Below are 46,852 nucleotides of genomic sequence, written 5' to 3'. Positions count from 1 at the left end.
GGGCGCCGGCCGGCTCGGTCCGCGAGCCGGCGTCTGCCGCAGCGGGGGCAGCGGGGCCCGCGCCGGCCGCGCCGGCCCCCGCCGCCCCCTCGACGCCGATGCGCCGCTCGAGCCGCTCGACGCGGGCGAGCGCGCCGCGCTCCGCGTCGTCGGCGGCGGGCACGAGGGCGCGCGCCATCATGAGCTCGAGGTGCAGGCGGGGCGACGTCGCGCCGGTCATCTCGGTGAGTGCGGCGTTCACGATGTCGGCGATGCGGGACAGCTCGGCCTGGCCGAACAGCGCGGCCTGCTGCGACATCCGCTGCAGCTCCTCCTCGGGGATGCCGCGGAGCACGCTGCCGGCGCGGTCGTGCGTGGCCGCGACGACGACGAGGTCGCGCAGGCGTTCGAGGAGGTCCTCGACGAAGCGCCGCGGATCCTGACCGGTCTGCACGACCCGGTCGACCGCGGCGAACACTCCCGCGGCGTCGTGCGAGCCGAGCGCGTCGACGACCTCGGAGAGCAGGGCGCCGTGCGTGTAGCCGAGCAGCGCCACCGCCCGCTCGTATTCGACGGTGACCGTCGGCGCCCGTCCTGAGCCCGTGGAAGGGTCGGAGCCCGCGATGAGCTGGTCGAGCAGCGACAGGGTGTCGCGCACCGATCCGCCGCCGGCGCGCACGACGAGCGGCAGCACGCCGGGCTCGACCGCGACGCCCTCGCTGTCGCAGAGCTGCTGGGTGTACTCGAGCATCTGCGCGGGCGGCACGAGCCGGAACGGGTAGTGGTGGGTGCGCGAGCGGATGGTGCCGATGACCTTCTCGGGCTCGGTCGTCGCGAAGATGAACTTGACGTGCTCGGGCGGCTCCTCGACGACCTTGAGCAGCGCGTTGAAGCCCTGCGGGGTCACCATGTGCGCCTCGTCGAGGATGAAGATCTTGAAGCGGTCGCGGGCGGGGGCGAAGATCGCCCGCTCGCGCAGGTCGCGCGCGTCGTCGACGCCGTTGTGCGATGCGGCGTCGATCTCGATGACGTCGAGCGAGCCGCCGCCGTCGCGTGACAGCTCGACGCACGACGGGCACACGCCGCACGGGGTGTCGGTGGGCCCCTCGACGCAGTTCAGGCAGCGCGCCAGGATGCGCGCGCTCGTCGTCTTGCCGCAGCCGCGCGGACCCGAGAACAGGTAGGCGTGGTTGACGCGGTCGGTGCGCAGGGCGGTGCGCAGCGGATCGGTCACCTGCGACTGGCCGATGAGCTCGGCGAACGTCTCCGGCCGGTAGCGGCGGTAGAGGGCGGTGACCACCTGTCGAGGATAGCCGCGGGGTCGGACACCCCGCCGTGGCATCCGCTCCCCGGTGGCGGGATCCGTGGCCGCGACCCGGCCTGGGGAGGAGCGGCGGTCAGATGAGCGCGGCGGTCTGGCGCGCGATCTCCAGTTCCTCGTTGGTCGGGATCACGAGCACGGAGACCGGCCAGTTGTCGGGCGAGATGCGGCGCTCGGACTTCGAGGCGACCTCGTTGCGGTCGGGGTCCACGTGCACGCCCATGAACTCGAGGCCGCGCAGCACGCGCCGCCGCACGAGCGTGTTGTTCTCGCCCACCCCGCCCGTGAAGACGATCGCGTCGAGGCCGCGCAGCTGGGCCGCGTAGGCGCCGACATAGTGACGGATGCGGTGGCGGTAGAGCGAGAGCGCCACCTCCGCCGCCTCGTCGCCCTCGACCGCGGCCTTCTGCACGTCGCGCTCGTCGCTGTAGCCGCTGAGCCCGAGCAGTCCGCTCCTCTTGTTCAGCACGTCGTCGACCTCGTCGACGCTCAGCCCCGCGCGGCGCTGCAGTTCGAGCACGACGGCCGGGTCGAGGTCGCCCGACCGGGTGCCCATCACGAGGCCCTCGAGCGGGGTCATCCCCATCGAGGTGTCGATGGAGCGTCCGCCGTCGATCGCTGTCGCGGACGCGCCGTTGCCGATGTGCAGCACGATGATCTTGAGCTGCTCGAGCGGCCGGCCGAGGAACGCGGCCGCACGCTCGGACACGTACTTGTGGCTCGTGCCGTGGAAGCCGTAACGGCGGATGCCGTACTCGCGGGCCAGGTCCGCGGGGATCGCGTAGGTGTACGCCGCGGCATCGAGCGTCTGGTGGAACGCGGTGTCGAACACGACCACGTTCGGCACGCCCGGCATGGCCGCCCGTGCGGCACGGATGCCGGTGAGGTTCGCGGGGTTGTGCAACGGCGCGAGCACCGAGAGCTCCTCGATCGCGGCCTCCACCTCGTCGGTGACGATGACGGCGCGGTCGAAGCGGTCGCCGCCGTGCACGACGCGGTGGCCGATCGCGTCGATCCTCGCGTCGCCGAGGCTCGTCAGCACGGCGGCGATCCCGGCCTGGTGATCCGGCACCTGGCCCGGTTCGCCGATGCGCTCGACGAGCCCGCGCGCGAGCACCTCCTCGGTGTCGAGGTCGATGAGCTGGTACTTGATCGACGAGCTGCCCGAGTTGAGGACGAAGATGTTCATGCGCGCTCCGATTGGGCCTGGATCGCGGTGATCGCGATCGTGTTGACGATGTCGCGCACGAGTGCACCGCGCGAGAGGTCGTTGACGGGCTTGTTGAGGCCCTGCAGCACCGGCCCGATCGCGACGGCGCCCGCCGAGCGCTGCACCGCCTTGTAGGTGTTGTTGCCCGTGTTGAGGTCGGGGAACACGAACACGGTCGCTCGCCCGGCCACCTCGTTGCCGGGCATCTTCGACCGCCCGACCGCGGCATCCGAGGCGGCGTCGTACTGGATGGGGCCGGCCACGAGCAGGTCGGGCCGGCGTTGGACGACGAGCGCGGTCGCGGTGCGCACCTTCTCGACGTCCGCGCCCGATCCGGACTCGCCGGTCGAGTACGACAGCATCGCGACGCGCGGCTCGACCCCGAACGCGCTCGCGGTCGTGGCGGAGGAGATCGCGATGTCGGCGAGCTGCTCGGCGGTCGGGTCGGGCACGACCGCGCAGTCGCCGTAGACGAGCACCCGGTCGGCGAGCGCCATGAAGAACACGCTCGAGACGACGCTCACGTCGGGCCGCGTCCGGATGATCTCGAACGAGGGACGGATGGTGTGCGCCGTCGTGTGCACGGCCCCGGACACCATGCCGTCGGCCAGTCCGTCGTGCACCATCATGGTGCCGAAGTAGCTGACGTCGGTGACGACGTCGCGCGCGAGCTCGTACGTCATCCCGCGGTGCGCGCGGAGCTCGGCGTACTCCGTCGCGAACCGGTCGCGCAGCGCCTCGTCGCGCGGGGACAGGATCTGCGCGGCCTCGATGTCGACGCCGAGTCCGGCGGCGCGGCCGCGCACCTCGGTCTCGTCGCCGAGGATCGTCAGGTCGGCGATGCCGCGGCTGAGCACGGTCGCCGCGGCGCGCAGCACGCGGTCGTCGTCGCCCTCGGGCAGCACGATGCGGCGCCGGTCGGCGCGCGCCCGGCCGAGCAGGTCGAACTCGAACATCAGCGGTGTCACGACGTCGCTGCGCGTCACGCTGAGCGCGTCGAGCAGCGCCGCGGTGTCGACGTGCTGCTCGAACAGCGCGAGCGCCGTGTCGTACTTGCGCTGCGAGTCGGCCGCGAGGCGGCCGCGCACGCCGCCCAGCTGCTTCGCGGTCTCCCAGGTGCCGCCGTCGGTCGCGACAATCGGCAGCGCGGAGCGCAGTCCGCGGATGAGCGTGGTCAGCGGCTGCGAGATCGTGAAGCCGCCGTTGAGCACGAGCGCGGCGAGCGACGGGAACGTGTCGGACGCGTGCGCCATGAGCACCGCGAGCACGATCTCGGTGCGATCGCTCGGCACGATCACGACGCCGCCCTCGGTCAGGCGCGGCAGCACGTTCTCCATGCTCATCGCGGCGACGACGAAGTCCAGCGCCTCCCGGTCGAGCAGGGTCTCGTCGCCCGAGACGAGGCGGCCGTCGATCGCCTGCATCACGGTGCGCACGGTCGGCGCCACGAGGAAGCGGTCCTCCGGCACGGTCCACACCGGCACGCCCGCGTGCTCCGACGCGATCGCGTCGCGGATGCCGTCGAGGTCGTCCGCATCGGCCCGGTTCACGACGATCCCGAGCAGACCCGCGTGCGCCTGCGCGAGCTCGGGAACCGTGAGATCGGCGATCTGGCGCATCTCGTCGGCCGTGCGCGCCCGGGACTCGTCGACGCTGCGGCCCGTGAGCACGAGCAGCACGGGGGCGCCGAGGTTCGCCGCGATGCGGGCGTTGAATCCCAGCTCGGTCGGGGAACCGACATCCGTGTAGTCGCTGCCGACGATCACGACGGCGTCGCACTGCCGCTCGACCGCGTGGAAGCGCTCGACGACGCGGCCGAGCGCCGCATCCGGGTCGTCGTGCACCTGCTCGTAATCGGTGCCGACGCACTCGTCGTAGGAGAGGTCGACGCCGTCGTGCTGGAGCAGCAGGTCGAGCACGTAGTCGCGCTCGTCGGTGCTGCGCGCGATCGGACGGAACACGCCCACGCGGCCGACCTCGTGGCTCAGCAGGTCGAGCACGCCGAGCGCGATCGACGACTTGCCCGAGTGTCCCTCCGCGGACGAGATGTAGATGCTGCGCGCCACGCGACCAGCCTAGGGATGCCGGGTGAACGGCCCCCAGGGACTTTCGGCCCCGTGGTCGGTCTCTCGTATACCCGTTCGATACTCGATGTGCATTGCGTCTTGCAGCATCGAATCCGTGTGCTACAATGGACTTGCTTGCGCCACAAGCATGAGGTTCACCACCATGAGCACGTTCACCGGCGCCCAGCGACTCGAGCGGGTCGCGCGCGCCGTCGCGGATGCGGCGGAGCGCGGCGACGCCCTCACGGATGCCGAGCTGCTGTCGGCGATCGACAGGCTCGGTGACCTGGTGCGGCTCGTGGATTCGGCGGCGGTCGCGCTGAGCGCGCAGGTCGTGCGGCGCAGCGACAGAGCGGATGCCGCCGACTCCGGCGACCTGGCCCGTGCGCACGGCGCTCGCGGGCCGGCCGACCTCGTCGTGCAGCGTGCGCGGGTCGCATCCGGCGCCGCATCCGCGTGGGTCGCTGCGGCGCGCGCGACCGCCGCGCGCACCTCGCTCACGGGCGAGCCGCTGCCTCCCGCGCATCCGGCCGTGGCGGCGGGGCTCCTCGCCGGGCGGGTCGATGCGGCGACGGCGCGCGCGATCGCGACGGCCATCGACGAGTGCAGCACCGATCCCGAGACCGCCGTCGCGGTCGAGCAGCAGCTCGTCGACGTCGCCGCGACCCTCACGCCGCGCGATGCGGCGGCCCTGTGCCGTCGCGTGATCGCCGACTACGCGCCCCTCGACGCCGAGGAGCGCGAGCGGCGACTGCGCGCGAGGCGGGGCCTCGCCATCGGCGTCCCCGTCGACGGCATGACGCGGATGGTGATCGACGCCGACCCCGAGTCCGCCGGGTTCCTCCTGGCCGCGCTCGACGCCCGCACCGCGTTCCGTCGCGGCGTGCGCTTCCGCCCCGTCGACGCGGCGGCCGCCGAGCCCGGCGCCGACGGTGCTGGCACCGATGACACTCACGGCACCGACCTCGACGAGCCGGCGCCCGACGATCGCCGCACGCTCGCGCAGCGGCGCCTCGATGCGCTCGTCGACCTGTGCCGCGAGTCCCTGGGCCGTGACGACGGGGAGCTCGCGGGCATGTCGGTGTCGATGCTCGTCACCGTGCCGCTCGAGGTGCTCGCGACGGGTGTCGGCACGGGCGTGATCGGCGGCGTCGACGAGCCGGTGTGCGCGACGACCGTGCGGCGGCTCGCCGCCGGCGCCGAGATCATCCCCGTCGTGCTCGGCGGCGAGGGCGAAGTGCTCGACGCCGGCGAGAGCCGGCGGTTCTTCTCCCGCGCGCAGCGCCGGGCGATGGCCGCCCGGGACGGCGGATGCGTGTTCCCCGGCTGCACCGCCCCGCCCTCCCAGACGGAGGCGGCGCACTGGACGCCCTGGGCGCCCGGTCCGGACGGTCAGCACGGTCCGACCGACATCGCGAACGGTGTGCTCTTGTGCTGGCTGCACCATCGCGTCTTCGACGAAGAGGGCTGGAACCTCGAATGGCGCGACGGCGTGCCCTGGTTCGTGCCGCCGCCCTGGGTCGACCCCACTCGCCGCCCCCGCCGTGGCGGCCGGCCGCGCCTCGCGGCCTAGGCTCCCGCCCGCCCCGTCGGTCGGACCCGCGTTCGGTCTCGGCTACGATGGACGACGGCCGTCCGCGTGGCGCCATCCAGGCCAACTCCCCCAGGGCGGAGACGCAGCAAGGGTAACCGGGCTCTGGCGGGTGCGCGGACGGTCCTCAGGAGAATTCGCCTAGTGGCCTATGGCGCACGCTTGGAAAGCGTGTTGGGTGCAAGCCCTCGGGGGTTCGAATCCCCCATTCTCCGCCGATTTCTCACGTTGTTGCCCGCGGCCCGCGAGTACCGTGAGAGGCATGGCGATCGCGACCATCAACCCCACCACCGGCGAGACCGAGAAGACCTTCGAGGCGCACGACCCGGCCGAGGTGGACCGGCGCATCGCCCTCGCGGATGCCGCCCACCGCGCCCTGCGCGAGACCGGCTTCGACGAGCGAGCCACCTGGATGCGCGCGACCGCCGACCTGCTCGAGGCCGACGTCGAGGAGGTGGCCGCGATCCTGACCCGCGAGATGGGCAAGCCCATCGGCCAGTCACGCGCCGAGACCCTCAAGTGCGCCGCGTGCATGCGGTTCTACGCCGACCACGCCGAGGGCTTCCTCGCCGGGGAGCAGCTCGCCGACGCATCCGTCGTCACGGCGAGCTCCGCGGGCTTCCGGTACGAGCCGATCGGCGTCGTGCTCGCCGTGATGCCGTGGAACTTCCCGCTCTGGCAGGTGGTGCGCTTCGCCGCACCCGCCCTCATGGCCGGCAACACCGGCCTGCTCAAGCACTCGTCGAACGTGCCGCAGGCTGCGCTCTACCTCGACACGCTGTTCGAGCGCGGCGGCTTCCCGGCCGGGTCGTTCCAGACGCTGCTGATCGGCTCGGCCGAGGTGGCCTCCGTCATCGACGATGCGCGCGTCACGGCGGTCACTCTCACCGGCTCGGAGCCCGCCGGCCGCCAGGTCGCCGAGCGTGCCGGCCGCAACCTCAAGCACACGGTGCTCGAGCTCGGCGGGTCGGACCCGTTCATCGTGATGCCCTCCGCCGACCTGGACCGCGCCATCGACACGGCGGTCGCCGCCCGCACCATCAACAACGGCCAGTCCTGCGTGTGCGCGAAGCGGTTCATCGTGCACGCGGACGTCTACGACGAGTTCGCCGCACGCTTCACCGAGCGCATGGCAGCCCTCGTGGTCGGCGACCCGTTCGACGAGGCGACCCAGATCGGCCCGATCGCGACCGCCCAGGGACGCGACGACCTCGCCGGACTCGTCGACGACGCCCGCGCCCACGGCGCCACGATCCTCACCGGCGGCACCGTGCCCGACGGACCCGGCTTCTTCTACCCGCCGACCGTCGTCGCCGACCTGCACGGCGAGATCCGGCTCGTCATGGAGGAGGCGTTCGGCCCGGTCGCGTCGCTCTACCGCGCCTCGACCCGCGAGGAGGCCGTCGCGCTCGCCAACCAGACCGCGTTCGGCCTGTCGAGCAGCGTGTGGACGACGGATGACGCCGAGGCCGACTGGTTCGCGACCGCCCTCGAGGCGGGCGCCGTCTTCATCAACGGCATGACCGTCTCGTTCCCGGAGCTGCCGTTCGGCGGCATCAAGAACTCGGGCTACGGCCGCGAGCTGGCCGCCGCCGGCATCCGCGAGTTCTGCAACCTGAAGACGATCTGGAAGGCGTGACGGTCAGGCGCCCAGCGTCTCGGGCGGCCGGGTCGCCCAGGCCGCCACGAGGTCGTCGCGCACCGTGACGCCGCTGCCCGCACCGGTCGGCACCGGCAGGCGTCCGTCGACGAGCACGAACGGCTCGGTGAGGTCCTCGGCGAAGTAGCGGTCCGAGGCGCTCGTGTCGCCCGGCAGCGTGAAGCCGGGCAGCGCCGCGAGAGCGACGTTGGCCGCTCGGCCGAGTCCGGTCTCGAGCATGCCGCCGCACCACACCGGCACACCCCGGGAACGCGCCACGTCGTGCACCCGCACCGCCTCCAGGTAGCCGCCGACACGTCCCGCCTTGATGTTGACGACGGATGTCGCGCCCCGGTCGATCGCGTCGGCGGCGACCACGGCATCCGTGATCGACTCGTCGAGGCACACCGGCGTCGCGATCGCCCGTGACAACGCCACGTGCGACGCGATGTCCTCCTCGACGAACGGCTGCTCGATGAGCAGCAGGTCGAACGCGTCGAGCGCGCGCAGATGGTCGATGTCGTCACGGCTGTACGCCGTGTTCGCGTCGACCTGCAGCGGCAGCTCGCCGATGAGCTCGCGCACCCGGGCGACCGGCTCGAGGTCCCAGCCGGGTTTGATCTTGAGCTTGATGCGCCGGTAGCCGGCCTCGACGTAGCCGCTCACCTCGGCGAGCAGCCCGTCCAGGTCGGGGGCGATGCCCACGCTCACGCCGCAGTCGACGGCCTCGCGCGTGGCACCGAGCCGGCTCGCGAACGACTGTCCCGCGGCACGCGTCTCGGCATCCAGCAGTGCCGTCTCGAGCGCCGCCTTCGCCATCCGGTGGCCGACGACGAACCGCGCGACACCGGCGAACGAGTCGGCCGTGGCATCCGTTCCCGCGGACGACGCGCGCAGCAGCGCGGGCACGAGGTAGTCGCGCAACACCGCCGCACAACCCTCGACGTACTCGCTCGAATAGACCGGGTCGGCCATCGCGACGCACTCGCCCCAGCCGTCGCCGACGTCGGTGCGCACCCGCAGGAGCAGGATGTCGCGCGCCGTCTGCGAGCCGAAGCTCGTCGCGAACGGCCGCACGAGCGGCATGGAGATGCGGTGCAGCTCGACGGCCTCGACCCTCATCCCGCCAGCCTAGGCGGGTCAGCGCGGGCGGCCGCCGGTCACCCGAAGCGGTAGCCGTCTCCCGTGAACCGGATGCCGCGGCCCGCCGCCGCCGCGCTCGCGAACGCCGCGCCGCTCGTCGCCCGCAGCACACGGGCCGCGGCCGCGTCCTCGCGCCGCAGCGCCTCGTAGTCGGGCGGGAGCACCACCTCCGCCGGCCCCCCGGCCGGTGCCGCGCCGAGCGGGGCGTCGAGGCGCCAGCCCACCTCGAACCGGTCGGTGGCGTCGTCGCCGTTGATCGCGTCGGCGAGCTCGCCGTAGAAGTGCGGCCGATACGCGAGCACCCGCGCGCCGAGCTTCACGAGGTTGAGGTGGGCGTTGCGCCGGATGAGCGGGTCGAACGTCCAGCGCATCTCCGCGACCCCGTGGTCGAGGCACTCGGCGCGCTGCGCGAGCTTGATCGCGAAGCCGACGCCGCCCGCCCGCAGGCCGGGATCGACCGCGACCATGTGCGAGTGCAGGTGCAGGCCATCGGTCCAGCCGAGCACACCGAGCGCCGCCCCGACGATGCGCTCGTCGCGGTACGCCGCGAGCACCGAGTTGCCCGCGTGCGCGATCACCCGCAGCAGCGCGGGGTCGCCGGCGCGGCCCGCTCCCCAGATCGACTCGAGGAACGGCACGAGCACCACGCCATCCACCGGACGGACGCCGACCCCGGCGGCGTGCGCCGCCGCATCCGCCTCGCGCCGCGCGTCGATCACACCCGGACGGACGCCGACCCCGGCGGCGTGCGCCGCCGCATCCGCCTCGCGCCGCGCGTCGATCACGACGCCAGACGGTCCTCGAGTCCCCACGGCTGGCCGTAGCCGCCCTCGTCGATCGGACGCGCCATGAGCTCGAGGAACGGCCGCGCGTCGAACGCCTCCGGCCCGACCACCCCGGTGCCCGCCCAGACGCCGGTCGCGAGCAGCTCGAGCGCGATGACCGGGTTCAGCGCGGTCTGCCAGACGACGCACTGGCTCTCGTACTCGCGCATCGTCCACTCGTTGTCGCTCACGTGGTAGAGGTACACCTCCCGCGGGGCACCGTCGACGCCCGTGCCGGTCACCCACAGTCCCGCGCAGGTCTTGCCCGTCATCCGGGGTCCGATCGTCGCCGGATCGGGCAGCGCTGCCGCCACGACATCGCGCGGCGCGACCTCGACCGGTCCGTTCGCGCTGCGCACCCGCAGCGGCGCGGTCTTGTCGAGGCCGAGCAGGTTGAGCGTCTTGAGCACGCCGATGAACTCGTCGCCGAGCCCGTACTTGAACGTGACGCGCTCGGCGTCGACGAAGCGCGGCATGAGGAGCACCTCCTCGTGCTCGACGTTGACGCACTCGACGGCGCCGATGCCCTCGGGGAACACGAACGTCTCGGGCTCCGAGAACGGCGGCGTCGTGAACCAGCCGCGGTCCTTCTCCCACACCACCGGCGGGTTGAGGCACTCCTCGATCGTCGTCCAGATGCTGAACGACGGAGCGAAGATCTCGTTCCCCGCGTCGTCGCGCACCACGAGGTTCGCACCGTCGCGCGTGCCGAGCTCGTCGATCGCACTGAACAGCTCGTCGGCCGCGTAGCGCGCGAACACGTCGGAGAGCCCGGGCTCGACGCCCATGCCGACGAGCGCGAGCCGGCCCGCGCTCTCCCAGTCGGGCGCCTGGGCGAACTGGTCGTCGCCGAGCTTGACGCCGGTCTGCGCGTACGGATCGGTCGGATGCGGCTCGGACAGGCTCATCGCCATGTCGAGGTAGTCGGCCCCCGCCGCGAGCGCGCCCGCGAAGATCGACTGCACGAACCTCGGCTCGACCGCGTTCATCACGTGCGTCGCCCCGTGCTCGCGCGCGACCCGGGCCACGTCGTCCGGATCGGATGCGTCGATGCGGGCCGCAACGAAGCGACCGTTCTCGAGTCCCGCGTCGCCGGGCCCGGACGGCGTGTGCGCCTCGACCCACTCCACCGTCGACTCCGCCCGGCCGAGGTCGTAGTCGCTCACCACCATCAGCTCGAAGAAGGAGCGACGGGCCGCGATCTTCGCGATGGCGTTGCCGACGCCACCGGCGCCGACGAGCAGGATCCTCATGGCCCGACGCTATCGGTCGCGCCCGGCTCGGCGCGAGCGGATGCGGCGCTCAGCGACTGAGCGCGGGCACCGATCGCGGCCGGATGACGAGCGCGATCACGAGGAGCGACACCGTCGAGGTGCACAGCTGCATGGTCGCCATCGGGATCGCGTTCGTGATGCCGAACAACCCGACGACGGGCGAGAGCAGCCCCGCGAGCCCGAAGTTCACGGCGCCCATGAGCGACGCCGCCGTCGCCGCCTCGCCGCCGTGGTTCGCGAGCGCGAGCACCTGCTGGCACGGGAACGCGAACCCGCAGCTGCAGATGAAGAACCACAGCGGCACGAGGATGCCCCACAGCCCGGCGTGCGCCGCGTCGAGCGTCACGATCGTGGCGGCACTGAGGAACATGCCGCTCACCGCGCCGAGCAGGATCCACTGCGGGGGCAGGATGCGGGCGAGACGCGAGCTGGTCTGGATCCCCGTGACGACCCCGAGCGAGTTGACGGCGAACAGCACGCCGTACTGCTGCGCGTCGAGCCCGTAGACGTCCTGGAACAGGAAGGACGACGAGGAGAGGTAGGCGAACAGGCCGCTGAACGTCATGCCGGCCACGAGCGCTGCGCCGACGAAGACGCGGTCGGAGAACAGCGCCCGGTAGCGCTCGCGCGCGCTGCTGTGCCCGGCATCCGCTCGTCGTTCCCGCGGCAGCGTCTCGACGATGAAGAACGCGCTCACGGTGAGCACGACGAGGCCGTACGCGGCGAGGAACCAGAAGATGCCGCGCCAGGGGAACAGCAGCAGCAGCTGCGAGCCGATCACCGGGGCGAGGATCGGCGCGAGCCCGCTGACGGCACCGAGGCGGGCGAGCATCCGCACGAGCGGGAGGCCGCCGAACAGGTCGCGCACGGTCGCCATCGCGACGACCCCGCCGCCGGCCGCGCCGATCCCCTGCAGCAGGCGCAGCGCGCCGAGCAGCTCGACGTTCGGCGCGACCGCCACCCCGATGCTCGCGAGCACGTGCACGGCGGTCGCGACGATCAGCGGCACGCGACGGCCGACCGTGTCGCTCCACGGGCCGATCACGAGCTGGCCGAGCGCGAAGCCCACGATCGTCGCGGACAGGGTCAGCTGCACGACCGCCTCGGTGGTGAGGAACTCCGCCTCGACGCTCGGGAAGGACGGCAGGTAGAGGTCGATGGTGAACGGGCCGAGCGCGGTCAGCGCCCCGAGCACGATCACGTACACGAGGCGCTGGCGGCGCGTCAACGAGTCACCCGGGTGGACGACGATGGTCACAGCGGGTTCCTACGGGAATGGATGGGGACGGCTCGGCGGGGTGCGCCGCGGCTCACCGCCAGCCTATCGAATCGATTCGAGCGCGCGCGACGATCGCGCGACGCGAGAGCGGTGCCCGCGCGACGCCGGCCCCGGCATCCGCCGCTCAGACCGCGGGCAGGCGGTGCGTGCGCGCGACCTCGGCGAGCCAGCGCCCGCTGTCCTTGACCGTGCGCTCGAGCGTGTCGTAGTCGACCCGCACGACGCCGAACCGCTTCGTGTAGCCGTAGGCCCACTCGAAGTTGTCGAGCAGCGACCAGACCAGGTAGCCGCGCAGATCGACACCCCGCGCGATCGCCCGGTGCGCCGCGACGAAGTGACGCTGCAGGAAGTCCACCCGCCGCGGGTCGTGCACGGCGCCATCCTCCGACACCCGGTCGTCGAACGCCGCGCCGTTCTCCGTGATCATGAGCGGCTGGTCGGGGAACTCCTCGTGCAGGTGCACGAGCAGCTGCTCGAGCGCCTCGGGGGCGATGTTCCAGCCCATCGCCGTGTGCGGCCCGGGCTGCTCGAGGAACTCGACCCCCTCGCTGCCCGGCCAGGCCGTGCCGGCGCTCGGCCGGTGCCCGTCGGCGTGCTGCCTCGGCGCCACCCGGTCCCAGTCGCGCACCGTCGCGGTCGAGTAGTAGTTGACCCCGAGCACGTCGATGCCCTGGCGGATGTCGTCGAGGTCGCCCGGGCGCACGAACGCCCAGTCCGTCACGGCCGCGGTGTCCTCGAGCACGTCGGCCGGGTACTCGCCGCGCAGCATCGGGTGCGTGAACACCCGGTTGGCGAGCCCGTCGATGCGACGGATCGCGTCGGCCGCGTCCCGCGGGTCCTCGGTGCCGGGCCGCAGCGCGTGGAAGTTGAGCGTCACGGAGTAGTGCGGTTCGCCCGCGCTCGTCGCCCGCAGCGCCTGCACCCCGAGCCCGTGCGCGAGGTTTAGGTGGTGCACGGCGGTGAGCGCGTCGCGACCGCTCGTGCGCCCGGGGGCGTGCGCACCCGATCCGTAGCCGAGGTAGGCCGAGCACCAGGGCTCGTTGAGCGTCGTGAACGTGTCGACCCGGTCGCCGAGCGCCTCGCCCACGATCGCCGCGTAGTCGGAGAACCGGTAGGCGGTGTCGCGGTTCGTCCAGCCGCCCGCGTCCTCGAGCGCCTGCGGCAGGTCCCAGTGGTACAGCGTCGCGATGGGACGGATGCCGCGGGCGAGCAGCCCGTCGACGAGGCGCCCGTAGAAGTCGATCCCCGCGCGGTTCCCCGGCCCGCTGCCGGTCGACTGGATGCGGGGCCAGGCGATCGAGAAGCGGTACGCCTCGAGCCCGAGTCCGGCCATCAGGTCGAGGTCGGCGTCGAGCCGGTGGTAGTGGTCGCACGCGACATCGCCCGTGTCCCCGTCTCGCGTGCGGCCGGGCTCGTGACTGAAGGTGTCCCAGATCGACGGGCCCCGGCCGTCCTCGGCCACGGCGCCCTCGATCTGGTAGGCCGCGGTCGCCGCGCCGATGAGGAAGTCGGCGCCGAACTCGAGCCCGCCCTCGCGATAGTCGTCGTCCGCCACCGTCGTCCCCGTCCGTTCCCGGCGACGACCGCGTCGCCGTCGGCGAGCCTAGCCGAGCACCGCGCCGCCCGGATCGGCGCCGGTCGGATCGGCGATGAGCGCGGCGAACACCCGCTGCGCGGCGCCGATCAGCAGCCGGTCGGAGCCGAGCGCCGCGGGCTCGATCCGCATCCCCTCGACCGCCGCCGGGATCGCCTGGGCGGCGATCTGCGCCCGCAGGTCGCCGCGATCGGTCTCGAGCAGCGTGGCCAGGAACCCGCCGAGCACGATGAGCTCCGGGTCGAGCACGTTGACGGCGTTGGCGAGTGCCGTGGACAGGATGCGGCGCTGACGCCCCAGCTCGCCGAGCGCCACCGGATCCGCGGTCGCGAGCGCGGCATCCGTCAGCGCCCGCTCGTCGCCGGGCTCGACACCGAGCACCTCGACGAGCCGCGCACGACTGACCTCCTGCTCGAGCTCGCCGAGCGGGGTTCGGCGGTCGTCCGGGTCGTGCACGCCGGGCCGGTTGTGGCCGAACTCCCCCGCGTAGCCGCCCGATCCGCCGAGCGCACGCCCGCCGGCGATGACACTGCCGCCGATGCCGCTCGCCCCGCCGTTGAGGTAGACGATGTCGTCGGCGCCGCGGCCCGCGCCGAACAGGTGCTCGGCGAGCGCCGCGCACGCGGCGTCGTTCGCCGCGACGGCGCGCAGGCCGGTGGCGCGCGCGACGAGGGCCGTGAACGGCACGTCGGTCCAGTCCAGGTGCGGCGCCCAGCGCACGACACCGTCGGAGGCGCGCACGAGTCCCGGCACCGCGAGCCCGACTCCGACCAGTCGCGCGCCCCCGGTCACCGACGCGGGCAGTGCCGCGATCTCCGCGGCGATGATCGCGGCCGCCTCCTCCGGGCCCGGGATCGCGCCGAGCGCACGGCGAACCCGGTGCACGACCCGCGCGCCGAGTCCGACGACGCCGATGCCGATCGCGTCGATCTCGGGGTTGACGGCGATCGCGAGGGGCGCCGGGTGCGGCGCGACGGTGAGCGACGGCCGGCCCACGCGGCGGGTCGCGCCGGGCCCGCCCTCCACGACGAGCCGCCGCTCGGCGAGGTCCGCGACGAGCGCCGCGACGGTCGACCGGTTGAGGCCGGTCGCGGCCGTGAGCTCGGCGCGGCTCAGCCCGCCGCTCAGGTGCACGCGCTCGAGCACGGCCGACAGGTTGCGCCGGCGCACGTCGTCGAGGTTGCTGCCGATGCGCGCCATGCGATCACAGTAGCCGCGGGATCGCTTGCGTCCGGGGCGATGAGCCGTAATATGTCCTTAGCAACAACAAACTGCGTCGCGGTGGCGACGCGAGACAAGGACGTCACGATGACCCCCACCCCCACGCCCGCCGACCGGTTCTCCTTCGGCCTGTGGACCATCGGCTACACCGGCACCGATCCGTTCGGCGGTCCGACCCGCCCGCCCCTCGATGTCGTGCACGCCGTCGAAAAGCTCGCCGAGTACGGCGCCTACGGCCTGACCTTCCACGACGACGACCTGTTCGCGTTCGGATCGACGGATGCCGAGCGCCGGCGGCAGATCGACCGCCTCACGAGGGTGCTCGCCGACACCGGCCTCATCGTGCCGATGGTGACGACCAACCTGTTCAGCGCGCCCGTCTTCAAGGACGGCGGCTTCACCTCCAACGACCGCCAGGTGCGCCGCTTCGCGCTGCGCAAGGTGCTGCGCAACCTCGACCTCGCGGCCGAGCTGGGAGCCACCACCTTCGTCATGTGGGGCGGCCGCGAGGGCGCCGAGTACGACAGCGCCAAGGACATCCGGCAGGCGCTCGAGCGCTACCGCGAGGCCGTCAACCTGCTCGGCGACTACGTCACCGACCGGGGCTACGACATCCGCTTCGCCATCGAGCCGAAGCCCAACGAGCCCCGCGGCGACATCCTGCTGCCGACGCTCGGCCACGCGATCGCCTTCATCGACTCGCTCGAGCGCCCCGAGCTCGTCGGCCTCAACCCCGAGGTCGGCCACGAGCAGATGGCGGGCCTCAACGTCGCCGCCGGCATCGCCCAGGCGCTGTACCACGGCAAGCTCTTCCACATCGACCTCAACGGCCAGCGCGGCATCAAGTACGACCAGGACCTCGTGTTCGCGCACGGCGACCTGCACAACGCGTTCGCGCTCGTCGACCTGCTCGAGTTCGGCAGCCCGGCCGGCGGCCCGACGTACGACGGACCGCGGCACTTCGACTACAAGCCGAGCCGCACCGAGGACGAGACCGGCGTGTGGGACAGCGTGCGCGCGAACATGGCCAACTACCTGATGCTCAAGGAGCGCGCGGCGGCCTTCCGCGCCGACCCCGAGGTGCAGGAGGCGCTCGCCGCCGCGAAGGTGCCGGAGCTCGCCGTGCCGACGCTCGGCGGGGACGAGACCTACGACGACCTGCTCGCCGACCGCTCGGCCTTCGAGGACTTCGATCCGAGCGTCTACCTCGGCGGCAAGGGCTTCGGCTTCGTGCGCCTGCAGCAGCTCGCCACCGAGCACCTGCTCGGCGCGCGCTGAGCGTCACACGCGACCGCGGCCCCGCGGACGTGCCCTACCGTGGACGCTGATGTTCACCGACGACCCGCTCGATCTCCTGCGCACCCGCGAGACCACGGCCGTCGAGCCGCCCGACCTCGACGCGTTCTGGGCCGGCACCCTCGCCGAGTCCCGCGCGCTCGCGGCACCGCCGGCCCTCGAGCGGATCGCGGGCCCGCTGACCGCGATCGACGTGTACGACGTGAGCTTCTCGGGCTTCCGCGGGCAGCGCATCCGGGCCTGGCTGCGCGTGCCCGCCGGCACGACCGGGCGGCTGCCGACCGTCGTGCAGTACGTCGGCTACGGCGGCGGCCGAGGATCCGCGATCGACGAGCTGGAGCTCGCGGCGAGCGGCTTCGCACACCTGCACATGGACACCCGCGGCCAGGGCTCCGGGTGGAGCACGGGCGACACCCCCGACGACGCACCGCCGTCCGGGCCGCAGGTGCCGGGCGTCATGACCAAGGGCATCCAGTCCCGCGACGACTACTACTACCGCCGGCTGTACACGGATGCCGTGCTCGCCGTCGACGCGGCGCGCGGGATCGAGCTCGTCGACGCCGATCGCGTGGCGGTGCGCGGCGGCAGCCAGGGCGGCGCTCTCGCGATCGCGGCGGCAGCCCTCGGCGAGGGCGTGCGCGGCGCGATCGTGCGCGTGCCGTTCCTCGCGGACATCCCGCACGCGATCGAGATCACCGACGCCTACCCGTTCCGCGAGGTCGTCGACTTCCTGCGCACGCACCGCACCCTCGTGGCGCCGACACTGCACACGCTGTCCTACGTCGACACGTCGCTGCTCGCCCGGCGCGCGACGATCCCCGCCGATTTCACGGTCGGGCTGATGGACGGCGTCACCCCGCCGTCGACCGTGTTCGCCGCGTACAACGCCTGGGCGGGGACCAAGGCGATGACCGTGTGGCCGTACAACGGGCACGAGGGCGGCGGGCTCGACGACTTCGAGCGCGAGGTGGCCTTCCTGCGCGCCGCGCTCGCCTGACCGGCCCGGGCCGCGCCGCCGGGCTCAGTCGCGCGACACGGGCTCGACCGGGGACACGCGCCACGTCACGAGCCGCTCGTCGAGCGGCGTCACGTCGTGTCGGCCGCCCGTGATCCGCACCGCGGCCCGCTCGGTCGCCGTGCCGGGGATCGTCCGGCCGATCGCGCGCCTGCCGTTCACGATCGCCCCGCCGGTGCTCTCGCCGATCTCGGACGCGGCGCGGGACGCCTCGGCGTGCGACGCGACCCACACCTCGACGTCGCCCGGCTCGACGGTGCGCACCATCCGCGGGTCGCTGAACGCGAGCCGCGTCGTCGGCACCGAGAACTCGACACGCGCCGACCGATCCGGCTCGAGCCGCACCCGCGCGTAGCCGAGCAACTGTGCGAGCGGGCGGGCGATCGAGGCGTGCACGTCGTGCCCGTAGAGCTGGACGACCTCGTCGCCCGCGAACGCCCCGGTGTTCGTGACGGTGACCGCCGCGGCGAACGACCCCCCGGCGGCGACCGCCGGATCGACGACGAGATCGGAGTACGCGAACGTCGAGTAGGACAGGCCGAAGCCGAACGGGCGCACGGGGGTCGAGTCGCTCGCCGACACGTCCGACGGCCCGCCCAGACGGGGGTGCAGGTAGGAGTAGGGCATCGCACCGGCCGACCGGGGCAGCGACAGCGGGAGACGACCGGACGGCGTGACGCGACCGGTGAGCACGTCGCCGATCGCGAGCCCGCCGCCCTCCCCCGGGAAGAAGGACTGCAGCACCGCGCCGGGGCGGGCGCCGTCGTCGTCGAGCGCCCAGCGGAGCACGTACGGCCGGCCGGTGAGCAGCACCATGACGACCGGGGTGCCGGTGGCGACGACCGCCTCGACGAGCTCGCGCTGCACACCCGGCAGGTCGAGCGATTCCGAGTCGTTCCCCTCGCCGACCGTGCCCCGGCCGAACAGGCCCGCCTGGTCGCCGACGACGACGATCGCGACGTCGGCGCCCGAAGCGACATCGACCGCCTCCGCGAAGCCGGACGTGTCGTCGCCCTCGACCTCGCACCCCCGGGCGACCGCGAACTCCGCCGCCGAGCCGGCAGCCTCGAACGCTCGCGCGAGGCCGTCGAGCACGGTCGGCATCTCCAGGCCGAGCGGGAGCTCGGGGTGGTGCGCGAGCACGTGGTTGGCGAACGAGTAGCAGCCCTGCAGCGCCTCGGCGCGATCCGCGTTGGGCCCGATGACGGCGACGCGTGCCGGCGCCCGCCCGGCGCCGAGCAGCGGCAGCACGCCGTCGTTCGACAGCAGCACGATCGACTCCTCCGCGAGGCGCCGCGCGAGCTCGCGGTGGCGCGGCGAGTCGAGGTCGACGGCGGTCGGCGGCTCGTCCCGGTAGGCGCCCGGCTCGAGGAGTCCGAGCTCCTCCTTCTGGGCGAGCGCGCGCAGCACCGCGCGGTCGACGTAGCGCTCGTCGAACGCGCCGGCGCGGATTCGGTCGGCGAGCGGCGCGAGATACGCGTCACCGCTCGGCAGCTCGACATCGACGCCCGCCTCGAGGGCGAGCGCCGCCGCCTCGCCGCGGTCGCGCGCGATGCCGTGCATGACCTCGAGGAACGCGACCGCGAAGTAGTCGGCCACGACGACTCCGTCGAAGCCGAGCCCCTCGCGCAGCACTCCCGTGAGGTATGCGGTGTTCGCGGCCATCGGCATGCCGTCGACGTCGTTGTACGAGTTCATCACCGAGCGCGCGCGCCCGTCGCGTACGGCCATCTCGAACGGCGGCAGGTAGACGTCCGCGATCGCGCGCGGTCCGACATCCGCGGGGCCGTGATTGCGACCGGCGCGCGAGGCCGAATAGCCGATGAAGTGCTTGAGCGTGGCGTGCACGCCCGCGCTCTGCAGGCCGCGCACGTAGGCGGTGCCGATCGTGCCCACGACGTAGGGGTCTTCGGCGATGCACTCGTCGACCCGTCCCCAGCGCGGGTCGCTGATGACGTCGAGCACGGGCGCTAGCCCCTGGTGGATGCCGAGGGCTCGCATCGATTCGCCGATCGCCGCGCCGACCTCGCGCACGAGCTCCGGATCGAAGGCCGCGCCCCACGCGAGCGGCGTCGGGAAGGTCGCGGCCGTCCAGGCCGCGAGGCCGGTGAGGCACTCCTCGTGCACGAGCGCGGGAATGCCCAGGCGGGTCTCGTCCCTGAGGCGACGCTGCTCGTTCCACAGCCAGGCGGCGCGCTCGACGGGCTCGACCGGCCGGGTGCCGTACACGCGGGTGAAGTGACCGATGCCGTTCCGGGTGATCTCGGACAGCTCGGCCGACGGCGCCTGCCCGGCGGTCATCTCGCTCTGCATCGGGGCGACCACCCCGTTCTGGTCGAGCCAGTACCCGACGAGCTGGGCGAGCTTCTCCTCGAGCGTCATCCGCGCGTGGAGCGCGCGCACGCGATCCGAGACAGCGGGCATCGCGGGAACGGGCCGGGTCATCCGGTGCTTGCCGTCGGCCGGAGCGCTCGACGGATCGACGGGCGAGGTCATCCCTTGACGGCGCCGGTAAGACCGCCGACGATGCGGCGCTCGAAGATGGTGAAGAAGATCAGCGCCGGCAGCACAGACAGCGACGTGAACGCGAGCACCTTGGCGGTGTCGACCGAGTACTGCGACGAGAACGCCTGCACCCCGAGCGGCAGCGTGAAGGTGGCCTCGTCGTTGAGGATGAACAGGGGCAGCAGATAGCTGTTCCAGCTCGCCACGAACGCGAGGATGCCGACCGTCACGACGCCCGGGAGCGAGAGCGGCACGACCATCCGCCAGAAGAACCCGAGCCGGCTCGCGCCGTCGATGAACGCCGCCTCCTCGATCTCGGCCGGGATGGCGCGGAGGAACGGCACGAGGATGATCACCGTGGTCGGCAGGCCGAACGCGATCTGCGGGATGATGACGCCCGCGAGGCTGTTCACCAGACCGAGGTCCTTGATCAGGATGTACAGCGGCGTGATCGCGACCGTCATCGGGAACATCAGCCCCGCCGCGAACAGCGAGTACAGCGCGCCCGTGCCGGCGAACCGGTAGCGCGCGAGCACGTAGCTCACCATCAGCCCCAGCACGACGACGCCGACGGTGGTGATGAGCGAGACGACGGTCGAGTTCGCGAACTCGCGCCAGAACGTGATCGACGTCAGCACGTCGATGTAGTTGCCGATCTGCCACGGGCTCGGCAGCCCCGACGGATCGGCCGTGATCTGCGAGTTGGTGCGGAATCCGCCCAGCACGATGTACGCGACCGGGGCGAGGCACACCGCGACGAGCAGCAGCGCGATGAAGTAGGTGACCGGGTTGCCCCACGCGACGCCGCGGGTGCGACGCGGCAGCACCGGCTTCCCGCCCGGCGTGGTCTCGGCGGCGAGTGCGGACATCATCGACGGCCTTCCGTGACGGCGCCCCGCAGGTCGCGGCGCAGGACGAAGCGCTGGTAGAGCAGTGCGACGACGAGGGAGATGACGAACATGACGACCGCGACGGCGTTGCCGTAGCCGAAGTTTCCGGCGCCGCGCCCCTCCTGCACCATGTACGTCGCCATGGTCGAGGTGCCCGCCGTCGACGACACGTACTGACCCCAGATGATGTAGACGAGGTCGAACAGCTGGAGCGATCCGATGATCGACAGGAACGCCCAGATCCGGATGGTCGGGCCGAGCAGCGGGAGCGTGATGGTCCACTGCGAGCGCCAGTAGCCGGCACCGTCGAGCGACGCCGCCTCGTAGAGCTCCTCGGGGATCGACTGCATCCCCGCGAGCATGAGGATGATCGCGAACCCGATGTACTTCCACGAGATGATCCCCATCAGGGTCCACAGCGCGAGGTTCGGGTCGGCCAGCCAGCTCGCCGCGAAGGCGTCGAGGTGCAGCTTCGCCAGCAGGTCGTTGACCGCGCCGGTGTCCTGGAGCATGAGACTCCAGCCGGTGCCGACGATGACCTCGGAGATGACGTACGGCACGAAGATGAGCACGCGGATGAGCGAGCGCCCGCGGATCTTCTGGTTGAGCAGCAGCGCGAGCCCGATGGCGAGCGGTCCCTGGATGACAAGCGACAGCACCACGATGAAGAGGTTGTGCTGCAGCACCTGCTGGAACTGCGGGTCCTGGAGGATCAGCAGGTAGTTCTGCAGGCCGACGAAGTCGGTCGGAACGCCGTAGCCCTTCCACTTGTAGAAGCCGTAGTAGGCCGCCAGGACGACCGGGAAGACCACGAACGCGACGAAGACGATGACCGCGGGCCCCGCCAGAAGCAGGACCTCGAGCCGGAGGCGCGCCCGACCGGTGCGGCGTCGCTCCGGCCGTGGCGAGGCCGGGGACGCGGTGACCGCGCCCCCGACCTCGGGCGTGCCCTGCAGCTCGTCGCCGACGGGTCGGCTCGTGCTCAGGGTGGTGCTCATGACTGGCTGCTCAGCCCTTCGCCGCGGCGTCGTTCGACTGCGACGCGATGTCGGCGGCCGAGCCCTTGCCCGCGAACAGGTCGACCACCGCGGTGTTCATCGCGTTGCCGACGTTCGCGCCGTACAGCGTGTCGAGGTACTGCGACACGAACCCGGACTTGTTGAACGCCTCGAGCGCCGAGACGTTGTACGGGTCGGTCACCCCGCTCTGGGCGTCCTTGTTCACCGGGATGGCGTTGAACGCCGTCGCGTAGGCCTCCTGCTGCTCCTTCGTGAGCAGGAACTCGAGGAACTCGGTCGCCTGCTTCGGCGCATCCTTCGACACGGAGTAGCCGTCGATGCCGCCGAGGAGAGCGGTCGGGTCGCCCTGGCCGCCGTCGATGGTCGGGAACGGGAACCAGCCGAGGTCGGGGAGCGGCTTCTGGTCGGGCGTGAGCGACGCGATCACGCCGGGGTCCCATCCGCCCATGAGCTCCATGGCGGCCTTATGGTTCGCAAGCAGACCAGCTGACGATCCGGCGCCCTGCTGCGCCGGGGTGGTCAGGAAGCCGTCGTTGAACGGATCGGTCGCGAGGAAGTCCTCGAGGTCCTCGCCGGCCTTCGTCCAGCACGCGTCGTCGAACGCGAGCGACTTCGCCGTCTCGTTCATGACGTCGCCACTGCACTCGCGCAGGGCGAAGTTGTAGTACCAGTGCGCGGCGGGCCAGGCGTCCTTCGCGCCGACCGCGATCGGCTCGATGCCGGCGTCCTTGAGCTTCTGGACGACGGCCTCGAGGTCGGAGAGCGTCGTGGGCGTGCCGTCGATGCCGGCCTGCGTGAACAGGTCCTGGCTGTAGTAGATGCCCTCGGGCAGGAAGTCGAACGGCACCGCGTAGACCGTGCCGTCGATCGACTCGCCCGCGAGCGCGGCCTCGCCGGCGTTGGCCGTGGCCTCGTCGCTCAGGTGGAGAGCCTGCAGCTGGTCCGCCTCGACCATGGCCTGCATCTTCCCGCCGCCGCGCTGCAGGAAGATGTCCGGTGCCGAGCTCGAGTTGAGCGCCGTCTGCAGCTTGCCGTCGAGGTCCTCGTTCTGGATCGACTGGACGCTGACCGTGACGTTCGGGTCCTTCTCGTGGTACGCCTTGGCCGCATTGGTGAAGAACTCGAGACCCGGACCGGTCGTCGAGTTGGTCCACACGGTCAGCGTGACGGTGCCGTCCGCGTCGCCCTGGTCGCTACCGCCCGCGCATCCGGCGGCGGCGAGGGCGACGCCCATGCCGATCGCGACCGTGGTCGCCCCGCGAAATTTCCTCTTCATTGGGGAACTCCTTGCTGTTGTCGTCATTGACTCGGTGATCGCGCCCTGGTCACGCAACCGGTGCTCGCTCCGCGGTGACGCTGCGGCCGATCGTGCCGTCAGGACACAACGTGCCAGACCGGAGCTGGCTTGTCAAACGATATCGATAACGTTTTCGATTCGCCCGTCCGCGTCGACCTGCCCGGCGTGGATCGGGGATATGGTGTTCGCCATGCCCCCCGACGCCGAGCTCTCCCCGGTCTCGGGCCGCACGACGATCCACGACGTGGCGCGCGCCGCCGGCGTGTCGGTGGCGACCGTCTCGAAGGTCATCAACGGCCGGTACGGAGTCGCCGCGTCCACGTTCTCGCGCGTCATGACGGTGGTGTCCGAGCTCGGCTACGAGTCGTCGCTCGTCGCGAGCAGCCTCCGGCGTTCGAAGACCAACGTGCTCGGCATCCTCGTCGCCGAGTTCGAGCCCTTCTCGACGGAACTGCTCAAGGCCGTCTCGGCGGCGATGTACGGCACGGACTACGAGCTGCTCGCCTACTCGGGGCCGAACTCCGACCGCGGCAACGTGGGCTGGGAGCGCCGCTCGCTCTCGCGCCTGGCCGGCACGCTCATCGACGGGGCGATCATCGTCACGCCGACCGTCACCATGTCGTCCACCTCGATCCCCGTCGTGACGATCGACCCGCACACCGGTCGCGGCGGTCCCGCGAGCATCGGCTCGGACAACGTCGCGGGCGCCTACACCGCGACGCGGCACCTCATCGAGCTCGGCCACCGCCGCATCGCCCACATCAGCGGCCGGCGCGACCTCGAGTCGGCGGAGCTGCGCGAGCTCGGCTACCGCCGCGCCCTCGAGGACGCGGGCATCCCGTACGATCCCGCACTCGTGCGCGACGGCAACTACCGTGCGCCACAGACCGACGACGCGGCGCGGGCGCTGCTCACCATGACCGACCGTCCGACCGCGATCTTCGCCGCCAACGACCAGTCCGCGATCCGCGTGCTCGAGATCGCCTCGGAGCTCGGCATCCGCGTGCCCGGCGACCTCTCGGTGGTCGGGTTCGACAACATCCCCGAGGCATCGGCGGCCGTGCCCCAGCTCACCACCATGGCCCAGCCGCTGCGGGAGATGGGCGCGGAGGCCCTCCGGATGCTGCTCGCGCTGCTCGGCGGCACCGACACCCCGCAGCACGTGCAGCTGCACGCCGAGCTCGTCGTGCGGGGCAGCACCGGTCCGGCGCCGACCGGGTGACCCGCGCGGCGAGCGCCGGGCGAGCCGATCCCGCCTACAGCCCCTGCGCGAGCCGGAAGTAGGCCGCGTTCGCGCGCAGCCGGTCCTCGAAGCCGCGCACCGTCGTCGACTCGTCGATGACGAGGAGCTCGATGCCCGCGATGCGCGCGAGATCCTCCCAGGCCTCGACGCCGACCTGGTTCGTCATGACGGTGTGGTGCGCGGCTCCCGCGATGAGCCACGCGGTCGCACTCGTCGTGAAGTCCGGCGCGGGCCGCCACACCGCGCGCCCCACCGGGAGCTTCGGCAGCGCCTCGGGCGGGGTCACGGTCGTCACGGCGTTCGCGACGAGGCGGAAGCGCTCGCGCTGGTCGCTGAGCGCGACCACGACGGCCGGTCCCGCATCCGCCGTGAACACCAGGCGCACCGGGTCGTCCCTGCCGCCGATGCCGAGCGGATGGACCTGAAGGCTCGGCCGGGCGGAGCTGAGCGACGGCGAGACCTCGAGCATGTGCGCGCCCAGGATGAGCTCCTCGCCCGGGGTGAGGTCGTAGGTGTAGTCCTCCATGAGGCTCGCACCGCCGGGCAGGCCCGCCCCCATGACGGCCGCGATGCGCACGAGCACGGCGGTCTTCCAGTCGCCCTCCGCGCCGAAGCCGTAGCCATCGGCCATGAGCCGCTGGACCGCGACGCCCGGCAGCTGCCTCAGCCCGCCGAGGTCCTCGAACGTGTCGGTGAACGCGGTCGCGCCGAGCCCCTCCAGCACCGAGCGCAGGCCCAGCTCGATCGCCGCGGCGTCGCGCAGCGACGCGTGCCGCTCCGCCCCCGGCAGCAGCGCCGGCGCGACGTCGTACTCGGCGAGATAGACCGCGACGAGCGCGTCGATGTCGGCATCCGTCTGCGCGTCGACCCGCTCGACGAGCTCGTTCACGCCCCAGGTGTTGACGCTCACGCCGAGCCGGATCTCCGCCTCGGTCTTGTCGCCCTCGGTCACCGCGACGCCCCGCATGTTGTCGCCGAAGCGCGCGACCCGCATGCCCTGGGACGCCGCCCAGCCGGATGCGGCGCGCGACCAGGTCGCGATGCTCGCGACGACCGCGGGGTTCGACGCGTGACCGACGACGGTCTTCCGCGGCACGCTCATCCGGCCGAGGAGGTAGCCGTGCTCGCGGTCGCCGTGCGCGGCCTGGTTGAGGTTCATGAAGTCGAAGTCGATGTCGGCCCACGGCAGCGCGACGTCGGCCTGCGTGTGGAAGTGCAGCAGCGGCTTGCGCAGCGCGTCGAACCCGTGGATCCACATCTTCGCGGGGCTGAAGGTGTGCATCCAGGTGATCACGCCGACGACCCGGTCGTCGGCGTTCGCGTCGATCATCGCCCGCCGGATCGCGTCGGAGCCGGTCAGCACCGGCCGCCACTCGACCGCCACCGGGATGGCGCCGTCGGCGAGCAGCGCGACGACCCGCCGCGACTGCTCGGCGACCCGGCGCAGCGTCTCCTCGCCGTAGAGCTCCTGGCTTCCGGTGAGGAACCAGACGACGTTCTCCCCGAGGTCCGGGATGACGGAGGTCATGCCATGGCTCCCGTCGGCTGCTGCCCGTAGACGTTCTGGTAGCGGTCGTACAGCCGGTCGATCGCCTCCGGGGGGATGGGCACGACCTCGCCGCCCTGCCGCGCGATGTGCACGGTGCGCGCGACATCCTCCGTCATGACGGCGGCCTTCACGGCGTCCCGCGCGCTCGTGCCGATCGTGAACACGCCGTGGTTCTGCATGAGCACGGCCCGCGAGCGGTGCCCGGTGAGCGTCGCGACGATGCCGCGGCCGATCGAGTCGTCGCCGATGATCGCGAACGGGCCGACCGGGATCGGGCCGCCGAACTCGTCGGCCATCGCCGTGATCACGCACGGGATCGGCTCGGCGCGCGCCGCCCACGCGACCGCGTAGGTCGAGTGGGTGTGCACGACCCCGCCGACCTCGGGCATGTTGCGGTAGACGTAGGCGTGCGCGGCGGTGTCGCTCGACGGACTGCGCTCGCTGCCCGGGCTGCCCGCGACCACGGTGCCGTCGAGGCGGCACAGGATCATGTTCCCGGGCGCGAGCTCGTCGTACAGCACGCCCGAGGGCTTGATCACGAACAGGTCGGCGCCCGGCACCCGGCCGGAGACGTTGCCGCCGGTCCACACGACGAGCCCGTAGCGCACGAGCTCGCCGTGCAGCCGCGCCACGTCGTCGCGCACGCGCGCGATGGCCGCTTCGGTCTCGGGACTGAACTCGTTCACGGGGTGCTTCCTTCCAGCACGGGCAGCGCGGCGATCGCGGCGCTCTCGACCGCGAGGCCGGCCGCATAGCGGTCGAGGTAGGCGGCGAAGCCCGCGACATCCGCGGGCACGGGGTCGACGGATGCCGCTTCCGCGCCCCCGAACACGGCCTCGCCCAGGTAGGCGGCGAGCCCGCCGCCCGCACCGCCGGCCACGGCGCGGCGGTAGGCGGCGAGCACCGCCATCCCCCAGGCGCCGCCCTCCGACGCCGTGCCGGCCACGGAGACCGGGGCGTCGAGGGCGGCCGCGAGGAAGCGCTGGGCGACGCCGGCCGTGCGGAACATGCCGCCGTGCGCGAACATCCGGTCCAGGCGCACGCCCTCGTTCGCGAGCACGCGCATGCCGATCGCGAGGGTGCCGAACACCCCGTACAGCTCGGCGCGCACGAAGTTCGCGAGGGTCAGCCGGCTGTCCGGGGTGCGCAGCACGAGCGGGCGGCCCTCCTCGAGCCCGGCGATGGGCTCGCCGGCGAGGTGGTTGTAGGCGAGCAGGCCGCCCGCGTCGGCCTCGCCCGCGAGCGCCTCGCGGAACAGCGTCTCGTAGACCGCGTCCGGGGACAGCCCCGCGCCGCTCGCGACGGAGAACCGCGAGAACAGCCCGGCCCAGGCCGCGAGCTCGCTCGCGCCGTTGTTGCAGTGCACCATCGCCACCGGGTCGCCCGCCGGGGTCGCGACGAGGTCGAGCTCGCGGTGCACGCTCGACAGCGGGCGCTCGAGCACGACCATCGCGAAGATGCTCGTGCCCGCGCTCACGTTCCCCGTGCGCGGGGCGACCGAGCTCGTCGCGACCATGCCGGTGCCCGCGTCGCCCTCCGGGGGAGCGCACGGCACGCCCGGCCGCAGCCGGCCGGTCGGATCGAGCAGTGCCGCGCCGGCCGCGCTGAGCTCGCCCGCGTCGGCCCCCGCGGGCAGCACCTCCGGCAGCAGCTCGCGCAGCGGCCCGAGTCCCCGCCCGGCGACGAGCTCGTCGTAGCTCGCGAGGATCGCCGCGTCGTAGTCGGCGGTCGCGGCATCCGTCGGCACCATCCCCGAGGCGTCGCCGATCCCGAGCACGCGACGGCCGGTGAGCCGGGTGTGCACGTACCCGGCGAGCGTCGTGATCGAGTCGAGCGCGTCGAGGTGCGGCTCGTCGTCGAGCACGGCCTGGTGCAGGTGCGCGATCGACCAGCGCAGCGGGATGTTGACGCCGAACCGCTCGCTCAGCTCGGCCGCCGCGACGCCCGTGCTCGTGTTGCGCCAGGTGCGGAACGGCACGAGCGGCTCTCCCGCCGCGTCGAGCGGCAGGTAGCCGTGCATCATGGCCGAGACGCCGAGGGCGCCGAACGTCACGGGACGGATGCCGTGCCGCGACTCCGCGTCGGCCACGAGCGCCGCGTAGGCGGCCCGCAGTCCGCTCCACACCGCGTCGAGGGAGTAGGTCCACCGCCGGTCGACGTACTCGTTCTCCCAGTCGTGGCCGCCGGTGGCCAGCACGACGGCCGGGTCGTCGGCGTCCGTGAGGCACGCCTTGATCCGCGTCGAGCCGAGCTCGATGCCGAGGGCGGTGCGCCCGGACGCGATCGCGTCGCGCCCGGTGGTCGTCGTGGTGCCCATTCGCGCTCCATCGTCGGGATCAGCATCATCGGGATGGGCGTGTGACCGTTCACACGCTGATCCCGACGTTACACCGGTCGGCGCGCGGCCGTCGACGACCGCGAGATGAGGCGCGGCAGCACGGGCGCGGTCTCCTCCGCGGCCGGGTCGCCGCCGAGCTGCGCCACGAGCGCGGCGATCGCGCGGCGGCCGACCTCCGCGAAGTCCTGGCGGACGGTCGTCAGCGGCGGCAGGAAGTGCGCGGCATCCGGGATGTCGTCGAAGCCGACGACGCTCACGTCGCGCGGCACGTCGACGCCGAGCTCCCCGCAGGCGTGCAGGAAGCCGAGCGCCATCTGGTCGTTGCCGGCGAACACCGCGGTGAAGTCCCGGTGCGCGAGCAGCTCGAGGCCCGCACGGTAGCCGAACTCCGACGACCAGTCGCCGACGATCGGCTCGCGCGCCGGCAGCCCGGCCGCGGCGAGCGCCGCGCGGTACCCGCGCACGCGACCCTCGGTCTCGCTCCAGTCGAGCGGCCCCGCGAGGTGCACGATGCGCTCGTGCCCCCGCTCGATCAGGTGGCGCACGGCGAGCTCCGCCCCCGCGACCTGGTCGACCGCGAGGCTGTGCCGGGGATCCCGCGCCGCCGCGTCGAGCGTGACGAACGGCAGGTCGAGACTCAGCTCGGCGACCACGTCGAACACGCGCGCCTGCGGGGCGGCGACGACGATCGCCTCCACCGCCTGGCGGCGTAGCACGTCGAGGCCGTCGCGGATCGCCGCGGCATCCGTCGACGCGAGGTAGGTGGTCGAGACGCCGTAGCCGGCGGTGCGCGCCGCGAGCTCGAGCGCGCCGAGCGACGCCGTCGGACCGTACAGCGCCTCGCCGTGCGTCGCGAGCACGCCGATGACGCCCGACCGGCTCGTGACGAGGGCGCGCGCGGCGGGGTTGGGCCGGAAGCCGAGCTCGTGCATCGCGGCGCGCACGCGCTCGCGCGTCTCGGGACGGATGCGCTCGCTCGCGTTGAGCACGCGCGACACGGTCTGGTAGGACACACCGGCGCGCGCCGCGACGTCCCGGATCGTCGGCGGCCGCGTCGTCATCCGCTCATTATGACGAGGCGACCGGTGGCCGGATCCCCGGCGGCGTCCGCGAACGCCGCGGGGCCCGGCCGCGCGAACGCGACCGGGCCCCGCGGGTGTGCCGATCCCGGGTTACTGCTGGGTCAGCGGGTAGAGCGTGTCGTTGTCCTTGTAGACCTCGGCGGCGTTGTCCTTCGTGACCACGACCGGGTCGAGGTAGAAGGTCGGGACCTTCTTCGATCCGTTGTCCTCGGTGGTGTTCGTCGTCGCGTCCTTGCCGGAGGCGAGGTCCTTGATCATCGACACCGTCTGCTCGACGAGCTTGCGGGTGTCCTTGTAGATCGTCATGTACTGGCGACCGTCCATGATGTACGGGATCGACGCCTTCTCCGAGTCCTGACCGGTGATGACGATCGGGCCGAGACCCGCGTCCTCCACCGACTGGATCGCGGCGCGCGCGAGGGTGTCGTTCGGCGACAGGACGCCGTCGATCTTCGTGTCACCCGTGTAGTTCTGGTTGAGCAGGGTGTCGAAGCGCTCCTGCACGTTGGCCGCATCCCACTTGTCGGTCTGCACCTGCTCGAACGACGTCTGCTTCGAGACCACGTTGAGCGTGCCGTCGTCGATCTTCGGCTGGAGGACGTCCATCGCGCCGTTGAAGAACACCTGCGCGTTCGGGTCGGTCGCGGCACCCGCGATCAGCTCGACGTTGTACGACTTCTGGTCGGGGAACTTCGCGGCGAGGCCGTCGAGCAGCGCCGTGCCCTGGTCCTGACCGACCTTGAAGTTGTTGAACGCGACGTAGTAGTCGACGTTCTCGGTGTCGCTGATCAGACGGTCGTAGCTGATGATCTTGACGCCCTGGGCGGCCGCGTCCGCGACCTGCGAGCCGAGCTGCTTGGCGTCGTTGGCACCGATGACGATGACCTTCGCGCCGCTCTGGATCATCGCGCTGATCTGAGCCTGCTGGTCCGGAACGGGCGAGGTCGAGCCCGCGTACTGCACGTCGGGCTTGAAGCCCGCCGCCGTGAGGTCGTCCGTGAAGATCTGACCGGCAATGGTCCAGTTCTCACTCGTCTTGTCGGGGAGGGCGACACCGATGGTCGAACCGGCGTCGAAGCCGGCCGAGGCGCCGTCGCCGTCGCCCCCGGTGCTGCCGCCGCGGTCGGAGCCGCCCGAGCAGCCCGTCAGGGCCAGGGCGGCCGCGGCCGCGATGGCCACGGATGTGAATACGAGTTTGCGCATCGTTGCATCTCTCTTCTCTGTGGTGGTGGTGCGGGGTGGGGCCGAGACCCCCTACGCCCGAACTCAGGCGTTCGGCGTAGTGCTGGAGGGCCGGGCGGATGCCTCGGCGGGGTCGCCTGTCGGGGCGACATCGGGTCGGTTGATGACGCCCGTGAGCGTCGGGCTCGCGTCCAGGTCTCCGCCGGGCCGACGGAAGCGGGCGATGAGCGAGCGTCCGCCCGACCGCTTGCTGACGACGTCGAGCGCGACGGCGACGAGCAGCACCAGGCCCTTGATGACCTGCACCTTGTCGCTCTCGACGCTCAGCAGCTGGAGACCGTTGTTGAGCACGGCGATCACGAGGCCACCGATGATCGAGCCGATCACCGTGCCGATGCCGCCCGAGACCGCGGCGCCGCCGATGAACACGGCCGCGATGGCGTCGAGCTCCCAGCCCTGTCCGTCTCCCGGACCGGTGCCGAGCGAGCGCGAGACGTACACGACGCCGGCGAGGCCCGCGAGCATCGACATGTTCATCATCACGAAGAAGTTCGTGCGCTTGATGTTGACGCCCGAGAGCTCAGCCGCGTGCCAGTTGCCGCCGACCGAATAGATGTGCCGCCCGGTCACGGTGCTGTTCGTGACGAACGAGTAGATGAGCACGAGGACGACGAGCAGGATGCCCGGTATCGGGAAGCTCGTCCCCGCACGGCCCGTGCCGAACAGGAACGTCGCGAACGCGATGACCGCCACGAGGAGCACGAGCTTGAGCCCGCTGACCCAGACGGGAGCGGATGCCGCGCCCATCTCGCGCTGGCGACGCCGCATCCTCAGCTCGTTCCAGATCACGGCGAGCGCAGCCAGGATGCCGAGGATGACCGTGCCGTTGCTGAACGGCAGATAGGGCGGGAAGTCGGGGATGTAGCCGCCGCCGATGAAGTTGAAGTAGTTCGGCACCGTCTGCGGCGTCGAGTTGCCGATCCACTGGTTGGCGCCGCGGAAGACGAGCATGCCGGCCAGGGTCACGATGAAGGCGGGGACGCCCACGTAGGCGACCCAGAACCCCTGCCACGCACCGACTATCGCACCGATCAGCAGGGCGAGCGCGATCGCGATCACCGTCACCACGACCGGCTTCAGGGCCGAGTCTCCCGCCCCCCAGGCCTGGTCGATGGCCTTGAGGGCGATGACCACGACGATGTTGACGAACGCTGCGACCGATCCGACCGAGAGATCGATGTGGCCGGCCACGATGACCATGACCATGCCGATCGCGAGGATGAGCACATAGGCGTTCGCCCGGACGATGTTGATCACGTTGCCCGGATCGAGCGTCTTCCCGCCGGTGAGCACCTGGAAGATGATGATGATCAGGACGAGGGCGCCGAGGATGCCGAACTGGCGAGCGCCCGAGGTGCCGGCCCCGAACATCTTGCCCAGGTCGCGGATGCCCCCGGACTTCGCGGGGGCTGTGCTGTCGGTCATCAGGCTGCGTCCTTCTTCGAGATCGAGGTCATGCTCTTCATGAGGGTCTCCGGGTCGGCCGTCGTCGCGGCCAGCTCATCGGTGATGCGGCCCTCGAAGATCGTGTAGATGCGGTCGGCGACGCCGAGCAGCTCGGGCAGCTCGGACGAGATGAGGATGATGCCCGCGCCCTGCTCGGCGAGCTTGCGGATGATGCCGTAGATCTCCGTCTTCGCACCGACGTCGATGCCGCGGGTGGGCTCGTCGAGGATGAGCAGGCGCGGATCGGTGAACATCCACTTGGCGAGGACGACCTTCTGCTGGTTGCCGCCGGACAGCTTGTTCACGCCCTCGAGCACCGTGGGCGTCTTGATGCGCAGCGACGTGCGGTACTGCTCGGCGACGTCGTGCTCGCGGTACGCGTCGATGCTGCCGAGCCGCTTGGAGGCGATCTTCTTGAGCTTGGCCGAGACCACCGAGGTCTGGATGTCGTCGAGCAGGTTGAGTCCGAGCGCCTTGCGGTCCTCGCTCACGTAGGCCAGCCCGTGCGCGATGGCGTCGCTGACGTTGTTGATGGTGACGGGCTTGCCGTCGATGAGGATCTCGCCGCTGATCTTGGTGCCGTAGGACTGGCCGAAGATGCTCATCGCGAGCTCGGTGCGACCCGCGCCCATGAGGCCCGCGAAGCCGACGACCTCCCCGGCGCGCACGGTGAAGCTCGAGTTCTTCGCGACGAGGCGCTCCGGGGTGAGCGGGTGCCGCACCGTCCAGTCGCGCACCTCGAAGAACACGTCGCCGATCGTCGATCCGTCGTGCGGCGGGAAGCGGTTCTCGAGCACGCGGCCGACCATGCCGCGGATGATGCGGTCCTCGTCGACCCCGCCGGCGGCGACGTCGAGCGTCTCGATGGTCTTTCCGTCGCGGATGATCGTGATCGCGTCGGCGATGGCCTCGATCTCGTTGAGCTTGTGGCTGATCATGATCGACGTGATGCCGCGGCCCTTGAGTCCGCGGATGAGGTCGAGCAGGTGCTGGGAGTCGCTCTCGTTGAGCGCCGCCGTCGGCTCGTCGAGGATGAGCAGCTTGACGTTCTTGTTGAGCGCCTTGGCGATCTCGACGAGCTGCTGCTTGCCGACGCCGATGTTCTTGATCTTCGTGTCGGGGTCGTCGTCGAGGCCGACCCGCGCGAGCAGGTCGACGGCGCGCTTGTGCGCCTCGACCCAGTCGATCGGGCCGCGGCGACCGCCGCCGCGGCGCGGCTCGTTGCCGAGGAAGATGTTCTCGGTGATCGAGAGCTCGGGGATGAGCGCGAGCTCCTGGTGGATGATGACGATGCCCGCGGCCTCGCTCTGCTTGATGTCGCGGAAGCGCACGACCTCGCCGTTGTAGACGATGTCGCCCTCGTAGGTGCCGAACGGGTAGACGCCCGAGAGCACCTTCATGAGCGTCGACTTGCCCGCGCCGTTCTCGCCGCAGATGGCGTGCACCGTTCCGGCGTCGACGCGCATCGTGACGTTGTCGAGCGCCTTGACGCCCGGGAACTCCTTGGTGATGCTGCGCATCTCCAGGATGGTGGGGCGGTTCGACGGTGCTGACGTCGATGGGGCGGATGCCGGCTGCACGGGCGCCACTGGCGGACCTCCTTGTCTCGCGGAACTCGCGGATGCCGATTCGCTCGGTCCGCGGCTCCGAATGTAGGCCTCAAAGCCCTTGGCGTCAAATAATGAACCCAAAGCGCGGTTTCATGCGGCCCGTGCACGGTTTCGCCCCCGGTTGTCGTCATCGCCTGAACCCATTGCAACGATTGGGTCACGGTCGTGGCATCCGTCCCCGGAGCATGCTATCGCCCCCCGGACGGGGGTGGATCGGGCCGTCCCGTGTATCCTTCCCCCGTGACGGGCAGGCAGCGGACCCCGGGATCGCAGACTTCACTGCGCGAAGCCAACCGCGCGCGCCTCGTCGACTCGCTCAAGCAGCACGGCCGCCTCACCCAGGTCGAGCTGGCGGGCGTCACGGGCCTGTCCCCCGCCACCGTCTCCAACATCGTCAAGGAGCTGAGCGCATCCGGCGTGCTCACGACGACGGCCTCGTCGCGCAGCGGGCGCCGCGCCGTCGAGGTCGCCCTCGCCCGACAGCTCGGCCTCGTCGCCGGCCTGCACTTCTCATCGCGACACCTGCGGATCGCGATCTCCGACGTCGGTCGCGCCGTCGTCGCCGAGAACCACGTGCCGCTCGCCTTCGACCACCGCCACGACCGCGAGCTCGACCGCGCGGCCCTCCTGCTCGGCGACATGCTCGACTCGGTGGGGGCGAGCCTCGACGACGTGCTCGCGGTCGGCATCGCGCTGCCCGTGCCGATCGACCAGTCCACCGGCATGATCTCCGCCCCCGGCCTCATGCGCGGCTGGGAGGGCGTGCCGATCGCCGAGGACTTCGAGCAGCGCGTGCAGCGGCCCGCGATCGTCGACAGCGACGCGAACGCCGGCGCCCTCGCCGAGCACCGCCAGGGCGCGGCGCGCGACGTGTCGAGCGCCGCCTACGTGCGCGCCGGACACACCATCGGCGCCGGCCTCATCCTCGACGGACGGGTCTTCCACGGCACCCGCGGCAAGGCCGGGCAGATCGGCCACGTCACGATCGACGAGAACGGACCGATCTGCCGCTGCGGATCGCGGGGCTGCCTCGACACGCTCGCGGGCGGTCCCGCGCTCATGGAGCTGTTCCGCGGCGACCCGCGCATGCAGCGGCTGCGCGACCTGCTCGCCCAGGCCGACGCGGGCGACGCGAGCTGCCGTCGCGTCATCGCGGATGCCGGGCGCCACATCGGGATCGCCCTCGCGAACCTGTGCAACATCGTCGATCCCGAGCTCGTCGTCGTCGGCGGGGAGCTCGCCCAGGCCGGCGAGACCCTGCTCGCTCCGATGCGCCACGCGCTCGAGCGCAGCGCGCTCGCGGGCGCCGCGGGCGTGCCCGACATCGTGCAGGGCGCGCTCGAGAGCCGCGCCGAGCTGCTCGGCTGCCTGAGCCTCGCGATCGACAGCATCGGGGTGGGCGACGGCATCCGTTTCCCGGCCGTCGCCGGCTGATCGGGCCCGCGGCGGGTTCGGACCCGCCCGCCGCGCGGCGTACGCTTGACCCACCCACAGCACCGGGAGCCCATCGATGTCGATCCGACTCCGCACGGTCGCGGTCGCGCTCGTCGCCGCGGCCCTCATCGTGCTGTCCGGATGCGCGCCCGCGGGCGGCGGCGCCGCGATCGCGCTCCTGCTGCCCGAGTCCAAGACGGCGCGCTACGAGGCGAGCGACCGGCCCGTGTTCGAGTCGGAGGTCGCCCGGCTCGGCGGCGGGCGGGTGCTCTACTCGAACGCCGACCAGGACGCCGCGAAGCAGCAGACGCAGGCCGAGGCCGCCCTCGCGCAGGGCGTCAAGGTGCTCGTGCTCGACCCGGTCGACGCGGAGGCGGCGATCTCGATCGTTCAGGCCGCGAACGCACGCGGCGTGCCCGTCGTCGCCTACGACCGCCTGCCCGCGGGCGGCGACATCGCCTACTACGTGTCGTTCGACAACGAGGACATCGGCGTGCAGCAGGCGACCGCGTTCGTCGCGCGCGTCGACGAGGTCGGCGCCGGCCGCGGCATCCTCATGCTCAACGGCGCGCCCACCGACCCGAACGCCGCCGAGTTCAAGGCCGGCGCGCACAGCGTCATCGACGCGAGCGACCTCGACGTGCTCGCGGAGTTCGACACCCCGGACTGGAGCCCCGACCAGGCGCAGAGCTGGGTCGCGGGCCAGATCACCCAGTTCGGCTCGCGCATCGCCGGCATCTACGCGGGCAACGACGGCACCGCGGGCGGCGCGATCGCGGCGCTCAAGGCGGCGGATGTCGCGCGGCTTCCCGTCGTCTCCGGGCAGGACGCCGAGCTGGCCGGCATCCAGCGCATCGTCGCCGGCGACCAGTACCTCACGATCTACAAGGCGATGCGCGCGCAGGCGGCGCGCGCCGCGCAGGTCGCCGTCGACCTCGCGACCGGCCTCGCCGTCACGGGCGACACGACGATCGGCGGCATCCCCGCCACCGTGCTGCCCGCCGAGGTCGTCACGGTCGACACGATCGCGTCGACCGTCGTCGCCGACGGCGTGTACACGATCGCCCAGATCTGCACAGCCGAGTACGCCGCCGCCTGCGCCCGCGCCGGGCTGACGGGAGGATAGACCGGTGACCCCGCCCGAACCCGCGCGTCGCCTCGCCCTCGCGGAGGGCGACGAGAACCCCGAGCGCATCCTGTCGCTGCGCGGCATCACCAAGCGCTTCGGCGCCGTGCGCGCCCTGGCCGGCATCGACCTCGACGTGCACGCCGGCGAGGTCGTGGCGATCGTCGGCGACAACGGCGCCGGCAAGTCGACGCTCGTGAAGATCCTCGCCGGGGTGCACCCGCAGGATGCCGGCTCGATCACCGCGTTCGGCACGACGACGACGATCGCGAACCCCACCGACTCGATCGAGCTCGGCATCGCCACGGTGTTCCAGGATCTCGCGCTGTGCGACAGCCTCGACGTCGTGTCCAACCTGTGGCTCGGCCAGGAGCTCACCCGGTCGGGCGCGCTCGACGAGGTCGCCATGGAGGCCCGCTCGTGGACCCTGCTGCGCGAGCTGCGGGCACGCCTCACGAGCGTGCGGGTGCCCGTCGCCGCGCTCTCGGGCGGCCAGCGGCAGACCGTCGCGATCGCCCGCGCCCTCATCGGCGACCCCGGCATCGTCGTGCTCGACGAGCCGACCGCGGCGCTCGGGGTGTCGCAGACCGCCGAGGTGCTCAACCTCATCGAGCGGCTGCGCGAGCGCGGCCTCGGCGTCATCCTCGTCTCGCACAACATCGCCGACGTGCTCGCCGTCGCCGACCGCGTCGTCGTGCTGCGCCTCGGGCGCAACAACGGCGACTTCCTCGCGAGCGAGATCACGAGCGACACCCTCATCGCGGCGATCACGGGCGCCACCGACCGGTCCGCCACGCGCCGGCCGGTCGGCGAGGACGCCCGGTGACCGGCGAGCTGGCGCGCGTCGAGGCGGCGCGCCCCGGCATCCGTTCGCTCCTCGGCGCGCTGCGCGACCGCGTGCGCACCGGCGACCTGGGCTCGGCGCCCGTGCTCATCGGCCTCGCGGTGATCTGGATCGTGTTCCAGGTGCTCAACCCGTTCTTCCTGTCCAGCGAGAACCTCGTCAACCTGACGATGCAGAGCGCGGCGACCGGCACGATGGCGATCGGCATCGTGCTCGTGCTGCTCGTCGGCCAGGTCGACCTCTCGGTCGGCAGCGTGAACGGGCTGGCCGGCGCCATCGTCGCCGTCGGGTTCGTGCAGCTCGGCCTGCCGCTGTGGCTCGTCGTCATCGGCGCCGTGCTCGCGGGCTCGGTCGTCGGGGTGGTGTTCGGCGTGCTGTACACGCGCTTCGGCGTGCCCGGCTTCGTCATCACGCTCGCCGGACTGCTCGCGGTGCTCGGCCTGCAGCTGCTCGTGCTCGGCGACGCGGGCTCGATCAACCTCCCGTTCGGGTCGTGGATCGTCGAGTTCGGCCAGCAGATGTTCCTGCCGGCGTGGCTCAGCTACCTCATCGCGGCGGCGTGCACGGCGCTCTACGCGGTGCGCGGCTTCGGCGAGCGGCGCCGGCGGCTGGATGCGGGGCTCGCGGCGTCCTCCCGGCTCGCGACCCTCGCGCGCACCGCCGCGCTCGGCGTGCTGCTCGGCGCCGTGATCAGCTACCTCGACCGGTCACGCGGCATCGGGCTGATGTTCCTGGTCTTCATCGCCCTCGTGACGGGCGCGCACATCGTGCTCACCCGCACCCGCTGGGGACGGGCGGTGTACGCGGTCGGCGGCAGCGTCGAGGCGGCGCGGCGGGCCGGCATCCGGGTCGATCGCGTGTTCGTGTCGGTGTTCGTCGCGTGCTCGACCCTCGCCGCGGTCGGCGGTGTGATGGCGGCGGCGCGGCTCGCCGGCGCGACCCAGTCGAGCGGCAGCGGCGACGTCTACCTGATGGCGATCGCCGCCGCGGTCATCGGCGGCACGAGCCTGTTCGGCGGCCGCGGCTCCGCGTTCTCCGCGCTGACCGGCACGCTCGTGCTCTCGTCCATCACGAGCGGACTCACCCTGCTGAGCCTCAACTCGTCGGTGCGCTACCTCGTCACGGGCGGCGTGCTCGTGCTCGCGGTCATCGTCGACTCGATCAGCCGGCGCACGCGCCGCGCCGCCGGTCGCGCCTGACGCGCCGCGCCCGACCCGGTGCGGCCCGGCGCTCAGCCCAGGATCGCGAAGGCGCGCACCGGGAAGGTGCCGAAGTCCTCGACCGCGGGCGGTGCCGCCGTGAAGCGCGCGCCGGTCTCGGGCAGCTCGCCGAGGCCGGTCAGGTGCTCGACGACGTGGATGCCCGCGGCGAGCAGCCGCGAGTGCGCCGGCCGCTCGCCGCCCGACTCGGTGTCGTCGACGTTGAGCGCGTCGATGCCGACGAGCGCGGCGCCGCGCTCGACGAGGCGCTCGACCGCCCCCGTGGTGAGGAACGGCGAGCCGGAGCCGTACTCCGGGGTGCCGAACCGCTCGTCCCATCCGGTGTGCACGAGCACCGCGGCACCGCGCAGGTCGAGGTCCGGCAGTGCCGAGGCGGGCACGCCGCGCTCCGCGGCATCCGTCACGTGCACGACGACCGCGGGCAGGTCGACGAGCGTCGCGAGGTCGAGGCCCGCGAGGTCGGGTCCGTCGGCGTACCGGTGCCACGGGCTGTCCAGGTAGGTGCCCGTGTTGCCGATCATCGTGATGACGTCCATCGCGAACTCGGTTCCGGGCGCGTAGTGCGACCGGGACTCCGCCCGCGTCAGGTGCGGCTCGATCCTCGGCGCCGGGAGCCCCGGATACGTGACCAGCCCGGCACGGATGCGGTGGCTGAGGTCGACGACGCGGCGCGCGGCCGGCGACGACGACGCAGCGTCGTGGCGGGCGCGCCGCTCAGGCGCGGAGGGTGCGGGCACGGCGGCTCCTTCGGGGTGTCGCCGAGCGGCGCGCTGCCGCCCGGCGGATGAGCGTGAGCGCGACCGCCACGACGACGAGCGCGAGCGGGATGACGAGGTGCAGGCCGGCGAGCCCGACGAGACCGGCGACGAGCACGACCGTGACGACGGCCGCCGCCCGGCCCGCGGTGCGTCGCGGCAGGATGCGCACCGCGGCGATCGCGCCGAGCAGGTAGACGACCACCATGCAGCTGGTGTGCACGAGGATGAACGGCGCGAGGTCGAGCCCGCTCGCGACGAGCGCCGCGCCGTAGACGAGCGTGAGCACGCCGACGACCGCGAGGGCGCGTCGCGGCGCCCCGCCGCTCTCGGCACCGGGCGCGAGCGCGCGAGGCAGGTCGCCGTCGCGGGCGAGCGACGCCCCGAGCTTCGCGAACGCGGAGAGGTAGGCGCCGAGCACCCCGAGCGTGACGATCGCCGCGATGACCGCGATGACCCAGCGCGCGGCACCGGGTGCGCTGCGGGCGAGGACGTCGAGCAGCGGCACGCTGCTCCCGCCCGCGGCGTCGCCGAGCACGCCGACCGCGACGAGCTGCAGCGCGAGGTAGGCCAGTCCGACGACGACGAGCGCGATCGCGGTGGCCGCCGGGATGGTGCGTCGCGGGTTCCGGAACTCCCCCGCGATGTGCGTCACCGCCTCCCAGCCCGCGAACGCCCAGACGAACAGGCTCATCGCGGCGCCGACGCCGCCCCAGCCGCGCGGGAGCGGCGGCGTGAAGTTCGCCGGATCGACGGCGGGCGCCGCGAGCGCGACGACACCGATGACGATCGCGACGAGCAGCGCCGTGAGCACGAGCTGCACGCGGCCGGAGACGCGCAGCCCGAACGCGGTCGACACGAACGGCGGCACCAGCAGTGCCGCGGCGACCGGCACGACGGCCCACGACGCACCGCCGAGCACGGCGACCAGGTAGCTCGCGCCGGAGACCGCGACGACCGGGATGCCGACCGCGACGCCGAAGAAGAACAGGTAGCCGGCCGAGCGCGCCGCGGTCGCGCCGAGCGCGAGCCGCACGTAGGTGGCGACACCGCCCGCGTCCGGATGCCGCGCGGCGAGCGCGGCGAACGTCGCGGCGAGCGGCACCGACAGCGCGAGCACGCCGAGCACCCCGACCACGGATGCCGGCCCCGCGGCGCGGGCGGCGAGCCCGGGCAGCACGAGCACGCCGGTGCCGAGCACGGCCGCGACGTAGAGCGCGGCGGCGCTCGGCAGGCCCAGGGTGCCGCCCGCGCGGGGCTCGGCGGCGCGCGTCCCCGCGCGAGTGGTGGTGCTCATGTCTCGAGCCTGCCGTGGCATGAACGCGATGACCAGCGTATTTCAGCCATCGCGTCCCGCATTCGCGCCAGCCGCATCCGTCGCGCCGGCACGGTGGCCTTCGGACGCTCTCGGACCGGACGCGATGCCTTCCGGCCGTTGTTCGGGCAGAATGTCGCGCATGAGAGAGATTCGCGAGGGTGCCGAGCTCATTCCCGCCGACCTGCTCGGCCGGATCGATCCCGCTCTCCCGGCCCTGCTCGGCCGGGTGGCGATGACCTCGGCGCTGCTCGAGCGCGAGATCGCCCTCCTCACCGCCGCGATCGTCGGCGGCAAATCGCAGACGCGGGTGCGCGCCCGCGTCTCGGCGAACATCCGCGGCATCCGGCGCGCGCTCGACGGCGCGCGCCGGCAGCCCGCGTGGGCCGCCCACGCCGATGCCGTCGAGTCGCTGCTCAGGCGCGCCTCGGCGCTGCTCGTGGAGCGCGACCGGATGCTGCGCGTGGTCTGGACGCAGCCGGGCGGCTCGAGCTGGGGCGGTCATCCGGGCTCGGTCGTCGACCCGCCGGTCGGCACCGCGCTGCCGACCTGGACCGACGCGGACCGGATCGACGTCGGTCCCGAGCGGCTCGAGCAGCTCGTGCTCGACCTCGCGGCCGCCGCGACCGATGCGTCCCACTCGGTCGCCCGGTTCGCGTCCTACCGCCGCCCGGCGACCATTGCTCCGGCGAACCGGGCGCCGCGCTCCGGCGTCGGCGACTGGGGGCGCGTCGCGACCGGCGACCGCGTGGAGCTGCGGGGCAAGCGCGCGCTCGACCGGCGCTCGCTCTCTGTCGTCGACGTGCTCCCGCGCACGCTCGCCGACCGGCACGGCATCCTCGGCGATGACGGCGTCGAGTACCGCCAGTTCCACTGGGACCTCCGCATCATCGGGTAGCGGTCGCCCGGCGCCCCGCCGCGCTACAGCCGGTCCAGCGCCCCGAGCAGGTCGTCGCGGAGGTCGTCGAGGTCCTCGATCCCGACCGAGAGACGCACGACGTTCTCGGGCACCTCGAGCTCCGTGCCGCGCACCGACGCGTGCGTCATCTCGCTCGGGTAGCAGACGAGCGACTCGACACCGCCGAGCGACTCCGCGAGCTGGAAGTAGTCCATCGAGTTCGCGAACGCCTTCGTCGCATCGCCACCGGCCCGCAGCGCGATCGTCAGCATCCCGCCGAACGCCCGCATCTGGGCGGCCGCGAGCGCGTGACCGGGGTGCGTGTCGAGCCCGGGGTAGTAGACGGCCTCGAGCTTCGGATGCCCGACGAGCGCCTCGGCGAGCGCCTGCGCGTTCGCGGAGTGCCGGTCCATCCGCACGCCGAGGGTCTTGATGCCGCGCACCGTGAGCCAGGCGTCGAACGGCCCGGAGACGGCGCCCGCGCCGAACTGCAGGAAGCCGACCTTGTCGGCGAGCTCGGCATCCGCGGTGATCACGGCGCCGCCCACGACGTCCGAGTGGCCGCCGAGGTACTTCGTCGTCGAGTGCACGACGACGTCGGCGCCGAGCGAGAGCGGCTGCTGCAGGTAGGGCGTCGCGAACGTGTTGTCGACCACCACGAGGATGCCGTGCTCGTGCCCGATCGCCGCGAGCGCCGCGATGTCGGTGATCTTCATGAGCGGGTTGGACGGCGTCTCGACCCAGAGCACCCTCGTCGCGGGCGTGATCGCGGCGCGCACCGCATCCAGGTCGCTGAAGTCGGCGGTCGAGAGCGACACGCCCCACGGCACGAACAGGCGGTTCACCAGCCGGTGCGTGCCGCCGTAGACGTCGTTCGCCATGAGCACCGCGTCGCCCGGGCGGAGCACGGCGCGCAGCAGGGCGTCCTCGGCGGCGAGGCCCGAGCCGAAGCTGAACGCGTGCGTGCCGCCCTCGAGCGAGGCGAGCAGCTGCTGCAGGCTGTCACGCGTCGGGTTGCCCCCGCGCGCGTACTCGTAGCCGCCGCGGAAGCCGCCCACGCCGTCCTGCACGAACGTGCTCGTGAGGTACACCGGCGGCACGACCGCCCCCGTGGTCGGGTCGAAGGCCTGGCCGGCGCGGAGCGCGCGCGTGGAGAACCCCGCGGTCGGGAAGTCGGTCATCGGGAACCCTCCGAGAGGAACGTGAGCAGGTCGTGGCGGGTGAGCACGCTGACGGGCTTGCCGTCCTGCGCGACGAGCAGGGCATCCGTCGCCGAGAGCGCGGACCGCGCGTCGCTCACCGGCGCGCCCGTGCCGATGAGCGGCAGCGGCGCGCCGACGAACGGGGCGATCGCGTCGGCGAGCCGGGCGCGCCCGCTGAACACGAGGTCGAGCAGCGTCGCCTCGTCGAGCGCGCCGACGACCTCGCCCATCACGACGGGCGGCTCGGCCGTGAGCACCGGCACCTGGCTGACGTCGTACTCGGTCATGATCGCGATCGCGTCGCGCACGGTGTCCGACGGATGCACGTGCACGAGATCCGGGAGCGCCCCGGTCTTCGCACTGATCACGTCGGCGACCGTCTGCTCGAGCGTCGGCTGCGCGAACCCGTAGGACTGCATCCAGCGGTCGTTGAACACCTTGCCGAGGTAGCCGCGGCCGCCGTCGGGCAGCAGCACGACGACGACGTCCTGCTCGGTGAGGTCCTCGGCGAGCTCGAGCGCCGCGGCGACCGCGAGACCCGACGAGCCGCCGACGAGCAGCCCCTCCTCGCGCGCGAGCCGCCGGGTGAGCGCGAAGCTCGCGGCGTCGGACACGGGGATGATGCGATCGACGACGCCCGGGTCGTAGGCGTCCGGCCAGAAGTCCTCGCCGACGCCCTCGACGAGATACGGGCGGCCGGTGCCGCCGGAGTAGACGCTGCCCTCGGGGTCGGCGCCGACGATCTGCACGCCGCCCTCCGAGACCTCCTTGAGATAGCGGCCGGTGCCCGAGATCGTGCCGCCCGTGCCGACGCCCGCGACGAAGTGCGTGACGCGGCCCTCGGTGTCGCGCCAGATCTCCGGGCCGGTCGTCTCGTAGTGGCTGAGCGGCCCGTTCGGGTTCGCGTACTGGTTCGGCTTGAACGCGCCGGGGATCTCGCGCGCGAGCCGGTCGCTCACCGAGTAGTACGACTCCGGGCTCTCCGGGGCGACGGATGTGGGGGTCACCACGACCTCGGCACCGTACGCGGCGAGCACGCTGCGCTTGTCCTCGCCGACCTTGTCGGGCAGCACGAAGACGCAGCGGTAGCCGCGCTGCTGTGCGACGAGGGCGAGGCCGACTCCCGTGTTGCCGGAGGTCGGCTCGACGATCGTGCCCCCCGGCCTCAGGAGGCCGTCCCGCTCGGCGGCGTCGATGATCCGCTCGGCGATGCGGTCCTTGCTCGACCCGCCGGGGTTGAGGTATTCGACCTTGGCGAGCACGAGCGGCTTCACGTGGCTCGCGAGGGCGCTGAGCCTGACGAGGGGCGTGTCGCCGATGAGGTCGAGGACGGAGTTCGCGTACTTCACGTCGGAGGTCTTTCGATTGTCGTCGGGGCTGGGCGGCCGGGCCGGTTCGAGCGGAGCCGGGCGCGCGTCAGCGAAGGTCGGGGTCTGGGTTACCGACAGCGACGACAGCGAGAGAGCACGCGCCCACCCTAGTCGCATCCGGCCCGGCGGGCGAGGGGCGCGGACGGCCCGGGGCGACGAGAGCCCGGAACTCCCAGCAGACGTCCGTGATCGCGATACCGCACCCGTACGCCCGTGACGCTGGCGCCCTCGTCATCGACCTCCACCTCGGCCACGATGTCGTCGGCGTGGTCCGATCGGGCCGCGATGGGCGCGGTTCTCTCCTCGTGAACGATCAGACGTCTCCGCCGGCCGCATCCACTCCCCACCCGACGTCGCCGACGTCGCCGATCTGCCCTGGATGCGCGGGTCTTCGGCCGGGGCAGCCCACACCCTAGGGCAGATCGGCGAACCCCGCGGCGGGCGCCGGCGAGGTGATCGGCGCGGCGGACTGGCGCGACCACAGGTCGGCGTAGACGCCGCCGCGCCCGAGCAGCTCGGCGTGCGTGCCCGACTCGACGATGCGGCCCGCCGCGACGACGTGGATCACGTCCGCGTCGACGATCGTCGAGAGCCGGTGCGCGATCGCGATCGTCGTGCGACCGGATGCCGCCGTCTCGATCGCCCGCTGCACGACCGACTCGCTGAGCGAGTCGAGCGCGCTCGTCGCCTCGTCGAGCACGAGCACGGGCGGGTCCTTGAGCAGCACGCGCGCGATCGCCACCCGCTGCTTCTCGCCGCCGGACAGCCGGTAGCCGCGCTCCCCCACGATCGTGTCGTAGCGGTCCGGGAAGCTCACGATCGTGTCGTGGATGTCGGCGGCACGGGCCGCCGCCTCGAGCTCGGCGTCGGTCGCATCCGGCTTCGCGTAGCGCAGGTTCTCGGCGATCGTGGCGTGGAACAGGTAGGTCTCCTGCGTGACGATGCCGACGGCGCCGACGAGCGACTCCGCGCGCAGCTCGCGCACGTCGTCGCCGGCGAAGCGCACGACGCCGCCTGTCGCGTCGAACAGCCGCGGCACGAGCGACGAGATCGTCGTCTTGCCGGCCCCCGACGGCCCGACGAAGGCCACGAACTGGCCGGGCTCGATCGCGAACGACACGTCCTGCAGCGTCGGCCGGGACTCGGCCGGCGCATCCGGATAGCGGAAGCCCACGCGCTCGAAGGCGACCGCCCCGAGCCGGGTGGGGTCCACGTCGCGCGCGTCCGCGGCATCCGTGATGGCGGGTCTCAGGTCGAGGTACTCGAAGATGCGGGCGAACAGCGCGCCCGACGTCTGCAGGTCGAGCGCGACCCGCAGCAGACCCATGAGCGGGAACATGAGCCGCGACTGCACGGTCGTGAACGCGACGATCGTGCCCGCCGTGACGGGGATGTCGCGCAGGATCAGCCAGGCCGCGACGAGGTAGATGACGGCCGGCACGATCGACATGACGACGCTCACGAACGCGAAGAACCACTGCCCGCTCATCGCCTGCCGCACCTGGAGCCGGATCTGGCGCTCGTTCTCGCTCTCGTAGCGCGCGACCTCCAGGCGCTGCATCGTGAACGCCTTCGCGAGCAGGATGCCGCTCACGCTCAGCGACTCCTGCGTGATCGCGGTCATCTCCGACAGCGACTCCTGCGTCTTGGTGGCGATGCGGGCGCGCACCTGGCCGACCCGCCGCTGCGCGATGACGAGCGCCGGGAGCAGGATGACCGCGACGATCGTCATCTGCCAGCTCAGCAGCAGCATCGAGACGAGCGCCGCGAGCACGGTGACCGTGTTGCCGATGACGCTCGAGACCGTGTTGGAGAGCACGTTCGCGACGCCGCCGACGTCGTTCTGCAGCCGGGACTGGATGACGCCCGTCTTCGTGCGCGTGAAGAACGCGAGCTCCATCCGCTCCAGGTGCTCGAACAGCCGGATGCGCAGGCGTCCCATCACGGAGTTGCCGACGACCGCGGTGAGCCAGGTCTGCCACACGCCGAGCCCGGAGCTGATCAGCCAGAGCACGACCATCGCGCCCACGATGCCGGAGAGCACCGGCACGTTCGGGGCGCCGCCGCCGACGGGGAACAGGCCGAGGTCGAACGCCTCACGCGTGAGCAGCGGCGGCAGCACGCCGAGGCCCGCGCTGATGAGCACGAGCACGACGGTGAGCACGAGCTTCGACCGGTACGGCGTGAACAGGCTCGCGATCCGGCCGAGCAGGTGGTCGATGCGCGGCGCGGTGGCGTTCTCGGCGCGCTGGGCCGCCGCATCCCGGCCGCCGACCCGCTCGCGCTGCATCCCCGCCGCGCGGCGCGCGCCGCCCATGCCCCCGCCCATGCCGCTCACGGCACCACGCTACGCGTGCCGCCCGCCGCGGGAGTGCGCGTCCGCTGCGAGCGCACGCCCGCATCCGCCGCCCGCGGGTGTGCCCGAAAACGAAGGAGGAACCGGCCGGGGCGCGCCGGATCGCGCCGGAAGCGCGGCATCCGGGGCGATCCTCCTTCGTTTTCGGACGTCGGGTCCGGAACGGATGCGGGCGGGGCCGCCCGGTCAGCCCTTCGTGGAGCCCGCGAGCAGGCCGCGCACGAAGAAGCGCTGCAGCGCGAAGAACACGAGCAGCGGGATGAGCATGGCGATGAACGCGCCCGCGGGCAGCAGGTAGGCGTTCTGGCCGAACTCGCCCGTCAGCTCCGCGAGCGTGCGCGTGATCGGCGATGCCTTCCCGCTCGCGAAGATGAGGGCCACGAGCAGGTCGTTCCACACCCAGAGGAACTGGAAGATCGCGAACGACGCGATCGCGGGAACCGTGAGCGGCACGACGATCCGGAAGAAGATCTGGCCGTGACCTGCGCCGTCGACCCGGGCCGCCTCGATGACCTCGCGCGGGATCTCCGTGACGAAGTTGTGCAGCAGGAAGATCGCGAGCGGCAGCGCGAAGATCGAGTGCGCGATCCACACCTGCGTGTAGGTGCCGGCGTCCTTGAAGCCCTCGAACACCTCGTAGCCGTTGATGTAGAGGCCGC

At 72.3% G+C, this 46,852-nt stretch carries 36 protein-coding genes, 1 tRNA gene and 1 other RNA gene (1 of these 38 cut by a window edge); 12 read left to right on the top strand and 26 right to left on the bottom strand.

The genetic code is table 11. The features are described 5' to 3' along the window. From QT381_RS05805 to pta, 3 genes are all read right to left on the bottom strand, one after another. A partial coding sequence (locus QT381_RS05805; RefSeq protein WP_289247838.1) for a DNA polymerase III subunit gamma and tau occupies window positions 1-1,279 on the bottom strand: 1,279 nt, incomplete at its 3' end. 97 nt (window positions 1,280-1,376) lie between these two features. Beyond that, window positions 1,377-2,489, bottom strand: a complete 1,113-nt coding sequence (locus QT381_RS05800) for an acetate/propionate family kinase (protein WP_289247837.1) — start codon at window positions 2,487-2,489, stop codon at window positions 1,377-1,379. Next, window positions 2,486-4,576, bottom strand: coding sequence for a phosphate acetyltransferase (gene pta / locus QT381_RS05795; RefSeq protein ID WP_289247836.1), 2,091 nt, complete (start codon window positions 4,574-4,576; stop codon window positions 2,486-2,488). Before pta ends, QT381_RS05800 begins: the two co-directional genes overlap by 4 nt. Before the next feature lie 163 nt (window positions 4,577-4,739). Here pta and QT381_RS05790 point away from each other — a divergent pair, with 163 nt between their 5' ends. The 4 genes from QT381_RS05790 (at window position 4,740) to QT381_RS05775 (ending at window position 7,806) form a co-directional block, all read left to right on the top strand. Next, window positions 4,740-6,149: a DUF222 domain-containing protein gene (locus QT381_RS05790; protein WP_289247835.1), complete on the top strand. Its 1,410-nt coding sequence runs from the start codon at window positions 4,740-4,742 to the stop codon at window positions 6,147-6,149. A gap of 53 nt (window positions 6,150-6,202) precedes the next feature. Beyond that, window positions 6,203-6,299: signal recognition particle sRNA small type (gene ffs / locus QT381_RS05785), an RNA gene on the top strand. Further along, window positions 6,298-6,382, top strand: a tRNA-Ser gene (locus QT381_RS05780). Before ffs ends, QT381_RS05780 begins: the two co-directional genes overlap by 2 nt. A gap of 47 nt (window positions 6,383-6,429) precedes the next feature. Next, a complete protein-coding gene (locus tag QT381_RS05775; protein ID WP_289247834.1) occupies window positions 6,430-7,806 on the top strand; it encodes an NADP-dependent succinic semialdehyde dehydrogenase in 1,377 nt (458 codons plus the stop codon). A 3-nt stretch (window positions 7,807-7,809) separates the two neighbouring features. On the opposite strand, the gene menC is transcribed toward QT381_RS05775, so the two are convergent. From menC to QT381_RS05745, 6 genes are all read right to left on the bottom strand, one after another. Further along, on the bottom strand, window positions 7,810-8,928 hold the full coding sequence (gene menC / locus QT381_RS05770) for an o-succinylbenzoate synthase (RefSeq protein ID WP_289247833.1): 1,119 nt from the start codon (window positions 8,926-8,928) through the stop codon (window positions 7,810-7,812). 38 nt (window positions 8,929-8,966) lie between these two features. Further along, entirely contained in the window at window positions 8,967-9,734 is a 768-nt protein-coding gene (locus QT381_RS05765) for a GNAT family N-acetyltransferase (protein WP_289247832.1), read from the bottom strand. Further along, window positions 9,731-11,026: a saccharopine dehydrogenase family protein gene (locus tag QT381_RS05760; protein WP_289247831.1), complete on the bottom strand. Its 1,296-nt coding sequence runs from the start codon at window positions 11,024-11,026 to the stop codon at window positions 9,731-9,733. The genes QT381_RS05765 and QT381_RS05760 overlap by 4 nt, the downstream gene beginning before the upstream one ends. 49 nt (window positions 11,027-11,075) lie before the next feature. Next, window positions 11,076-12,305, bottom strand: a complete 1,230-nt coding sequence (locus tag QT381_RS05755) for a multidrug effflux MFS transporter (protein ID WP_289247830.1) — start codon at window positions 12,303-12,305, stop codon at window positions 11,076-11,078. A 145-nt stretch (window positions 12,306-12,450) separates the two neighbouring features. Further along, entirely contained in the window at window positions 12,451-13,881 is a 1,431-nt protein-coding gene (locus tag QT381_RS05750; RefSeq protein WP_289247829.1) for a GH1 family beta-glucosidase, read from the bottom strand. A gap of 48 nt (window positions 13,882-13,929) precedes the next feature. Continuing rightward, window positions 13,930-15,120: an ROK family transcriptional regulator gene (locus QT381_RS05745; RefSeq protein WP_289247828.1), complete on the bottom strand. Its 1,191-nt coding sequence runs from the start codon at window positions 15,118-15,120 to the stop codon at window positions 13,930-13,932. A 108-nt stretch (window positions 15,121-15,228) separates the two neighbouring features. On the opposite strand from QT381_RS05745, the gene xylA reads away from it, so the two are divergent. Beyond that, window positions 15,229-16,419, top strand: coding sequence for a xylose isomerase (xylA, locus tag QT381_RS05740; protein ID WP_289247827.1), 1,191 nt, complete (start codon window positions 15,229-15,231; stop codon window positions 16,417-16,419). 49 nt (window positions 16,420-16,468) lie between these two features. Continuing rightward, the gene (locus QT381_RS05735) at window positions 16,469-17,434 is read left to right on the top strand and encodes an acetylxylan esterase (protein ID WP_289247825.1); all 966 of its coding nucleotides are present in this window, start codon (window positions 16,469-16,471) and stop codon (window positions 17,432-17,434) included. A gap of 24 nt (window positions 17,435-17,458) precedes the next feature. Here QT381_RS05735 and QT381_RS05730 read toward each other — a convergent pair whose 3' ends face one another. Genes QT381_RS05730 through QT381_RS05715 form a run of 4 tightly spaced genes read right to left on the bottom strand, consistent with a single transcriptional unit; the run spans window position 17,459 to window position 23,142 of the window. Next, window positions 17,459-19,897, bottom strand: a complete 2,439-nt coding sequence (locus QT381_RS05730; RefSeq protein ID WP_289247851.1) for a beta-xylosidase/alpha-l-arabinosidase — start codon at window positions 19,895-19,897, stop codon at window positions 17,459-17,461. A 47-nt stretch (window positions 19,898-19,944) separates the two neighbouring features. Then, window positions 19,945-20,826 (bottom strand): carbohydrate ABC transporter permease, encoded by an 882-nt coding sequence (locus QT381_RS05725; protein ID WP_289247850.1) that lies wholly within the window; start codon window positions 20,824-20,826, stop codon window positions 19,945-19,947. Then, the gene (locus tag QT381_RS05720; RefSeq protein WP_289247824.1) at window positions 20,826-21,845 is read right to left on the bottom strand and encodes a carbohydrate ABC transporter permease; all 1,020 of its coding nucleotides are present in this window, start codon (window positions 21,843-21,845) and stop codon (window positions 20,826-20,828) included. The genes QT381_RS05725 and QT381_RS05720 overlap by 1 nt, the downstream gene beginning before the upstream one ends. Before the next feature lie 10 nt (window positions 21,846-21,855). Further along, window positions 21,856-23,142 carry an ABC transporter substrate-binding protein gene (locus QT381_RS05715; protein ID WP_289247823.1) on the bottom strand — a complete coding sequence of 429 codons (1,287 nt, stop codon included), beginning with the start codon at window positions 23,140-23,142 and terminating at the stop codon, window positions 21,856-21,858. A gap of 211 nt (window positions 23,143-23,353) precedes the next feature. On the opposite strand from QT381_RS05715, the gene QT381_RS05710 reads away from it, so the two are divergent. Then, window positions 23,354-24,385 (top strand): LacI family DNA-binding transcriptional regulator, encoded by a 1,032-nt coding sequence (locus tag QT381_RS05710; protein WP_289247822.1) that lies wholly within the window; start codon window positions 23,354-23,356, stop codon window positions 24,383-24,385. A 34-nt stretch (window positions 24,386-24,419) separates the two neighbouring features. On the opposite strand, the gene araA is transcribed toward QT381_RS05710, so the two are convergent. From araA to mmsA, 7 genes are all read right to left on the bottom strand, one after another. Beyond that, window positions 24,420-25,934: an L-arabinose isomerase gene (araA, locus tag QT381_RS05705; RefSeq protein WP_289247820.1), complete on the bottom strand. Its 1,515-nt coding sequence runs from the start codon at window positions 25,932-25,934 to the stop codon at window positions 24,420-24,422. Next, complete coding sequence (locus QT381_RS05700; RefSeq protein WP_289247818.1) at window positions 25,931-26,641, bottom strand: L-ribulose-5-phosphate 4-epimerase; 711 nt, start codon at window positions 26,639-26,641, stop codon at window positions 25,931-25,933. The genes araA and QT381_RS05700 overlap by 4 nt, the downstream gene beginning before the upstream one ends. After that, window positions 26,638-28,272, bottom strand: a complete 1,635-nt coding sequence (locus QT381_RS05695; RefSeq protein ID WP_289247816.1) for a xylulokinase — start codon at window positions 28,270-28,272, stop codon at window positions 26,638-26,640. Before QT381_RS05695 ends, QT381_RS05700 begins: the two co-directional genes overlap by 4 nt. Before the next feature lie 68 nt (window positions 28,273-28,340). After that, window positions 28,341-29,354: a LacI family DNA-binding transcriptional regulator gene (locus QT381_RS05690; RefSeq protein ID WP_289247814.1), complete on the bottom strand. Its 1,014-nt coding sequence runs from the start codon at window positions 29,352-29,354 to the stop codon at window positions 28,341-28,343. Window positions 29,355-29,465: 111 nt separating this feature from the next. Further along, window positions 29,466-30,578 carry a sugar ABC transporter substrate-binding protein gene (locus QT381_RS05685; protein ID WP_289247811.1) on the bottom strand — a complete coding sequence of 371 codons (1,113 nt, stop codon included), beginning with the start codon at window positions 30,576-30,578 and terminating at the stop codon, window positions 29,466-29,468. A 63-nt stretch (window positions 30,579-30,641) separates the two neighbouring features. Next, a complete protein-coding gene (locus tag QT381_RS05680; RefSeq protein ID WP_289247809.1) occupies window positions 30,642-32,042 on the bottom strand; it encodes an ABC transporter permease subunit in 1,401 nt (466 codons plus the stop codon). Continuing rightward, complete coding sequence (gene mmsA / locus QT381_RS05675; protein WP_289247849.1) at window positions 32,042-33,583, bottom strand: multiple monosaccharide ABC transporter ATP-binding protein; 1,542 nt, start codon at window positions 33,581-33,583, stop codon at window positions 32,042-32,044. Before mmsA ends, QT381_RS05680 begins: the two co-directional genes overlap by 1 nt. Before the next feature lie 330 nt (window positions 33,584-33,913). Between mmsA and QT381_RS05670 the strand changes: the two genes are divergently transcribed. The 4 genes from QT381_RS05670 to QT381_RS05655 all read left to right on the top strand — a co-directional run bounded on the left by QT381_RS05670 (window position 33,914) and on the right by QT381_RS05655 (window position 38,276). Beyond that, window positions 33,914-35,107, top strand: coding sequence for an ROK family transcriptional regulator (locus QT381_RS05670; protein WP_289247807.1), 1,194 nt, complete (start codon window positions 33,914-33,916; stop codon window positions 35,105-35,107). A 76-nt stretch (window positions 35,108-35,183) separates the two neighbouring features. Continuing rightward, window positions 35,184-36,233, top strand: a complete 1,050-nt coding sequence (locus QT381_RS05665; RefSeq protein ID WP_289247805.1) for a sugar ABC transporter substrate-binding protein — start codon at window positions 35,184-35,186, stop codon at window positions 36,231-36,233. Between the two features lie 4 nt (window positions 36,234-36,237). Then, window positions 36,238-37,059 carry an ATP-binding cassette domain-containing protein gene (locus tag QT381_RS05660; protein WP_502877457.1) on the top strand — a complete coding sequence of 274 codons (822 nt, stop codon included), beginning with the start codon at window positions 36,238-36,240 and terminating at the stop codon, window positions 37,057-37,059. Further along, entirely contained in the window at window positions 37,056-38,276 is a 1,221-nt protein-coding gene (locus QT381_RS05655; protein WP_289247803.1) for a sugar ABC transporter permease, read from the top strand. Before QT381_RS05660 ends, QT381_RS05655 begins: the two co-directional genes overlap by 4 nt. A gap of 32 nt (window positions 38,277-38,308) precedes the next feature. On the opposite strand, the gene QT381_RS05650 is transcribed toward QT381_RS05655, so the two are convergent. Next, window positions 38,309-39,034, bottom strand: coding sequence for a cyclase family protein (locus tag QT381_RS05650; protein WP_289247801.1), 726 nt, complete (start codon window positions 39,032-39,034; stop codon window positions 38,309-38,311). Further along, window positions 39,012-40,349, bottom strand: a complete 1,338-nt coding sequence (locus QT381_RS05645) for an APC family permease (RefSeq protein ID WP_289247799.1) — start codon at window positions 40,347-40,349, stop codon at window positions 39,012-39,014. Before QT381_RS05645 ends, QT381_RS05650 begins: the two co-directional genes overlap by 23 nt. Before the next feature lie 160 nt (window positions 40,350-40,509). Here QT381_RS05645 and QT381_RS05640 point away from each other — a divergent pair, with 160 nt between their 5' ends. After that, window positions 40,510-41,265 carry a hypothetical protein gene (locus QT381_RS05640; RefSeq protein ID WP_289247797.1) on the top strand — a complete coding sequence of 252 codons (756 nt, stop codon included), beginning with the start codon at window positions 40,510-40,512 and terminating at the stop codon, window positions 41,263-41,265. A gap of 23 nt (window positions 41,266-41,288) precedes the next feature. Here QT381_RS05640 and QT381_RS05635 read toward each other — a convergent pair whose 3' ends face one another. From QT381_RS05635 to QT381_RS05620, 4 genes are all read right to left on the bottom strand, one after another. After that, window positions 41,289-42,446 carry a cystathionine gamma-synthase gene (locus QT381_RS05635; protein ID WP_289247795.1) on the bottom strand — a complete coding sequence of 386 codons (1,158 nt, stop codon included), beginning with the start codon at window positions 42,444-42,446 and terminating at the stop codon, window positions 41,289-41,291. Next, window positions 42,443-43,816: a cystathionine beta-synthase gene (locus QT381_RS05630; protein WP_289247793.1), complete on the bottom strand. Its 1,374-nt coding sequence runs from the start codon at window positions 43,814-43,816 to the stop codon at window positions 42,443-42,445. Before QT381_RS05630 ends, QT381_RS05635 begins: the two co-directional genes overlap by 4 nt. A gap of 433 nt (window positions 43,817-44,249) precedes the next feature. After that, window positions 44,250-46,166 carry an ABC transporter ATP-binding protein gene (locus tag QT381_RS05625; protein WP_289247847.1) on the bottom strand — a complete coding sequence of 639 codons (1,917 nt, stop codon included), beginning with the start codon at window positions 46,164-46,166 and terminating at the stop codon, window positions 44,250-44,252. A gap of 213 nt (window positions 46,167-46,379) precedes the next feature. Beyond that, window positions 46,380-46,852, bottom strand: partial view of a carbohydrate ABC transporter permease gene (locus QT381_RS05620; RefSeq protein ID WP_289247791.1) — the 3' end only. The gene runs 481 nt beyond the window's last position; 473 of the gene's 954 nt are visible here — the last part of the coding sequence; its start codon lies beyond the right edge, outside the window; it ends in the stop codon at window positions 46,380-46,382.

This window comes from Galbitalea sp. SE-J8, from assembly GCF_030345695.1.
In the GTDB taxonomy this organism is placed as follows: Bacteria; Actinomycetota; Actinomycetes; order Actinomycetales; family Microbacteriaceae; genus JAUASV01.
The sequence above is the reverse complement of the archived record's forward strand: the minus strand, read 5'-3'. Positions and strand labels throughout refer to the sequence as shown.

Coding starts and splice junctions, on each gene's coding strand:
- QT381_RS05800 (WP_289247837.1), bottom strand. CDS start 2,489: ATGAACATCTTCGTCCTCAACTCGGGCAGCTCGTCGATCAAGTACCAG.
- QT381_RS05790 (WP_289247835.1), top strand. CDS start 4,740: ATGAGCACGTTCACCGGCGCCCAGCGACTCGAGCGGGTCGCGCGCGCC.
- QT381_RS05775 (WP_289247834.1), top strand. CDS start 6,430: ATGGCGATCGCGACCATCAACCCCACCACCGGCGAGACCGAGAAGACC.
- menC (WP_289247833.1), bottom strand. CDS start 8,928: ATGAGGGTCGAGGCCGTCGAGCTGCACCGCATCTCCATGCCGCTCGTG.
- QT381_RS05760 (WP_289247831.1), bottom strand. CDS start 11,026: ATGAGGATCCTGCTCGTCGGCGCCGGTGGCGTCGGCAACGCCATCGCG.
- QT381_RS05745 (WP_289247828.1), bottom strand. CDS start 15,120: ATGGCGCGCATCGGCAGCAACCTCGACGACGTGCGCCGGCGCAACCTG.
- xylA (WP_289247827.1), top strand. CDS start 15,229: ATGACCCCCACCCCCACGCCCGCCGACCGGTTCTCCTTCGGCCTGTGG.
- QT381_RS05735 (WP_289247825.1), top strand. CDS start 16,469: ATGTTCACCGACGACCCGCTCGATCTCCTGCGCACCCGCGAGACCACG.
- QT381_RS05730 (WP_289247851.1), bottom strand. CDS start 19,897: ATGACCCGGCCCGTTCCCGCGATGCCCGCTGTCTCGGATCGCGTGCGC.
- QT381_RS05725 (WP_289247850.1), bottom strand. CDS start 20,826: ATGTCCGCACTCGCCGCCGAGACCACGCCGGGCGGGAAGCCGGTGCTG.
- QT381_RS05720 (WP_289247824.1), bottom strand. CDS start 21,845: ATGAGCACCACCCTGAGCACGAGCCGACCCGTCGGCGACGAGCTGCAG.
- QT381_RS05715 (WP_289247823.1), bottom strand. CDS start 23,142: ATGAAGAGGAAATTTCGCGGGGCGACCACGGTCGCGATCGGCATGGGC.
- QT381_RS05710 (WP_289247822.1), top strand. CDS start 23,354: ATGCCCCCCGACGCCGAGCTCTCCCCGGTCTCGGGCCGCACGACGATC.
- araA (WP_289247820.1), bottom strand. CDS start 25,934: ATGACCTCCGTCATCCCGGACCTCGGGGAGAACGTCGTCTGGTTCCTC.
- QT381_RS05695 (WP_289247816.1), bottom strand. CDS start 28,272: ATGGGCACCACGACGACCACCGGGCGCGACGCGATCGCGTCCGGGCGC.
- QT381_RS05690 (WP_289247814.1), bottom strand. CDS start 29,354: ATGACGACGCGGCCGCCGACGATCCGGGACGTCGCGGCGCGCGCCGGT.
- QT381_RS05685 (WP_289247811.1), bottom strand. CDS start 30,578: ATGCGCAAACTCGTATTCACATCCGTGGCCATCGCGGCCGCGGCCGCC.
- QT381_RS05680 (WP_289247809.1), bottom strand. CDS start 32,042: ATGACCGACAGCACAGCCCCCGCGAAGTCCGGGGGCATCCGCGACCTG.
- mmsA (WP_289247849.1), bottom strand. CDS start 33,583: ATGCGCAGCATCACCAAGGAGTTCCCGGGCGTCAAGGCGCTCGACAAC.
- QT381_RS05665 (WP_289247805.1), top strand. CDS start 35,184: ATGTCGATCCGACTCCGCACGGTCGCGGTCGCGCTCGTCGCCGCGGCC.
- QT381_RS05645 (WP_289247799.1), bottom strand. CDS start 40,349: ATGAGCACCACCACTCGCGCGGGGACGCGCGCCGCCGAGCCCCGCGCG.
- QT381_RS05640 (WP_289247797.1), top strand. CDS start 40,510: ATGAGAGAGATTCGCGAGGGTGCCGAGCTCATTCCCGCCGACCTGCTC.
- QT381_RS05635 (WP_289247795.1), bottom strand. CDS start 42,446: ATGACCGACTTCCCGACCGCGGGGTTCTCCACGCGCGCGCTCCGCGCC.
- QT381_RS05625 (WP_289247847.1), bottom strand. CDS start 46,166: ATGGGCGGGGGCATGGGCGGCGCGCGCCGCGCGGCGGGGATGCAGCGC.